The sequence below is a fragment of the Paraburkholderia sp. GV068 genome (genome assembly GCF_003058125.1).
GTDB lineage: Bacteria > Pseudomonadota > Gammaproteobacteria > Burkholderiales > Burkholderiaceae > Paraburkholderia > Paraburkholderia graminis.
This window is the reverse complement of sequence record NZ_QBUB01000027.1, coordinates 1-56820: the sequence shown is the minus strand read 5'-3', so window position 1 is coordinate 56820 and position 56820 is coordinate 1. Positions and strand designations below refer to the sequence as shown.

The 56820-nt window shown below is 62.3% G+C and carries 52 protein-coding genes and 1 pseudogene; 30 read left to right on the top strand and 23 right to left on the bottom strand.

From position 1 onward, the window contains the following. Positions 1–19: 19 nt before the first annotated feature. The 4 genes from C8K18_RS31765 to C8K18_RS31750 are packed head-to-tail and all read left to right on the top strand — an operon-like array spanning position 20 to position 4900. Positions 20–2122 (top strand): FUSC family protein, encoded by a 2103-nt coding sequence (locus tag C8K18_RS31765; RefSeq protein ID WP_107710941.1) that lies wholly within the window; start codon positions 20–22, stop codon positions 2120–2122. 33 nt (positions 2123–2155) lie between these two features. After that, a complete protein-coding gene (locus C8K18_RS31760; protein ID WP_006047726.1) occupies positions 2156–2365 on the top strand; it encodes a DUF1656 domain-containing protein in 210 nt (69 codons plus the stop codon). Positions 2366–2372: 7 nt separating this feature from the next. Beyond that, positions 2373–3338 (top strand): HlyD family secretion protein, encoded by a 966-nt coding sequence (locus tag C8K18_RS31755; RefSeq protein ID WP_107710940.1) that lies wholly within the window; start codon positions 2373–2375, stop codon positions 3336–3338. Continuing rightward, positions 3335–4900, top strand: coding sequence for an efflux transporter outer membrane subunit (locus C8K18_RS31750; protein ID WP_107710939.1), 1566 nt, complete (start codon positions 3335–3337; stop codon positions 4898–4900). The genes C8K18_RS31755 and C8K18_RS31750 overlap by 4 nt, the downstream gene beginning before the upstream one ends. Positions 4901–5126: 226 nt before the next feature. Here C8K18_RS31750 and C8K18_RS31745 read toward each other — a convergent pair whose 3' ends face one another. From C8K18_RS31745 to xylA, 6 genes are all read right to left on the bottom strand, one after another. Next, a complete protein-coding gene (locus C8K18_RS31745) occupies positions 5127–5585 on the bottom strand; it encodes a (2Fe-2S)-binding protein (RefSeq protein ID WP_006047722.1) in 459 nt (152 codons plus the stop codon). Positions 5586–5599: 14 nt separating this feature from the next. Beyond that, complete coding sequence (locus tag C8K18_RS31740; RefSeq protein ID WP_181324962.1) at positions 5600–7867, bottom strand: xanthine dehydrogenase family protein molybdopterin-binding subunit; 2268 nt, start codon at positions 7865–7867, stop codon at positions 5600–5602. A gap of 251 nt (positions 7868–8118) precedes the next feature. Further along, positions 8119–9318 carry a sugar ABC transporter permease gene (locus tag C8K18_RS31735; protein ID WP_107710938.1) on the bottom strand — a complete coding sequence of 400 codons (1200 nt, stop codon included), beginning with the start codon at positions 9316–9318 and terminating at the stop codon, positions 8119–8121. After that, on the bottom strand, positions 9315–10874 hold the full coding sequence (gene xylG / locus C8K18_RS31730; protein ID WP_107710937.1) for a D-xylose ABC transporter ATP-binding protein: 1560 nt from the start codon (positions 10872–10874) through the stop codon (positions 9315–9317). The genes C8K18_RS31735 and xylG overlap by 4 nt, the downstream gene beginning before the upstream one ends. A 79-nt stretch (positions 10875–10953) precedes the next feature. Continuing rightward, positions 10954–11982 (bottom strand): D-xylose ABC transporter substrate-binding protein, encoded by a 1029-nt coding sequence (gene xylF / locus C8K18_RS31725; protein WP_029971564.1) that lies wholly within the window; start codon positions 11980–11982, stop codon positions 10954–10956. A gap of 147 nt (positions 11983–12129) precedes the next feature. Continuing rightward, positions 12130–13452, bottom strand: coding sequence for a xylose isomerase (gene xylA, locus C8K18_RS31720; RefSeq protein ID WP_107710936.1), 1323 nt, complete (start codon positions 13450–13452; stop codon positions 12130–12132). Positions 13453–13720: 268 nt separating this feature from the next. Between xylA and C8K18_RS31715 the strand changes: the two genes are divergently transcribed. From C8K18_RS31715 to C8K18_RS31690, 6 genes are all read left to right on the top strand, one after another. Beyond that, positions 13721–14944, top strand: coding sequence for a DNA-binding transcriptional regulator (locus C8K18_RS31715; RefSeq protein WP_006047716.1), 1224 nt, complete (start codon positions 13721–13723; stop codon positions 14942–14944). Positions 14945–14978: 34 nt separating this feature from the next. Next, positions 14979–16052, top strand: coding sequence for an aldose epimerase family protein (locus C8K18_RS31710; RefSeq protein ID WP_006047715.1), 1074 nt, complete (start codon positions 14979–14981; stop codon positions 16050–16052). 173 nt (positions 16053–16225) lie between these two features. After that, positions 16226–16519, top strand: coding sequence for a DUF4148 domain-containing protein (locus tag C8K18_RS31705; RefSeq protein WP_107710935.1), 294 nt, complete (start codon positions 16226–16228; stop codon positions 16517–16519). 71 nt (positions 16520–16590) lie between these two features. Then, complete coding sequence (locus C8K18_RS31700) at positions 16591–16971, top strand: hypothetical protein (RefSeq protein ID WP_107710934.1); 381 nt, start codon at positions 16591–16593, stop codon at positions 16969–16971. A gap of 23 nt (positions 16972–16994) precedes the next feature. Beyond that, positions 16995–17183 (top strand): hypothetical protein, encoded by a 189-nt coding sequence (locus C8K18_RS31695; protein ID WP_107710933.1) that lies wholly within the window; start codon positions 16995–16997, stop codon positions 17181–17183. Positions 17184–17303: 120 nt separating this feature from the next. Beyond that, on the top strand, positions 17304–17936 hold the full coding sequence (locus C8K18_RS31690; RefSeq protein WP_029971560.1) for a helix-turn-helix domain-containing protein: 633 nt from the start codon (positions 17304–17306) through the stop codon (positions 17934–17936). 9 nt (positions 17937–17945) lie between these two features. On the opposite strand, the gene C8K18_RS31685 is transcribed toward C8K18_RS31690, so the two are convergent. After that, positions 17946–19079 (bottom strand): 4-hydroxyphenylpyruvate dioxygenase family protein, encoded by a 1134-nt coding sequence (locus C8K18_RS31685; RefSeq protein ID WP_053859640.1) that lies wholly within the window; start codon positions 19077–19079, stop codon positions 17946–17948. A 247-nt stretch (positions 19080–19326) separates the two neighbouring features. Continuing rightward, positions 19327–20322: a pca operon transcription factor PcaQ gene (pcaQ, locus tag C8K18_RS31680; protein WP_053859641.1), complete on the bottom strand. Its 996-nt coding sequence runs from the start codon at positions 20320–20322 to the stop codon at positions 19327–19329. Positions 20323–20428: 106 nt separating this feature from the next. Between pcaQ and pcaH the strand changes: the two genes are divergently transcribed. Together pcaH and pcaG are read left to right on the top strand one after the other, a co-directional pair. Further along, positions 20429–21133 (top strand): protocatechuate 3,4-dioxygenase subunit beta, encoded by a 705-nt coding sequence (pcaH, locus tag C8K18_RS31675; RefSeq protein WP_107710932.1) that lies wholly within the window; start codon positions 20429–20431, stop codon positions 21131–21133. 3 nt (positions 21134–21136) lie between these two features. Beyond that, positions 21137–21724 (top strand): protocatechuate 3,4-dioxygenase subunit alpha, encoded by a 588-nt coding sequence (gene pcaG, locus C8K18_RS31670; RefSeq protein ID WP_107710931.1) that lies wholly within the window; start codon positions 21137–21139, stop codon positions 21722–21724. A 154-nt stretch (positions 21725–21878) separates the two neighbouring features. Here the strand turns inward: pcaG and C8K18_RS31665 are convergent, their stop codons facing one another. Further along, positions 21879–23111, bottom strand: a complete 1233-nt coding sequence (locus C8K18_RS31665; protein WP_053859643.1) for a serine hydrolase — start codon at positions 23109–23111, stop codon at positions 21879–21881. 167 nt (positions 23112–23278) lie between these two features. Then, the gene (locus C8K18_RS31660) at positions 23279–23545 is read right to left on the bottom strand and encodes an H-NS family nucleoid-associated regulatory protein (protein ID WP_107710944.1); all 267 of its coding nucleotides are present in this window, start codon (positions 23543–23545) and stop codon (positions 23279–23281) included. Positions 23546–23991: 446 nt separating this feature from the next. Here C8K18_RS31660 and C8K18_RS31655 point away from each other — a divergent pair, with 446 nt between their 5' ends. The 4 genes from C8K18_RS31655 (at position 23992) to C8K18_RS31640 (ending at position 27426) form a co-directional block, all read left to right on the top strand. Continuing rightward, the gene (locus C8K18_RS31655) at positions 23992–24627 is read left to right on the top strand and encodes a LysE family translocator (protein ID WP_107710930.1); all 636 of its coding nucleotides are present in this window, start codon (positions 23992–23994) and stop codon (positions 24625–24627) included. 318 nt (positions 24628–24945) lie between these two features. Then, entirely contained in the window at positions 24946–25149 is a 204-nt protein-coding gene (locus tag C8K18_RS31650) for a cold-shock protein (RefSeq protein WP_006047703.1), read from the top strand. Positions 25150–25440: 291 nt separating this feature from the next. After that, positions 25441–25665, top strand: a complete 225-nt coding sequence (locus C8K18_RS31645) for a hypothetical protein (protein WP_029971551.1) — start codon at positions 25441–25443, stop codon at positions 25663–25665. A gap of 201 nt (positions 25666–25866) precedes the next feature. Then, positions 25867–27426, top strand: a complete 1560-nt coding sequence (locus tag C8K18_RS31640) for a methyl-accepting chemotaxis protein (protein ID WP_107710929.1) — start codon at positions 25867–25869, stop codon at positions 27424–27426. A gap of 101 nt (positions 27427–27527) precedes the next feature. On the opposite strand, the gene C8K18_RS31635 is transcribed toward C8K18_RS31640, so the two are convergent. From C8K18_RS31635 to C8K18_RS31630, 3 genes are all read right to left on the bottom strand, one after another. After that, entirely contained in the window at positions 27528–28670 is a 1143-nt protein-coding gene (locus C8K18_RS31635) for a porin (protein ID WP_006047700.1), read from the bottom strand. Between the two features lie 782 nt (positions 28671–29452). Beyond that, positions 29453–29626: a hypothetical protein gene (locus C8K18_RS33450; protein WP_165919888.1), complete on the bottom strand. Its 174-nt coding sequence runs from the start codon at positions 29624–29626 to the stop codon at positions 29453–29455. 164 nt (positions 29627–29790) lie between these two features. Then, the gene (locus tag C8K18_RS31630; protein ID WP_029971549.1) at positions 29791–29997 is read right to left on the bottom strand and encodes a hypothetical protein; all 207 of its coding nucleotides are present in this window, start codon (positions 29995–29997) and stop codon (positions 29791–29793) included. A 432-nt stretch (positions 29998–30429) separates the two neighbouring features. Between C8K18_RS31630 and C8K18_RS31625 the strand changes: the two genes are divergently transcribed. From C8K18_RS31625 to C8K18_RS31615, 3 genes are all read left to right on the top strand, one after another. Next, on the top strand, positions 30430–31749 hold the full coding sequence (locus tag C8K18_RS31625; protein ID WP_053859647.1) for an MFS transporter: 1320 nt from the start codon (positions 30430–30432) through the stop codon (positions 31747–31749). 40 nt (positions 31750–31789) lie between these two features. Then, positions 31790–32740, top strand: coding sequence for a dihydrodipicolinate synthase family protein (locus C8K18_RS31620; RefSeq protein WP_107710927.1), 951 nt, complete (start codon positions 31790–31792; stop codon positions 32738–32740). Between the two features lie 107 nt (positions 32741–32847). Then, on the top strand, positions 32848–33939 hold the full coding sequence (locus C8K18_RS31615; protein WP_181324961.1) for a LacI family DNA-binding transcriptional regulator: 1092 nt from the start codon (positions 32848–32850) through the stop codon (positions 33937–33939). Here C8K18_RS31615 and C8K18_RS31610 read toward each other — a convergent pair. The 5 genes from C8K18_RS31610 to C8K18_RS31590 all read right to left on the bottom strand — a co-directional run bounded on the left by C8K18_RS31610 (position 33936) and on the right by C8K18_RS31590 (position 42192). Then, a complete protein-coding gene (locus C8K18_RS31610) occupies positions 33936–35153 on the bottom strand; it encodes a PLP-dependent aminotransferase family protein (RefSeq protein WP_107710926.1) in 1218 nt (405 codons plus the stop codon). The genes C8K18_RS31615 and C8K18_RS31610 overlap by 4 nt on opposite strands. 50 nt (positions 35154–35203) lie before the next feature. Continuing rightward, complete coding sequence (locus C8K18_RS31605; protein WP_107710925.1) at positions 35204–36376, bottom strand: FAD-binding oxidoreductase; 1173 nt, start codon at positions 36374–36376, stop codon at positions 35204–35206. 149 nt (positions 36377–36525) lie between these two features. Then, a complete protein-coding gene (locus tag C8K18_RS31600) occupies positions 36526–38025 on the bottom strand; it encodes an aldehyde dehydrogenase family protein (protein WP_107710924.1) in 1500 nt (499 codons plus the stop codon). A gap of 80 nt (positions 38026–38105) precedes the next feature. Next, positions 38106–41126: an FAD-binding and (Fe-S)-binding domain-containing protein gene (locus tag C8K18_RS31595; RefSeq protein WP_107710942.1), complete on the bottom strand. Its 3021-nt coding sequence runs from the start codon at positions 41124–41126 to the stop codon at positions 38106–38108. A 37-nt stretch (positions 41127–41163) separates the two neighbouring features. After that, positions 41164–42192 carry a DUF1338 domain-containing protein gene (locus C8K18_RS31590; RefSeq protein WP_107710923.1) on the bottom strand — a complete coding sequence of 343 codons (1029 nt, stop codon included), beginning with the start codon at positions 42190–42192 and terminating at the stop codon, positions 41164–41166. Between the two features lie 113 nt (positions 42193–42305). Between C8K18_RS31590 and C8K18_RS31585 the strand changes: the two genes are divergently transcribed. Beyond that, on the top strand, positions 42306–43211 hold the full coding sequence (locus C8K18_RS31585; RefSeq protein WP_107710922.1) for a LysR family transcriptional regulator: 906 nt from the start codon (positions 42306–42308) through the stop codon (positions 43209–43211). A 25-nt stretch (positions 43212–43236) separates the two neighbouring features. Here the strand turns inward: C8K18_RS31585 and C8K18_RS31580 are convergent, their stop codons facing one another. Next, positions 43237–43404: a hypothetical protein gene (locus tag C8K18_RS31580; protein ID WP_107710921.1), complete on the bottom strand. Its 168-nt coding sequence runs from the start codon at positions 43402–43404 to the stop codon at positions 43237–43239. A gap of 368 nt (positions 43405–43772) precedes the next feature. Here C8K18_RS31580 and C8K18_RS31575 point away from each other — a divergent pair, with 368 nt between their 5' ends. From C8K18_RS31575 to C8K18_RS33965, 6 genes are all read left to right on the top strand, one after another. Further along, entirely contained in the window at positions 43773–44021 is a 249-nt protein-coding gene (locus C8K18_RS31575) for a hypothetical protein (protein WP_006047687.1), read from the top strand. A gap of 152 nt (positions 44022–44173) precedes the next feature. Continuing rightward, on the top strand, positions 44174–44584 hold the full coding sequence (locus tag C8K18_RS31570) for an RcnB family protein (protein ID WP_029971539.1): 411 nt from the start codon (positions 44174–44176) through the stop codon (positions 44582–44584). Between the two features lie 564 nt (positions 44585–45148). Beyond that, the gene (locus tag C8K18_RS31565) at positions 45149–47467 is read left to right on the top strand and encodes a sigma-54 dependent transcriptional regulator (RefSeq protein WP_006047685.1); all 2319 of its coding nucleotides are present in this window, start codon (positions 45149–45151) and stop codon (positions 47465–47467) included. Further along, positions 47457–48683: a DUF917 domain-containing protein gene (locus C8K18_RS31560; protein ID WP_107710920.1), complete on the top strand. Its 1227-nt coding sequence runs from the start codon at positions 47457–47459 to the stop codon at positions 48681–48683. The genes C8K18_RS31565 and C8K18_RS31560 overlap by 11 nt, the downstream gene beginning before the upstream one ends. Further along, positions 48680–49405, top strand: coding sequence for an aspartate/glutamate racemase family protein (locus tag C8K18_RS31555; protein WP_029971535.1), 726 nt, complete (start codon positions 48680–48682; stop codon positions 49403–49405). Before C8K18_RS31560 ends, C8K18_RS31555 begins: the two co-directional genes overlap by 4 nt. Positions 49406–50023: 618 nt before the next feature. Next, positions 50024–50395, top strand: a complete 372-nt coding sequence (locus C8K18_RS33965; RefSeq protein WP_258196240.1) for a hypothetical protein — start codon at positions 50024–50026, stop codon at positions 50393–50395. Between the two features lie 67 nt (positions 50396–50462). Here C8K18_RS33965 and C8K18_RS31545 read toward each other — a convergent pair whose 3' ends face one another. Further along, positions 50463–50873 (bottom strand): hypothetical protein, encoded by a 411-nt coding sequence (locus tag C8K18_RS31545; protein ID WP_107710919.1) that lies wholly within the window; start codon positions 50871–50873, stop codon positions 50463–50465. Positions 50874–51090: 217 nt separating this feature from the next. Between C8K18_RS31545 and C8K18_RS33445 the strand changes: the two genes are divergently transcribed. Continuing rightward, complete coding sequence (locus C8K18_RS33445; RefSeq protein WP_006047680.1) at positions 51091–51267, top strand: hypothetical protein; 177 nt, start codon at positions 51091–51093, stop codon at positions 51265–51267. 11 nt (positions 51268–51278) lie between these two features. Continuing rightward, the gene (locus C8K18_RS31540; protein WP_006047679.1) at positions 51279–51509 is read left to right on the top strand and encodes a hypothetical protein; all 231 of its coding nucleotides are present in this window, start codon (positions 51279–51281) and stop codon (positions 51507–51509) included. A gap of 17 nt (positions 51510–51526) precedes the next feature. Here C8K18_RS31540 and C8K18_RS31535 read toward each other — a convergent pair whose 3' ends face one another. Next, a complete protein-coding gene (locus C8K18_RS31535) occupies positions 51527–53596 on the bottom strand; it encodes a TonB-dependent receptor (protein WP_375135829.1) in 2070 nt (689 codons plus the stop codon). A 289-nt stretch (positions 53597–53885) separates the two neighbouring features. Beyond that, the gene (locus C8K18_RS31530) at positions 53886–54536 is read right to left on the bottom strand and encodes an FMN-dependent NADH-azoreductase (RefSeq protein WP_006047677.1); all 651 of its coding nucleotides are present in this window, start codon (positions 54534–54536) and stop codon (positions 53886–53888) included. A 124-nt stretch (positions 54537–54660) separates the two neighbouring features. Between C8K18_RS31530 and C8K18_RS31525 the strand changes: the two genes are divergently transcribed. Beyond that, positions 54661–55569: a LysR substrate-binding domain-containing protein gene (locus C8K18_RS31525; RefSeq protein WP_107710917.1), complete on the top strand. Its 909-nt coding sequence runs from the start codon at positions 54661–54663 to the stop codon at positions 55567–55569. 27 nt (positions 55570–55596) lie between these two features. On the opposite strand, the gene C8K18_RS31520 is transcribed toward C8K18_RS31525, so the two are convergent. After that, positions 55597–56493: a LysR family transcriptional regulator gene (locus C8K18_RS31520; RefSeq protein ID WP_029971530.1), complete on the bottom strand. Its 897-nt coding sequence runs from the start codon at positions 56491–56493 to the stop codon at positions 55597–55599. 219 nt (positions 56494–56712) lie between these two features. Here C8K18_RS31520 and C8K18_RS31515 point away from each other — a divergent pair. Then, a pseudogene (locus tag C8K18_RS31515) lies at positions 56713–56820 on the top strand (succinate dehydrogenase, cytochrome b556 subunit); the annotation flags it as partial.

Below are 56820 nucleotides of genomic sequence, written 5' to 3'. Positions count from 1 at the left end.
CAGTGCAGCGTAACGCGCCATGATCTACCCCTCCCTTCGCGACTGGCTCTTCTCGGTCAAGACGTTTGCCGCCGCGATGATCGCGCTGTACATCGGCCTCGCACTGCAGTTGCCGCGGCCTTACTGGGCGATGGCGACGGTCTACATCGTGTCGAATCCGTTCGTCGGCGCGACGCGCTCGAAGGCGATTTATCGTGCGCTCGGCACCGCGCTCGGCGCGTCGGCGGCCGTGCTCCTCGTGCCGCCCTTCGTCGAATCGCCGTATCTGTTCAGCGTGGTCCTCGCGCTGTGGGTCGGCACCCTGCTCTTTCTCGCGATCTCGGATCGCACGGCGCGCAGCTACGTGTTTCTGCTCGCGAGCTATACGCTGCCGATCATCGCGCTGCCCGCGGTCACGAATCCGGCAGGCGTGTTCGATCTTGCGGTGAGCCGCACCGAAGAGATCACGCTCGGCATCGTCTGCGCGAGCATCGTGGGCAGCGTGGTGTTTCCGAGCCGGCTCGCGCCGACCATCATCGAGCGGACGGATGCATGGTTTCGCGACGCGGCTTTCTACTCGACGGAAACGCTGTCGGGCCGCATCGCAGGCGCGGCGATTTCCGGCGCGCGGCAGCGGCTCGCGGCGACCATCAACGGTCTGGAATTGCTGCTCAGCCAGCTCGCCTACGATCACACGCGCCCCGACCTTCTCACGCGCGCGCATGAACTTCGCGGACGCATGCAGTTGCTGCTGCCGCTCATGTCGGCGCTCGCCGATCCGCTGATCGCGCTTTACAACGCCGGCAGTTACAAGTGGCCGGAAGGGCTCGAGGCGCTGCTCGCCGACATCGTCAAATGGTTCAATGCGCCGCTGCCGGCCGCGAGCGCGGGCCATCACGCGGACCCGGCCGCGAATGCGCTGCGCGAACGCATTGCCGCGATGCAGCCGCCGCCCGAGGCGCTCACCACCTGGGACGGCGCATTGCTGTCCAGCGCGTTGTGGCGCATGAAGCAGGTGATCGACGTATGGGAGGACTGCCGCTCGCTGCGCATCATCATCACGCGTGAGGAAGGCTTGTGGCGGCCGCGTTTTCGCCATTGGCGGCTCGGCGGCACCGAGCGCTTTTTCGATCGCGGCATGATGCTGTTCTCGACCGGCTCGACCGCGGCCGCGGTGATTCTCGCGTGCAGTCTGTGGATCGCCTCCGGTTGGGCGGACGGCGCAAGCGCCGTGACGCTCGCGGCGGTCGCCTGCTGCTTCTTCGCCGCACTCGACGAACCCGCGCCGATGGTGTTCCGCTTCTTCGTCGCGACCGCGATCAGCGTGCTGGCCGCAGGTGTCTATCTGTTCGCCGTGTTGCCGCACGTGCATGACTTTCCGATGCTCGTGATCCTGTTCGCCGCGCCGTTCATTCTGGTCGGCACGCTGATTCCGCGCCCGCAGTTCAATATGGTCACGGTGCTCGTCGCCGTGAACACGGCCACGTTCATCAGCATTCAGGACGCGTACGACGCCAACTTTCTGACCTTCCTCAACAGCAACCTCGCCGGCCTCGCGGGACTTCTTTACGCTTATCTGTGGACTCGCGTGACGCGGCCATTCGGCGCCGAACTCGCGGCGGCTCGCCTGCTGCGCTCGAGCTGGAGCGATGTCGCGTTGACGGCGTCGACGCGGCCCATCGAAGACCCGCGCAATCACGCCGCGCGCATGCTGGATCGTCTGATGCAACTGATCCCACGGCTCGCCGCGACCGACGACCATCGTCATCCTTCCATCGAAAGTTTTCGCGATCTGCGCATCGCGTTCAATTCCCTCGATTTGCGCCGTCTCACGCGCAAGCTCGGCGGCGAGGCGCCGGCCGCGATCGAGCAGGTGCTCGACGGCGTGCGCGGCTATTACGAAAGCTGCGCGAACCGCCACGCGCGCGAGCCCGTGCCCGCGAGCCTGATGTCGTCGATCGATTCGGCCGTCGCGCGCGTCACCGCGCAAGGACTCGCGGATGCCGGCACGCCCGACGCGACCGCGCAAACCTCGGCACGTCACTTGCGCGACGCGCTGCACGCGCTGATCGGCTTGCGTCTCTCGCTCTTTCCGGCCACGCTGCAAGCCGCAACGCCACCCGCGCAGGAGGCAAGCGCCTGATGCGCCGTTCAACCCCTTGGCCCCATTCCCACGATGATCGGTGAAATAGACATCTTCGGCGTATTTGTGCCGGCCGTGCTCGTGCTGATGCTGGTCGCCTATCTGATCAACCTCGCGATTCGCGCGGTGCTCGCGCGTGTCGGCTTTTACCGCTTCGTGTGGCATCGCTCGATCTTCGATCTCGGCATCTATGTGCTGGTGCTGGGCCTTGTCGTCGTCGTTTCGCACAGACTCGTTTCGTGAAATCAACGTGAAAAAAACCTGGTTCTCCGTCGGTCAGATCGTGCTGACCCTGATCGTCGTCGTGGCCGCGGCGCTCGTGCTGTGGAAGCTGATCGGCTACTACATGTTCGCGCCGTGGACTCGCGACGGACACGTACGCGCCGACGTGATCCAGGTTGCACCGGACGTGTCGGGGCTGATTTCATCGGTAGATGTAGTGGACAACCAGCAGGTCAGGCAAGGCCAGGTGCTGTTCGTGATCGATCACGCCCGCTACGCGCTCGCGCTGCGTCAGGCGCAGGCCACCGCGCAGCAGCGCCGCGCCACGCTCGACCAGGCACGGCGGGAAGACGTGCGCAATCGCAAGCTCGGCAACCTCGTCGCCGCCGAAGTCGCGGAAGAGAGCCGCTCGCGCGTCGACCAGGCGGAAGCGGCGCTCGCCGATGCGAACGTCGCGATCGACACGGCGAAGCTGAATCTGCAACGCGCGACGATCGTGAGCCCCGTCGACGGTTATCTGAACGATCGCGCGCCGCGTGCCGGCGAATTCGTCGCGGCGGGACGCGCGGTGCTGTCGGTGGTGGACATGCATTCGTTCCGCGTCGACGGCTACTTCGAGGAGACGAAGCTCGGCGGCATCCACATCGGACAGCCGGTCGACATCAGCGTGATGGGCGAGCCGCAGGTGCTGCGTGGGCATGTGCAAAGCATCGTCGCGGGCATCGAGGACCGCGACCGCACGCAGGGCACCAATCTGCTGCCCAATGTGAATCCTGCGTTTAGTTGGGTGCGGCTCGCGCAGCGCATTCCAGTGCGTGTCGCGCTCGATGAAGTTCCGCCCGATTTCCGCATGATCGCAGGGCGTACCGCTACCGTGTCGGTGCGCGAGCTGGCGGAGGCGCGCGCCGCGCGTCCCGCGCAGGCTTCGGAGGCGTCGAGTGTCTCCGCAACACCGCCCGCGACTGCCGCAGCCACTTCGGGCGCCTCGCAATGAAAGCGTCCCGCTTCGCGCCGTTTCTGCGCCTGCCTTCGCGCGCGTTCGCGCTGGTTCCGCTCGCCGCGTTGCTCAACGGCTGCATGAATGTCGGCCCGAACTACTCGCTGCCGAAAGACGCACTCGTGAACGCGCCGCTCGCGAATGCGCCGATCGAAGGCGCGGACTCGGCGCTCACGTCACACGCCGACGTGCCCGCGGTGTGGTGGAAGCTGTACGACGATCCGGTGCTCAACGGTCTCGTCGACGAAGCGCTGCAATCCAATACCGACTTGCGCGTCGCCGCCGCGAATCTCGCGCGCTCGCGCGAGGCGCTCGGCGTGGCTCAGGCGCAAGGCGGCTTTTCCGGCAAGACGTCGGCGGCGTTTCAGCGCGCGCAGGAATCGGCCGAACAATACCTGCTCACCGAGAAACTGCCGGTCGTGAACGAAGGCGACGTCGGCATCAGCGTCGCGTATGAAATCGATCTGTTCGGCAAGCTGCGGCGCGGCGTGGAAGCGGCGCAGGCCGACGCCGACGCCGTGCAGGCCGCGGGCGATCTCGCGCGCATCTCAGTGGTCGCCGACGTGGTGCGCGCCTACGTCGAGCAATGCTCGGCCGCCGAGGAACTGAAGATCGCGCAGCAGTCGCTCGCGTTGCAAAGACAGCGCGTGGATGTCTCGCGGCGTCTGCGTGACGTGGGCCGCGGCAATCAGACGGAAGTCACGCGCGGGCAAACCCAGGTCGATACGTTGTCCGCCGATATTCCGCGCTACACCGCGCGTCGCAAGATCGCGCAATACCGGCTGGCGGCACTGCTCGCGCGCGCACCGTCCGACTTGCCGCCCGCGGTTCTCGCCTGCGAGAAGCTGCCGCAAATCCGTCAACCGATTCCCGTCGGCGACGGCGCCGCGCTGCTCCGGCGCCGGCCCGACGTGCGCGAAGCCGAGCGTCAACTGGCGGCATCGACGGCGCGTATCGGCGTTGCGACCGGCGCGCTGTATCCGACCGTGAGCATCGGCGCATCGGCGGGTTTGACGGGCGTTCTCGAAGATCTCGGCACGTCACCGACAGCGCGTTGGGGCTTCGGTCCGCTGATCAGCTGGACGTTCCCCGCCAACGGCGCGCGCGGCCGCGTGCGCGAAGCGCAGGCGTCGAGCCAGGTCGCACTTGCGCGCTTCGACGGCGTCGTGCTGACCGCGTTGCGCGAAACGGAGACCAGCCTTGCCACCTATGCATCGGACTACGCTCGCACGGAAGCGCTACAGGCCGCGCTGAAATCCGCGGCGCAATCCGCGGACGAAACGCACCGGCTGTATCGCGCGGGCCGCGAGTCCTTCATCTCCGATCTGGATGCGACGCGCACGCTGACGTCGACGAAAGCGCAAGTCGCAGCGGCTGAAGGTCAGGTGGCGATCGACCAGGTGAATCTGTTTCTGGCACTCGGCGGCGGGTGGGAGCGGGAGGGGCACGCTGCGCCGGGGATGGCGGGGGCTTCCGCTTCGACACCGGCTTCGGCTTCGGCTTCGGCTTCGGCTTCGGCTTCGGCACGAGCATCGGCAGCAAAAACCCAAGCCCCGTAGCCGCATCACCCGACCTTACGTTTTATTTTTGAATAACTTTCTTTTGCCTTTCATTTACGGTTAAATACCTGGCACTCACCACACGTTACGAGGCCAAGGTATGTCGTCATTCATGAAAAGCGCAGCAGCATTGGGCGGATGCATCGGCATCTTCACGGCGGTCGTGGCCATCGTCGAAATTCTGGCGGGCTAAGCCCGTTGCTCGCTCGCGAAGCGCCGGCTTGCGCTACGCAGGCCGGCGCTTCGCCGCTTGATGAATCGCGGCGCGCACCCGCGGATACGTGCCGCAACGACAGACGATATTGCTCATGGCCGCGTCGATGTCGGCGTCGCTCGGATGCGGCTTCTGTTTGAGCAGCGCGCAAGCGGCCATCAGTTGCGCGCTTTGACAATAGCCGCACTGCACGACATCGAGATCGATCCACGCGGCCTTCAGTGCCTGCGCTTCGCCGCCTTGCAACCCTTCGATGGTCGTGATCTTCTGCGTCGTCAAATCGGACATGGGCGTCTGACACGACAGGCACGCCTTGTCGTTCAGATGCACCGTGCAGGCGCCGCAAATGCCGACGCCGCAGCCGAACTTCGTGCCCGTCATGCCGAGCTCGCAACGCAGCACCCACAATAGCGGCATATCCGGCTCGACTTGCACAGCCACCGCGCGTCCGTTGATGTTGAGCGCTGCCATATCGGTCTCCGGCTTCAGGTGAACTTCAAAGGCAACGTACGCAGTCGCTTGCCGGTCAGTGCAAACACTGCATTGGCAACAGCCGGCGCGATTGGCGGCACGCCCGGTTCGCCGACGCCTTGCGGATGCAATTGGCTCGGCATGATGTCGACTTCGATGATCGGGCAATCGTTGATTCGCACAACCGGAAAGTCGACGAAGTTCTTCTGCTCGACCTGGCCGTTGACGATCGTGATCTCGTCCTGCAACGCGGCCGAGAGGCCGAATACGATTCCGCTCTCCATCTGCTGACGAATCAGATTCGGATTCACCGGCAAACCGCAATCGATCACGCAAACCACGCGGTGCACGCGAATCATCCTGTGCGATCCGATCGATACCTCCGCGACCTGCGCGACCACGCTGCCGAATGCCTCGTGAAGCGCGACGCCACGCGCGCGCGGAGCGCCATCGGCGGCAGACGTCAACGGGTGCGCCCAGTCGGACAATGCGGCCACTCGCTGCAACACCGCCAGGTGCCGCGGATGCTGCGCAAGCAGTGCGCTGCGAAACGCAATCGGGTCCTGGCTGGTGGCGGCGGCGATCTCATCGGTAAAGCTCTCGGTGAAGAAGGCCTGATGCGAGTGGCCGACCGAACGCCAGAAGCCCACCGGCACGGGCAAGTCCACGATCTTGTGCGCGACGCGCGCCGTGGGCCACTCGTAGGGCTGATCGAACGCGCCTTCGGCTGTCGTCTTGTCGAGCGGAATGCGCGGCGCGCCGTAATAACGCGCGAGCGCTTCGGGCACGATGGCCTGACTCGCGGACGCGCTGTGCCACGCGACGAGCTTGCCGTTATCGTCGAAGCCCGCCTTCAGGCGCGATACGCATGCGGGGCGATAGAAGTCGTGCGTAAAGTCCTGCGCGCGCGACCATAGCGTTTGCACCGGACGTCCGCCGGCCTCGCGCGCGATCGCGGCGGCCTGTGCGATGTAATCGGTTTCGAGGCGTCGCCCGAATGCGCCGCCGAGCAACTGCGCATGCACATGAACCTTGTCGTCGTCGATATGCAGCACTTTGGCGACGTGCCGCCGCGCGAGCGCGGGCGTTTGCGTCGATACCCAGACGGTCGCCGCGCCGTCCGCGACCTGCACGGTGCAGTTGAGCGGCTCGACCGCGCCGTGCGCGAGATACGGCGCGTGATATTCAGCCGTGATGGTGCGCGCCGCGCCGCTTAGCGCATCGTTGATGTCGCCGCGGCGGTAGTACGCGTGGCCGTCGCCGTCGTCGAGGGCGAGCGCGAGGCGGCGCTCCACTTCCGCGCTCGAAAGCGTGGCCGCGGCGCCATGCTGCCATGTCACTTTGATCGCGTCGACGGCGTTGGTCGCGCGAAATGGATTGTCCGCGATCACGGCGACGCCGCCCGTGCCGCCCGCATACGGCTCGAAAGCGAGCGCCTTCACGAAGCCGCGCATTCGCTGCGCCGCGCTCGCGTCGAAGCTCGCAACCGTGCCGCCGAGCGTAGGACACATCACGACACTCGCGTAGAGCAGGCCGTCGGGCAACACGTCGATGCCGAATCGCGCGCTGCCGTTGATCTTCGACGCGGCCTCGATGCGGCGCAACGGTTTGCCGATCAGCGTGAAATTCGCGGGGTTTTTCAACGCCACCTTGCGAGGCAGCGGTTGTTGCGCCGCCATCGACGACAACTCGCCGAAGCTCGCCTTATGTCCCGACGGATGCGTGACATACCCGCCTTGCGTCGCGCATTCGCCGGGTGCGACGTGCCATTGCGCGGCGGCCGCGCCAATCAGCATCGCACGCGCCGAGGCGCCCGCTTCGCGCATGGGCGTCCACAGGTCGTTGATGCTCGACGAGCCGCCGGTCATCATCGTGCCGGCTTCGCGCGTGAGCTTGCGCGTGTACCAGACGACCGCGCGCTTCGTGATGCTGTCGTGATCGGGACGAAACGGCAGATCGTCGATGACGTTCTGCACGCTGTTGTAGATGTTGTCGATCGGCGCGTCCTCGACACGCACGCGCGACCAATCGGCGTCGAGTTCTTCGGCAAGCAGCATCGCGAGACCGGTGTGAACGCCCTGGCCCATTTCCGCCTTGCTCATCATGATCGTCACGCTGTTGTCGGCGGCGATCTTGACCCAGCCGTTGAGCGCCGTTTGCGTGCCTTCGACGGGTAACGGCGCGTCGGTCGTGAGGCGCTGCCGCGCCGGCAGCACGGACCAGCCGACCAGCAACGCACCCACCGCGCCGGCGCCGCCGATGACGAAGGTTCTGCGCTTCATGATGAATGGCCCATCGGCTTGCCCGCCGGTAACAAGCTGCAAGGGCGCGATGCGCGCCCTGCGTCCCCACGCAATATTAGTAAGACGGAGGAACGGCCGCGGACTTAAATTCGTCGGATGAAGCCGTGCGCGCGCGGGGCGGGCGCGAGGGGCACGCTAGCGAGGCGGACCGCCTGGCTAGCGTGCCGTGGGGCGTTTCATTAAATGTGCAGAGCGTGCGGCTTTGCTCTGCCTTGCTTTGGTCAACAGGCTCAGCGCCGGTTCGAGCCCGACACGACATCGATCCATACGGCGAGCACCAGAATGCCGCCCTTCACGATCATCTGCCAGTAGGCATCGACGTCGAGCATCGACATGCCGTTGTCGAGACTCGCCATCACGAGCGCGCCGATCAATGCGCCGTAGACCGTGCCCGAGCCGCCGCGCATCGACGTTCCGCCGATAAAGCACGCGGCAATCGCGTCCAGTTCGCCCATCGAGCCCGCCGACGGCGATCCTGCGGCCAGGCGCGCCGTGTTCACGATGCCGGCGAACGCGCACATCAATCCCATCAGCGCGAAAATGGCGAGCTTCACGCGATTCGTGTTGACACCGGACAGGCGCGTCGCTTCGAGATTCGATCCGACTGCGTAAATGCGTCGGCCAAAGACGGTCTGGGTGGCGACCCAGGTAAAGATGCCGAGCAACGCGAGCAGCAGAAGAACGGGCACCGGAATGCCGCCGTAACGATCGAGCGTCGCCACGAAGCCTGCGAGAATCGCGCCCGCGCCGACCACTTTGGCAACGTCCTGCCAGACCGGCACCACGCTCAACTGATAGCGCTCGCGATTGCGGCGCTGACGTATCGTCAGAAACGCGAGCAATAGAAACAGCACGACGGCAAGCGTATCGCCGGCCAGTTTCGGCAGATAGCCCTGGCCGACGAACACGAAACTGTCGGAGACCGGCGCGATGGTCGAACCGCCTGTCACGCCGAGCAGAATCCCGCGATACGCGAGCATGCCGCCGAGACCGACAATGAACGACGGCACGCGCCGGTATGTCGACCACCATCCGTTGAAGAGGCCGACGAGCACGCCGAGCAGCATCACGGCGGGCAACGTGACGCCTATCGGCCAGTGACGGTTGACGTCGAGTATCGCGGCCACGCCGCCGAGCAAACCGAGCAGCGATCCGACCGACAGATCGATCTCGCCCGCGATGATCACGAACACCATGCCGCACGCGAGCATGCCGGTGATCGACATCTGCCGCAGCAGGTTCGACAGATTGCGCGGCGTCACGAAGGCGCCGTGCGTGAGCACCGAAAAGAAAATCCAGATGGCGGCCACGGCAATCAGCAGCGCGAGAATCTTGTAGCGCGCGAACAGTTGCTGAATGCGCTGCGGACCGCCGAATGCGCCTCGCGGCGCAGTATTGTCGGCGCGTTGGGAAGTAACGTCGGGCGTCATGCTGCACTCGCTGCGGTTGGGTTCGGGACTCGCTGCACGGGACGGATCGCGGCGCTGAGAATGTCTTCCTGCGTGAGGCCGTCGTTGACGAAATCGCCGCGCAATTCGCCTTCGCCGATCACGAGCACGCGGTCGCTAATGCCGAGTACTTCCGGCAATTCGGACGACACCATCACGATCGACATGCCGCGCTGCGCCAGTTGAAAAATGAGTTTGTAGATTTCGTATTTCGCGCCGACGTCGACGCCTCGTGTAGGTTCGTCGAGAATCAGTACTTTGGGATCGGTCAGCAACATGCGCGTGAGCACGGCTTTCTGCTGGTTGCCGCCGGAAAGGCTCGCTATCGACAACATCGGATGAGCGGCGCGCACGGAAAGCCGCTTCATTTCCGTATGAATCGTATCTAGCTCGGCTGCGGAATCGATGCGTCCACCCGATGCAAAGCGCTGCAGCACCGCGAGCGTGATGTTGTGGCCGACACTCAGACCCGGCACGATGCCGTGGCGCTTGCGATCTTCCGGCACCATGCCGATGCCCGCGCGAATCGCATCGATAGGCGCGCGAATCCTCACGGCCTTGCCTTCCATGACGACCGTTGCCTCGCTCGTGCCGGGATAGGCGCCGAAAATCGCCTGCATCAATTCCGTGCGCCCCGCGCCGACGAGCCCGGCCACGCCGAGAATTTCGCCGCGCCGCAACGCAAACGACACATCGTTCACGCGCTTGCGGCGCGGATTCGTCACGTCGAAACAGGTGACGTTGCGCGCTTCGAAAACGACGTCGCCAATCGGATGCGGCTCGCGCGGGAACAGGTTCTTGATCTCGCGTCCGACCATCAGCGAAATGATGCGGTCTGTCGTCAACGCGTGCATGGGCTCGGTGGCGACATGGCGTCCGTCGCGAATCACGCTGATCGTGTCGCAAACGGCGGCGACTTCGTCGAGCTTGTGCGAGATGTAGACACAGGCCACGCCGCGCCGCTTCAGATCGCGCACGATGTCCAGCAGAATGGCAATCTCCGAGGAAGTAAGCGACGACGACGGTTCATCCAGAATCAGCAGCTTCGCGCGTTTGTTGAGCGCCTTCGCAATCTCGATCAACTGCTGATGGCCGCCGCCGTAGTTCATCACCGGTTGCGCCGCATTGATGCCCTGAATGCCGAGCTCGCGCAGCAATTCGTCCGCGCGTTGGTACATCGCGGCGTAATTCATGCGGCCGCCGGGCAGCGTGATTTCATTGCCGAGAAAAATGTTCTCGGCCACCGACAATTCGGGCACCAGCATCAACTCCTGGTGAATGATGATGATGCCGGCGCGCTCCGTGTCGCGTATGCCCGCTGCTTTCAGCGGCGTGCCTTCCCAGGTTATCTCGCCATCCCAGGTACCGTGCGGATATACGCCGGACAGTACTTTCATCAGCGTCGATTTGCCTGCGCCGTTTTCGCCGCACAAGCCGACGCACTCGCCCGGCGCGACCGTCAGGTCGATTCCGTCGAGTGCTTTCACGCCTGAAAATGCCTTGACGATGCCGCGCATCGTCAGTAACGGTTGCGTCATTCGCTATGCCTCGCTGCAAGGCGCGCGATCGCGCCGATACGCGACAGCCGTATCGGCGCAAACCGCGCGCGCGTTACGCTCATTGGCTCGCGAGCTGGGCCTGGGTATAGAAGCCGTCCTTGACGACTACATCGACGTTGCTCTTGGTGAGCAACGTGGGCTGCAGCAGCACCGTGTCGACTTTCTTCTTGCCGTTGTCGTACTGCGCGTTAAACGCGGGCTTCTCGCCCTTCGCCAATGCAACCGAGAGCTTGGCGGCTTCGCCGGCAATCAGCTTCAACGGCTTGTAGACCGTCATGGTCTGCGTGCCCGCAATCACGCGCTTGACTGCGGCGAGGTCCGCGTCCTGACCCGACACCGGCACCTTGCCCGCCATGTGCTGCGCGGCGAGCGCCTGGATCGCGCCGCCTGCGGTGCCGTCGTTCGACGCGACGATGGCGTCGATCTTGTTGTTGTTCGCGGTCAGCGCGTCTTCGACGATGCGCAGCGCCGTGGATGCGCTCCACTCCGGCACCCACTGCTGGCCCACCACTTTGATGTCGCCCTTGTCGATGGCAGGCTTGAGTACCTTCAACTGGCCTTCGCGCAGCATCTTCGCGTTGTTGTCGGTCGGTGCGCCGCCGAGCAGGAAGTAGTTGCCCTTCGGTTGCGCGTTAAACACGCCTTGTGCCTGCAATTCGCCGACCTTTTCGTTATCGAACGAGATATAGCCGTCCACGTCGGCGTCCAGAATCAGGCGGTCATACGACACGACCTTGATCCCCGCTTTTTTCGCTTCGGCCACGACGTTGCCGAGCGTCTTCGAATTGAACGGCACGATCACGATCACATCCACGCCGCGCGAGATGAGGTTCTCGATCTGCGAGATTTGCCGCGCCTCGCTGGCGTCGGCGGATTGCACGGATACTTTCGCACCGAGTTTTTCCGCAGCAGCGACGAAATAGTCGCGATCGCGCGACCAGCGCTCGACGCGCAGGTCGTCGATACAGAAGCCGATTTCAGGGTGATCCTTGCTCGCGTGCGCAAGCGGCGCGATAAGCGAAAGGCTCGCCAACACCGCTCCACATACGAGCGAACTCAATACAGTACGACGCGTTGCGAATTTCATCTCTGTCTCCTTCTTCTGATAGCCGGAATTCCGGATTGGACGGCCTGCGCTGCGAGCCGCAGGTCCGGACAAGCGACGACCCAAAGCTTCTTTTTATGCGCGCGAGTTGCACCCGCGCGCTTTCTTCATTTGCAACGATGATGCCCTTTAGCGTCCGCTATAAATAGCCTGATTCACGATGTTTTCCATGCGCTCCTGGTGGCCGCTTGCATGCTGCGGATTGAGGTCGCGCGACAGTGCGTCTGCGGCGAGTGTCGACAGCGAATAGTCGCCGGAAAGAATCTTGCGGCCAAAATCGGCGTCCCAACCGGCATAACGCTCACGCTTGAATTGACCAAGGCGGTCGTTTTCAATCAATACGGCCGCGCGTTCGACGGCGAGCGCGAGGTTATCGATTGCGCCAACGTGGCCGTAAAAGAGATCTTCCGGATCGACGCTTTGCCGCCGCACTTTCGAGTCGAAGTTCATGCCGCCTGTCGTGAAGCCGCCGTGGCCCAGGATTTCGTAGAAGGCGAGCGTCAGTTCTTCCACGCTATTGGGGAACTGATCCGTGTCCCAGCCGTTTTGCGGGTCGCCGCGATTGGCGTCGACGCTGCCGAAAATACCGAGCGCATAGGCCGTCGCGATCTCGTGATGAAACGAGTGGCCCGCAAGCGTCGCATGATTCGCCTCGATATTCACGCGAATCTCTTTCTCGAGACCGTATTGCAGCAAGAAGCCGTGGACGGTCGCGACATCGTAATCGTATTGATGCTTGGTCGGCTCTTGCGGCTTAGGCTCGATCAACAGAGAACCTTTGAAGCCGATTTTGTGTGCGTGGTCCACGACCATATGCAGGAAGCGCGCGAGTTGATCGCGTTCGCGCACGAGGTCCGTGTTAAGCAGCGTGTCGTAGCCTTCGCGCCCGCCCCACAATACATAGTTATCGCCTCCGAGCCGCTGCGTCGCGTCGAGCGCATGGCGCACCTGGGTCGCGGCAAACGCGAAGATGTCCGGGTTGGGACTCGTCGCGGCGCCGGCCGCATAACGCGGATGCGAAAACAGATTGGCGGTGCCCCATAGCAGTTTGATACCCGTGTCCTGCTGCTTGCGCGCGAGGTAGTCCACTATGCGGGAAAAGTTCTCGCTGTATTCCTTCAGGTTCGCACCTTCGGGTGCAACGTCGGTGTCATGAAAAGTGTAATACGGCGTGCCGAGCTTCGAGAAGGATTCGAACGCAGCGTCTGCTTTCAGATGCGCCATTTCCATCGCGTCGCCCGGTTGCTGCCAGGGGCGCTTGAAGGTGCCCTGCCCGAAAATATCGACGCCCGGCCACACAAACGTATGCCAGTAACACACCGCTATCCGCAGATGTTCTTCGAGCGTTTTGCCGAGTACCTTTTTGCTTTTATCGTAGTGGCGGTACGCAAGCGGATTGTCCGATTGCGGGCCTTCATAACGGATCTCGGGAATATGTTCGAAGTAGGACATCAGCGTCTCCTTCCCATCTAAAGGGATTATGTTGCACCGCAACCCGTGCGACGTGGCCGGGGCGGTCGATAAGGTGACGCCATGCTGCCGCTTGCCGGAGGCATCGGCAATTGCGAAATTGCGCAGTGTGCTTGATGTTTCTTACCGCCCGCCATTTTGTTTGCCCCCGCGCGCTATTGGCGGCCTAGAATAACCGGACGCTTAAAAATACGGATTCAAAGGAGACAAAGGCTGTGCGGGTTTCAACGTCCGCCGGCCGCTCACCGCCATGACCCGTCCGCAAACACCACAGACGACGCATCGAATCGCGCTGCTCTTCAACGCGAACAAGGTCTACGACCGCGAGATCATTACCGGGATCGGCAACTACTTGCTGTCCACGCGCGTGGCGTGGGACCTCTTTCTGGAAGACGACTTTCGCTGCCGGTTGACGGGCATCGAGCGCTTCGACGGCGACGGCATCATCGCGGATTTCGACGATCCTGCCGTGAGCGAGGCGCTGCGCGATTGTCCATTGCCGGTGGTCGCTGTGGGATCGTCATTCGAGGACCCCGCGCAATATCCCCCGGATTTACCCTATATCGCAACGGACAACAGCAAGCTCGTCTCGCTCGCGTACACGCATCTGATTGGCGCGGGCCTCGAACATTTTGCGCTATACAGCCTGCCGCAAGCGCAAGAGAACCGCTGGGCGCAGCAGCGCGAACTTGCATTCGCACATTTGCGCAATGCGGACGGCCACAGTGCCGAGCAGATTCAAAGCGAGATCTATCGCGGTCTTTCCACGAGCGCGCCTTCATGGAACCAGGCGACCGAACAACTCACCGCGTGGCTGCGCGAATTGCCGAAGCCGGTCGGCATTATTGCCGTGACCGACGCGCGTGCGCGGCATTTGCTGCAAGCGTGTCTGATTGCGGGCATTCCGGTGCCGGAAGAAGTGGCGATTATCGGTATCGACAACGATCCGCTCACGCGCACGCTCACTCGTATTCCACTTTCTTCCGTGATTCAGGGTACTGAGGAAATGGGCCGCACTGCGGCTCACCTATTGCATCAGATGCTGCATGGCGCGCGCTTTCCTGGGCGGCGCATTCTCGTGCCGCCTGTTGGCATCAACGTACTCGAATCGACCAGGCATCAGCCGCTCGCGAGTCCCTATGTAATGCGCGCGCGGCATTTTATTCGCCAGTATGCTTGCCAGGGTATTCGCACTGAACAGGTGGCGGATTATGTCGGCGTGTCGCGTTCGTCGCTCGAAGAGTACTTTCGACGCGAGCGCAAGTGCACGGTGCATCAGGAGATCTTGCGCCATAAGCTCGATGTCGCGAAAGCGCTGCTTGCAAAACGCGATGCGTCGAGCGCGGAAGTGGCAATACGTTGCGGCTTTACGTCGCTGCAATACATGTACGCCGTATTTCGTCGGGAGCTTGGGTGCACGCCACGCGAGTACCAGGAGCGCGCGAGTTTGACTCAGGCTTCGACGCCAGGCTGAGCATGCCTTTACTTTTTTATTTTCTATCGACGACATGATCAGCATCGCACAACTTTCTTCCGAGCCGTGGGGCACGCTCAATGGCGGCGATCCGGTACGGCTCTTTACATTGCGTAACGCGCACGGCATGAAGGTCGCGATTAGCGATCTCGGCGCGACGCTGGTTTCGTGGCATGCGCCGGATCGCGCGGGACGTCTCGGCGATATTCTTCTCGGCCACGACACACCGGCTCAGTACTTCGCGGCCACGACTTTTATGGGCGGCCTGATTGGCCGCTGGGCGAACCGCATTGCCGACGCGCGTTTTACGCTCGACGGCATCGAATACACACTCGACCGCAATGAAGGCACGAAGCTGCTGCATGGTGGAAGCGTCGGTTTTCATCGCGCGATGTGGGACGTGAGCGAAGACAATGGGTCGCTGTTGATGCGCCTCGAGTCGCCGGAAGGCGACGCCGGTTTTCCGGGCAATGTGACCGCGCAAGTGCGCTACACGCTCGACGACGACGGCACCTTGACCATCGAATACGAGGCCATTGCCGACGCCGCGACGCCGCTCAATCTAACGAGTCATGGGTACTTCAACCTGACGGGCCGCGCGGGTGCCGATATTCGCGGACATATGCTGTCAATCGACGCGGACCGGTTCTTCGAAGTCGACGCAGCGATGATCCCTTCGAAGTTGGCCGACGTAGCGGGCAACGCATTCGACTTCCGGCAAAGCGCGCCGATCGGCGCACGCCTTGAATGGCCGCATGCGCAACTCGTGCAAGCGGGCGGATTCGATCATTGCTATGTGTTGCGCGATGCACCTGGCGGCGCAGGCAAGGTGCGAGAAGTCGCGTGTCTTTACGACCCCGGCAGCGGCCGCGAACTGACTGTGTCGACGGATCAGCGCGGCTTGCAGTTTTATAGCGGCAACTTTCTAAAAGGCGATGCAGGACGCGGCGGAGCTCGCTATCAGACACATGCGGGACTGTGTCTGGAAGCGGGCGGCTTTCCGAACCAGGTCAACATGCCGGAGGAACAGAATGACGTGATCCTGCGACCCGGCGACACGTACCGGCAAGTGACTGCGTATCGCGTGGGTGTGCGCGAAGGCGTGTGACAAAACGCCTTCATTTGCAGTCGCTGGGATTACAGCACGCCGACTTATCAATTGCTGCAAGAGTGAATTACTGCATTGGGGGTTTGCCCTCGAATAACCGCTTCCTACAATCCGCGCATGGTGCCGACGATCCACAGCGGCATCGGACGACACCATTCCCGGAGGGAAGCATCATGAACACGCTGATTAAGGCAGTGACTCTTGCTGTTGTGCTGGCCGCGCCAGTCGCATCGTTTGCACAATCGGAACAGCCGCTCACGCGCGCGGAAGTGAAGGCTCAGTTAAAGCAGATCGAACAGGCCGGTTATAACCCGGCGGCTGCAGTGGATGCCAATTATCCCGCCGATATCCAAGCGGCCGAGGCTCGCGTTGCCGCACAGAACGCAATGGCTCAGAGCGACACGACCGGTTACGGATCGACGGCAACGGGATCGTCGCAAACAGGAGCGGCCGCGCCGGCTCAGTGACAACCGCTTTTCCGTAGATACGACATCGCACAGATTCGCTTTAAGATGACCGCTCGAAACGAGGAGCGGTCATGGGATCAACCGTCAAGAATTCATTGCTGTGGGTGTTCGAGTCTATCGAGGACGACCCCGGTTTCATGAGGAAGCGCTTATTCGGCTTTGAAGCAGCTTATGTCGATGGCTTGCTTTGTCTCTCGGTCGGCAATGGCGAAGAGCCGTGGAATGGATTGCTGGTATGTACATCGCGCGATCGCCACGCAGATCTTATTCGCGAGTTTCCTGAGTTGGCGCCGCATCCTGTACTCGGCAAGTGGCTTTATTTGTCGCAGACGCATGAAGAGTTTGAAGCGCTGGCGGGCGCGGTGGTTGAAGTAGTCAGAAGGCGCGACTCGCGTGTCGGCGTCGAGCCCGCGGCAAGAAAGAAGAGCGCGAAAAAGAATCGCTTCGTCTGACGGCACGCGATCGACATCTCGCGATGGGTCCCATCGTCACCTACGACACGAAGATAAACGGAAAGCACCCGCTTGCGAAGTACGGCGAGTTTTATGGCAACCGCGACGGTTGCTTCTTGATCCAATCAGACGCGGGCGTGCACGCTCGTCGCGACAACTCATTGCACGCGATTTTTCGCCTCTGCGTTTCCAATCAGAAAGACAAACAGTAACCACCCAGCGCCGTCGCCGGTTTGCGACGAGCGCCGCGTCGGCATGCTCAGCCACGGCGAATGTTATTATCGGAAACACGCAATACAATCGCCCTTCAGTAGCAAACAAAGCAGCAACTCATGGACACGCACATCACGAAGCCCGCCGAACCCTTGACGACCGATCTGGGCCGTCGCGTACGCGCCGCCCGTCAGTCGCAAGACCTGACGCTCGAAACCGCGAGCCGCCTGTGCGGCGTCTCACGCTCGACGCTCTCGAAAGTCGAAAACGGCCTCATGTCCCCGACTTTCGACGTGCTGCAAAAAATCGTCCTTGGACTGAAGATCGAGATCGGCGAATTGTTTGGCTCTGCGCCGAAGATCAGCGCAAATGGGCGTCGCGCACTCACGCGCAAAGGCGAAGGACAGCGCCACGCATATCGCGGCTATCAAATGGAACTGCTCGCGACCGATCTCGCGCACAAAGCCATGCTGCCGTTTCGCATCCGCATTTCGGCGCACACGCTCGATGCGTTCGACGACTGGGGCCGCCATGAAGGCGAAGAGTTTCTCTACGTGATTAGCGGCAGCGTGTGCCTCTATTCCGAGTTGTATGCGCCGACGCATCTGAACGCCGGCGACAGTCTCTACTTCGACAGCCGCACCGGCCACGCCGCAGTGTCGACGAGTGAAGAGGATGCCGAAGTATTATGGATGGCGACAAGCGCCGACATTCCGCAAGCACCCGCAATAGACGAATCGCCCCGGAAATAGCGCAACGTCTCAAGCGTTCGCTTGTCCTCGCGCCTGTGCGAGCGCACTGAGATTGCCTTCGCCGAAACCATGATGTCCCTTGCGCTGAACGATCTCGAAGAAAATCTCGCCGGGTCCGCGGCGCACGAAAGTCTGGAAAAACAATAGCGGTATACCGTCCGCGCCAATCTCGCCATCCACGAGAACATGCGTGCGCTTCAGGCGCTCGACGTCGAGTCCATGTCCCGGCAAACGCGCGTCCAGTTGCTCGTAATAGCGCGGCGGCGGCTCGACAAATTGCACACCGTTGGCAAGCAACTGCTCGACGCAAGCGAAGATGTCGTCTGTTGCGAGCGCAATGTGCTGCACGCCCTCGCCCGGATGATCGGGCAAGTATTCGTGCATCAGGTTCGTACGGCGCGTGCCTTCCTCGTAAAGCGGAATGCGGATCGCGCCGCACGGCGACACCATCACACGCGATTCCGCCGACACATGCCAGTTCGCATGCAGCTCGTGAATCTCGCGGAAATTGAGCAGATCGCGATAGAAGTCGAGCCACTCCTGCATGCGGCCTTCGCCGACCGTTTGCGTCAAGTGATCCACTGCGACGAGGCCGGTGCCCGCATGGCTCAGATCCGCCTGCGCGGTGTCGATCTGGATCGGACGGAAGTCGATGTCGAAGATCGAAATATCGCCAAGCCCGCCGCGCTGGCCGCCGCGTCCGCGCCAACGGTCGACAAAGTAAATGTGTGAATCGCCAATGCCCTGAATGGCCGGAATCAGCAACTCGCCCGCGCCGATTCGCTCGCCTTCGAACGCCCACGCGCCGAGTTCGATTGCGCGGTCGAAAGCGCGCTGCGCATCGGCCACGCGAATGCCGATTGCGCAAATGCCGGCGCCGTATTCTTCGGCGTAGCGCGCGGCGAACGAATCCGGCTCCGCGTTGATCAGGAAATTCATTTCGCCCTGCCGGTATAGCGTGACGTCCTTGCTGATGTGGCGCGCAATCGCCTTGAAGCCGAGCCTGACGAACGTGTCGCCGAGCGCCTGCGGATCGCGCGAGGCGAACTCCACGAATTCGATGCCGGCAGTGCCGAGCGGATTATGCTCAGGCGCCGACACAGCGCGAAGCGCGGCCTCTGGAGTGGGCAAGTCGCTGGGCATGGCAATCTCCTTGTACTGTGTTTCGACGCTGTTTTCTGTGCAAGCTTTTGCTGAACTCGCAGTGTGACACTGCCTGCGCGTGACGCAACCGCGCGCGGTTGTCGACGGCTTTCGCACCGTGTTTTTACACCGGCTCGCGCCTGGTTCGCAACTTGAATTTGTACTGGATGGTTCACAAACACCGTGAGTCGCGCGCTCGAATATCCGGTGCTCCGGTGAGCGCAATGAGCCTGAAACGCCAACTCTGTTACTTCGCCGCCGTGCGGCGCATCCGCTTGCGCACAGGCTTGCTCGCCGGTTTGCCACCGCTCGCAGCCATCCTCGATTGCGCGACCTCTCGCACCGCGTCGATAAACGCACGCCCCACCGGCGAAGGCTGCGTGTCCGAGCGCCGGATCAGACCGACAGGCTCGTCGGTGCCCGCAAACGGCAACGGCAAACGCACGAACATGCCGTGCGCCAACTCGTACTCCACTGCACTCAGCGGCACGAACCAGACGGCGTCGTTCTCGAGCGTCAATGCACGCCCCGTCGACACCGACAACACTTCGACAAACGCTGACAACGGCAGCACGCCCCATGCGCTCAGCAGACTGTCCGCCGACTGCCGGATCAGCGTGCCGAACGGCGGCAACACCACCGGGAAATCCTGCAACGCGGCGGACGGCAACCCCGGCGTGTCGCCGAGCGGATGCCCCGCCCGCACGACGGCGATCAGCGGTTCGCTGAACAACTGCTCGAAGCTGAGGCCGACCATGCGCTCGGGATCGGCGAGCCGGCCGACTGCGAATTCAATCGTGCCCGCTTTCAGACGCTCGAGCAATTCCGGGTTCGCGCCGGTTGCCAGACGCACGATCACGCGCGGCCAGAGCGACGCAAACCGCTTGAGGACAGGCGGCATCAGCGCGGCGGCGACGGTCGGAAGAATCCCAACTTCGAGCGTGGCCGCGGCGGCGCCTTCGGCGCGCGAAAGCAGATCGACGCCTTGCCGCAATGCGCTGACGCAGGCGCTCGCGTGCGGCATGAAAAGTTGCCCTTCGCGCGTCGGCACGGCGCCGTGACGGCCCCGTTCGAACAGTTTCACGCCGAGAATGGCTTCGAGTTCCGCGACCGTCTTGGAGACGGCGGGCTGGGTGATCGACAGGCTGTCAGCCGCCCGCTGGACGCTGCCGAACTGGGCCACGGCCAGAAAGCACTGAAGATGACGGAATTTGACGCGACTGTCCGCGAGGCTGCGTTGCATAACGGCAGGTTATACGAAAAACGCCAAAACGTCATTTTTCATAACCGGACAGTTTGGATAAAGTGGCCTTATAAGCTCTATCCCACAATTGCCGAAGGAGACATCGATGGACGATTCCTTTCTCAGCGCGCGCGATTTCGCGTCGCATCCCGAGTACATTTATCCCGGCTACGGTTCGTCGGTTAAACGCGGTCCCACGCGTCCGCTGATTCCGTTGAAGGAAAAGCTGCGCGATCAGCGCGTGCCCGTCTACGGCACCGAAGACCTCGGCGCGCTCGACAACGATCTGACCCGCAACGCCGTGCGTAATGGCGAGCCGCTTGGCGAACGTATCATCGTGACGGGCCGTGTGCTCGACGAGGGCGGCCGGCCGGTGCGCAACACGCTCGTCGAAATCTGGCAGGCGAACGCGGCGGGCCGTTACGTGCACAAGGTCGATCAGCACGACGCGCCGCTCGATCCGAATTTTCTCGGCGCGGGCCGCTGCATCACCGATAACGAAGGCCGTTATCGCTTTCTGACGATCAAACCCGGCGCGTATCCGTGGGGCAATCATCCGAATGCATGGCGCCCGAATCACATCCACTTCTCGCTGTTCGGCGAGCATTTCGGTTCGCGCCTCGTCACGCAAATGTATTTTCCGGGCGACCCGCTGCTGGCGTTCGATCCGATCTTCCAGGGCACGCCGGAGCATGCGCGTGACCGGCTGATAGCCAACTTCTCGCTCGGCACGACGCAAGAGTCGTACGCGCTCGGCTACGACTTCGACATCGTGCTGCGCGGCCGCAACGAAACTCCGATGGAGCGCTAAGCCATGACCACTCTCAAGCAAACGCCCTCGCAGACGGTCGGACCGTACTTCGCGTACGGCCTGTGCCCGCAGCAATACGATTTCGACTTCAAGAGCCTGTTCACGCCCGTTCTCGCGGACCGCGAGGCGGCCGGCGAGCACATCACGATCGTGGGCCAGGTGTTCGACGGCGACGGCAACGTGATCGGCGATGCGATGCTCGAAGTGTCGCAAGTGGACGCGAACGGGCACTACCCCGAATCGCGCGACGAAATCCTGAAGACCGGTTTTCGCGGCTTTGCCCGCGTCGGCACGGGCACGGACCCGCACAAGCGCTTTGTCGTGGAGACGATCAAGCCCGGCCGCGTGAGTGCGGACGAGGCGCCGCATCTGAACGTGATCGTCACGATGCGAGGCATGCTGCTGCACACGTTCACACGCATTTATTTCGAGGACGAAGCGAATGCCAATGAACGCGATCCGGTACTGGCAGCGGTTCCGGCCGATCGCCGCGATACGCTGATCGCGCGGCGCGACGCGAATACCGCGAACGTGTATCGCTTCGACATCCACATGCAGGGCGACAAGGAAACGGTTTTTTTCGACCTGTGACGCGGAATCCCTACACTTTCATATAGCTTTCGCCTACACTGAAAGCGATCCGTCAAGCGACTGGATCGCGAAACTCCGAGTAGTTGAGCCCGCCTTAGTGCGGGCTTTTTTTTGCGCCCGCTGAAAATGCAGGCTCGATCTGCAGGCTTGATCATCACAACGAGCAACGCAGCCAGCGGCGGATTCTGATCACGTCCGCAATATGGTCATGCGGACCTGGCGCGCCGAGCACGACAATGTCGATCGGCCTGCCGTGCACGATCATTCGCACGACAACGCAGTGTCCCGCCTCGTTAATGAAGCCGGTTTTCTGCAATACGATCGACCGGTCGCCGCTTCTCACCAGCGCATTCGAGTTGTGATAACTCAAACGCGCGCGCGGACCGCCAGGAAATACCCACTGGTCGCGGTCGGTCGAATATGCGCGAATCAGCGGATAGCGGCTGGCGGCCGCCACGAGCCGAGCCAGGTCGCGCGCCGTCGACACGTTATGCGGCGACAAGCCCGTGCCGTTTACAAACGACGTATGGCGCATGCCGAGCGCGCGCGCCTTCGCGTTCATCGCGGCCACGAAGCCCGGTCTGCCGCCGGCGTAATCGCGGCTCAACGCGGCAGCCGCGCGATTTTCCGACGACATCAGCGCAATGTGCAGCATGTCGTGGCGCGACAAAACCGAGCCGACGCTCAGACGCGAACCTGTGAACTTGTCGAAATCCTGATCTTGGACGGTGACGTTCAGCGGTGCATCGAGCGCGTGCCGTGTATCGAGCGCGACGACGGCCGTCATTAGTTTGGATACCGAAGCAATCGGCATCACGCGATCGGCCTGCTTTTCGGTGAGCACGGTTTGCGTTCGTTCGTCGACCACGAAGACTGAACGCGCGCGCAGCAATGCGCGGGACTTTGGCGTATATCCGCAGCGGGGCAACAGGCGGAGCCCCGCATGGGCCCCATGTGCGGTATTCATCGATGTACGCGATGCGGGTTCTCGAGGCTGCCGGTTGCGATGCGCGGTCACTCCGGCAGTACGCCGTCCATTGCGCGGCTCGCGCGCAATGCGTGCGGCGTGGCGGCGCGATTTCGGCGCGAGCTTGCTTGCGTGCATGGAACGCTCGTCGTCGGTGACATGCTTGCGCCTGTGCGCCTTGCGCGTGGCAACCTTGTTCGCTTTGCCGGCGCTTCGCGCTTTGGCCTTCGACGTATGCCGCGCGGGCGGCGAGATATGACGGCTCACGCGAACCGACGCATGCCGAACAGGCTCGTGAGTCGCGCCGAAGGTCCAGCCGACGTTCAGGCACAACAGGCCGAGCACGGCGACATAACGGAGCCACGCAGCAAAACGGAATTCAGGGAATGACGATGAAGGAGTGGGTCGACGGTACGGCATGCAGCTTCCAGTTCTGTGCCGCGCGCGCCCGTGATGAAGAACTGCAGCGGAGCGCGTGGCCGGCAACGACCCGGGGATGTTAAGGGAGATCGCGCACACGATCAACGGCAAATGTCCGCGCCGGTTAATCGCAAGCGACGTCGATGCCGCGACAGCATTGCTCGCGCTTAGCAGCGAAAGTGGTCGATGTTCTGTCCGGCGTAAATGGCGCGCGCGAGCCAGTCGGGCTTGTCGCCATGGCCGTCCCACGTATTGCCGAACGCGTCGCGATACATGACCGCGCGCGTCGCGGCGGCGTCTGCGGCTATCGACTTGCTGAGCGCTTCGATCGTGATGCCGTATTCGTCCATGCGCCGGCGTATCCACGCGATCAGGCGCTCACGCGCATTCCCGTCGAGGTCGAACAGCCGTTGTTGTTCTTCTCGCTCTTTCATCATGACCGGTTGCAGCTAATAATGTTTGTGATGGAAATAAAATGGCTAAAAGAACGCGAAGCCTATGCGCTATTCACGCATGATTGAGATGAGCTGCGCGCAATGAGGTTGCAATGCCTCGCCCGATGCGCAAAGAAACGCATCTGGAAATCATGCCCAGCAAGTCTCGGATTTAAGGGGAATTCGCCGCTACTGCTTGAATCGCACCGCGCTTGCCCGGAGTCCCGAAGCATCTTCAGCGTATGAAACCAATTCTAGCATTCAAACAATTCTGCTTGCAGCCAGCGTGTACTTCTTTGCATTGCGCGGCGCTTATTGTTTATTGCATTGTGAATATCGCCGATGTGAAACCGATTCAATAAAGCAGAAGCGGCACGCTCACGCCCGTGCTATGTTTCGGCACATCGTCTGTTCATACCCAATAGAAACGCACAGGAGACACGATCATGCCTGCCTCAACCGCCATCCTCACTATTCTTGCCGCGCTGCTGTTAGGCGCGATGAGTCCGGGACCGAGTTTCGTCATCGTCGCGCGCAATGCGATTGGTCTGTCGCGCGGCGACGGTCTGGCAACGGCGCTCGGCATGGGCATCGGCGGCGTGTTTTTTAGCGGCATTGCACTGCTCGGCTTATACACGTTGCTGGCGACCGTCGAATGGCTTTATATCGGCCTGAAAGTGGCCGGCGGGCTTTACCTCATTTATCTGGCCTCGAAGATCTGGAGCGGCGCGGCCAAACCGCTTGCGTTCGACGCGACGCAAAGCGTGCCGACCAATCCACGTCGATCTTTCTGGATCGGTCTCAGCACGCAACTCAGCAATCCCAAGACAGCGGTTTATTACGGCAGTATTTTCGCGGCGCTTTTGCCGCAGCATCCGCCGCTCTGGTGTTATTTCGCGTTGCCGCCCGCCATCTTCGCCATCGAAGCGGGCTGGTACACGATCGTCGCCTTGTGCTTTTCGAGCAAGCGCCCGCGCGAAATCTATCTGCAGTGGAAAGCGTGGATCGATCGCATCGCCGCAAGCGCCGTCGCGGCACTTGGCTTGCGTTTGATCGTGACCGCGCACAAGGTCGGCATCTGACATTGTGCGGACCAACGGCTTTGCTTGCATCGACGAAAAGCCGTTGGCCGCGAACAGGACGGCTATCAGGGCGGCATTGTCAGGCCGCGGCCGGCTGCGAGCGAACGACTGTCGAACGGCTCTCCAACGATAGTTACAAGATAAGTGTTGACGCCGGTATGCCCCAGCGGTTACTGTTGCATCCGAAGTTCAAGAAGTTCGATTGCTGTTCATCAATGTCTCGCTCCCTCAGCGGTATTCGTTGTCCTCTCCCTCCTTGACGCTTCAGCCGCTCTTTCGCAAGAGCATATTTTCTATTTCTTTCCTCAAGGATTCTTCATGGATACCGGTACCGTTAAGTGGTTCAACGACAGCAAAGGCTTTGGCTTCATCACCCCGGACAAGGGCGGCGACGACCTGTTCGCGCACTTCTCCGAAATCAGCGGCAACGGCTTCAAGACGCTCGCTGAAAACCAGAAGGTGAGCTTCGAAACCAAGCAAGGCCCGAAGGGTCTGCAAGCGGCCAACATCACGCCGCTCTAAGCAAAGTTTGAAGGGCTCGGTGTCCGGCAACGGACATCGGGCTGCAGCGACATCCTCGCGGAGCTTCGTCTCCCACAGTTGGCGCGCGATCGCTTCAGAGTTGCAGCTATGTCGGCAACTCGCCCGAGCGCCAAACGCCTCGTTGCACCTCATTCCCCTTTCGGCTTCAACGCCCTTTTAGCTTTCCGGCTGCGTACTGATTCGGCTCGCAATGGCTTTGAATCGGCTCGTCCGCGCGACTCAATGACAGTTCGCATGGCGGCCGCGCACCCGTACATTATTAAAATACAAATGCAAAACAAACATATTCATCATTACAACGGCTATGCCGTTCAACCTTCGGCGCACCGTCTGCCCGATGGCACCTTCTCGTCCAACCTGCTGCTCGAACGCGCTGACAGCGCGCGCGCGGATGGCCTCTACCAGTTCTATTCGCTCGACTACTTCGCCGACGAAGAACAGGCATTGGAGCATTCCGCACGTTGGGCACGCGAGTGGGTCGATACGCGCGGTTGACGCCACGATAAGCGCGCGAAGTCAGAAGCTCTGATCTATTGCCGCTTATCGTCAAAAGCACAGGCCAGAACGGCCATGCTTTTCCTGCCCAATTTATCGGCACGCGGATAAAGAATCCGCTTCGACAGCCGTTATGCGAACTATGGCGCGGCCTCGCCCGCGCTCCCTATTTCGCGCTCAACGCACTGTCGAATCCGATAAATGAACCGTCTGACACTAAAACAGAAGTTGTGGGTGCCCCTGCTGCTTTGCTGGGTAGCGCTGCTGATCGTGACCGTCGTCAACGCGCTCGAAGCGCGTAGCGCACAAATGGACGCGCGTCGCTCGGCGCTTGCCGACGTCACGGACATGGCGGCGTCGATCGTCGCGGACTACGCGAAGCAGGCGGACGCCGGCAAGCTTTCCGTCGACGACGCGAAGCAGCAGGCCATTGCCCGCGTGACGGCACAGCGTTATGGCAAATCGGGCTACGTGACGATCGTGCGCAGCGACTCCGTAATGGTCGCTCATCCGATGAGCCCGCAGCTCAACGGCAAGGACATGAGCGGCTTTCGCGACGCCAAGGGCACCGCGCTCTATCACGACATCGCGGCGGCGGGCGGCTCGTCGGCCGGCTCGGGCTACCTGCGTTACTGGTGGCCGAAACCCGGCGAGACCAAACCCAGCGAAAAGATCGGCTACGTGAAGCGCTTTGCGCCGTGGAACTGGGACTTCATCGCCGGCGCCTATATGGACGACATTCAGGCGCAGTTCTACGAGACGCTGCTGCGCTCGGGCGGCATGCTGCTCGTACTCGGCGTGCTCGTGTCGTTCGTCGCGTCGCGCGTGGTGCGCAATGTCTCGCGTTCGATTGGCGGCGAGCCGTCCGCGGCGGCGCAGATCGCCATGCGCATCGCTCGCGGCGACCTCGCGACGCCTATCGACTTGCGTCGCGACGATACCTCCAGCCTGCTCTTCTCACTGCGCGAGATGCGCGATCAGCTCGCGGCCACCGTCGCGCGCATCAAAAATTCGGCCGAGACGATCACCGTTGCTTCCAAGGAAATCGCCGCGGGCAATCTGGATTTGTCGAGCCGCACCGAAGAACAGGCGGCGTCGTTGCAGCAAACCGCCGCCAGCATGGATGAACTCACCAAAACTGTCACGCAGAACGCGGACAACGCGGCGACCGCGTCCGAACTCGCGAGAGACGCGTCGAGCATCGCGGCGCGCGGCGGCGAGGTCGTCAACGACGTTGTCGAGAAAATGGCCGGCATTACCGATAGTTCGCGCAAGATCGGCGAGATCATCAGCGTAATCGAGGGCATTGCGTTCCAGACGAACATCCTCGCGCTCAACGCCGCGGTCGAAGCCGCGCGCGCCGGCGAAGAAGGCCGCGGTTTCGCGGTCGTCGCGGGCGAAGTGCGCAATCTCGCGCAGCGCAGCGCGACGGCGGCCAAGGAAATCAAGGTGTTGATCGACCAGTCCGTCGAGCAGGTCGGCGAAGGTTCGACGCTGGCCGGCAAGGCCGGCAGCACGATCGGCGAGGTCGTCGAGGCGGTGCGCCGCGTCACGGCGATCATGAACGAAATTTCGGCGGCGTCGAAGGAGCAAAGCTCAGGCATCGGCGAAGTGAATCTCGCGATTCGCCAGATGGACGACGTCACGCAGCGCAACGCCGCGCTTGTCGAGCAGGCCGCGGCCGCCGCAGGCTCGCTGGACGAGCAGACCGAGCGGCTGCGCGAGGCCGTCGCTGTGTTCAGGGTCGGGCAAGCCGGCTGATCGTTGCCGACGACACACGCACGCCCACACGTTTCTCGCACGCATAAAAAAAGGTGCCGCGAACGGCACCTTTTTGTACAACAAGCAGCTTCTGGTGAAGCTTAGAAGCGGTGACGCAGACCGACCGTAGCAGCCGTCTGGTTCTTCGACGACGACGGAGCTTGCGTGATATCGCCGCTGTAGATCGAAGCGACACCGCCGTCGCCCATTGCGTGCTGGTACACGGCTTGAGCGTAGACGTCCGTACGACGCGACAACGAGTAGTCAGCCTGCAGGCCGATCTGGTGGTAACGAACCGAGGTCGAGCCACCGTTTGCGGCAACGCCATAGCCCTTGCCGTCGGTGAACGTGTACGCCACGCCCAGGCCGAGAGCCGGGGTCAGGTTGTACTTGCCGTTGACTTCGTAGTTGTTAGCGCGCAGCGATTGCTGAACACCTGCAACGTTGTCGATACGCGATTGCGTCCATGCCAGACCGACAGTTGCCGGGCCGAACGAGTACGAACCTGCCGCGCCGAATTCGCGCTGACGGAAGTTGCCCGTCAAGCCTGCGAATGCGCCGTCCGAAGCGCCGCCGTTGCTAGCCGTGCCTGCTGCGTTCGTTGCGCCCGGGTTGTTCTGCTGTGCGTAAGCAGCGCCCAAACGCAGACCTTGCCACTGGTAAGCAGCGCCCAAGCTGTATTCGCGGTTGTTTGCGAATGCGCCAGCCTGGTTCGAGAAGCCGTACGTGCCGCCGAACGTGAAGCCAGCGTAGTTAGCGCTCGAGTACTTGACCGAGTTGTTGACTGCGAAGCCGCCGTTCGTGTTCAGGTTGTCGTTGTTGAACGGGTGCGCGAAGTACGTGCCGCCCCAGCTGCCCGTTGCGGTCAGCGGTGCCAGGTAGTCTTGCGCTGCGTCGTATTGACGGCCCAGCGTGACCGAACCGAATTGCGCGCTCGACAGACCGACGAATGCCTGACGGTTGAACATGCCGTTGTTGTTAGCGAAACGGCCGTTGTTGATGTTAAAGCCGCTTTCCAACGTGAAGATTGCCTTCAGGCCGCCACCCAGGTCTTCCGAACCGCGCAGACCGAAACGGCTCTGATCGATGCCGCCGCTGCCGGCTGCCCACTTCGAGTTGTGAGCAACGTTGCTCGTGTAGGTCACGCCAGCGTCCAGCAGGCCGTACAGGGTAACGCTGCTTTGTGCGTGAGCAACGGATGCGAACGATGCGGCAACCGCAACGACGATGAGACTCTTTTTCATGCGTGGGACTCCTGTTCGATAAATTTTCGTTGGGGAGCGGGACCAGCCTCGGCGGTGCACGGAGGCGCCGCCGCCCTTGACGCCGCCCCGTTCTGGGACGGCCGGGCACCCTTGAAACGAAGCGTGAGTGTAGGGGGTCACCCTAATAGCGGCGCGCGCAATTCACGCAACACGGTCTTGCCCGATCCGCAATAATCGGACGGCCGTTTCCGCTAAGTTATTGTTTTTGGAGAATTAACCGGAATAAGGGACAGGCGGGCCGACTGCCTCCGCCATAAAATATTTGCAACTTTTCAATAACTCAAGTTGCGCAAATGCAACAGGTTGTAATACGCGCGAAGCAATACGGGGAGCAGGCGGGCAATTAACCGCTCGCGGAGTCTGCTTATTAATTAAGCAGCATTGCCAGCGGGTAATGAGCGGTTAGGTTTATTTACGAATTCCGGGAACTAAATCGAATTAATACTGTCTTCTCGCGTGGATTGCCTATTAAAACCGTATCCAGTTCTCGCGCAGAAAATGAAAAGCCGCCCATTAGGCGGCTTATTGCGGTTGCGGAATGACGCCGCACTCACATTATTCGATGCTGATAAGTGAATGATAAGTGAAGCCTTCAGCACGGGCGTTGCCCGGAGGTGAACTGCGGCGCCGACCGCCGCGTGACAAACCCGGTGCTGAAAGCGGACGGCAATGCATCGAACGGCCTTCCATCTACATTAACGGCACGGCCGTTCGCCTTTTCACGAGTAGTTTCCCCAATTCCGTCGGCTGGACTCCGTGATCTAGGAGTCGTCTTCGGGCAGCCCGAGCGCGTCCTCGTCCTCTGGGGAACTGCCGGGCGCCAGCGGATCGGTGTCGGGCGGCGTGTCCGTCAACGGACGCGGCTGCTCTTCCGGCGCATCGAGCGGCTGGTTCGACGGGTCGGCAATGGGGTCGATGGTGGGATCGGTTTGCATGGTCAGCCTCCTGCGGATGGGAACATCTCCCACCGTGAGCCGCGCAACGGCTATTCCCGCGGTGTGCCGCTTCGCCAGCGTGGGCCGAAGCCCTTGATCGTCGATGTAGAAACTGCGCTTGCGCGTAGCGGAAATTTCCCGCGTCGTTGCTGCGGGACATTCCTTTAAGGGCGATCCGCGCCGGACGTCGTCGGATTATCGGCGGCGCCTGTCAGAAAAGGCTCCAGCCCAAACAGCCACGCAAAGCAGAACGTGATGCACGCCAGCAGGCTGAGTTGACGCGACGGCGCACTGTCGACGACGCCGTGCAACGGCGTGACGAGCACGGGCTGGGACTGTGAAAACTCTGTAGCGGTCTGGTCTTGTGGCATGGCGATTCTCGTTATTTGACTTCTATCTGTGCGCCGAGCTTTAGCAAGGTGCGTGCCGCGCTTGCCACTGTTCCTATTAGCGCTCGGACGAAGGCCGATGACGTGCTCGCGCCAGGTCGGTGTTTACCCGTCAACCGCGTTTTCGACTTGCACACACGCTCAGTGCAACACAAAATGTAAGCGCTATCATCGCGACGAATCCACCTTAGATGCGGGCGCCACCGCGTTTAAACGCCACCCGATGAGTCGTAATGTAAGCGCTAACACAACATCCGAACGTAGCAACGCCTGCGGCAGCAGCACAGCAAGACAAGCCGCCAAGGCCCCGAACCACCGCGCGCCGCCCGCCACGACGCGCAACATCCACCCGCCCGGCATCGCATCGGCGCGGTCGCCCAGCAAAACCGCAAACATGAAACGGAGACGACGATCATGAGCGCAACCCCGAGCCACGAGCAGGCCCCGCCCACCATCCGCCGCGCGCAGGTCGTGGCGCTCACGCTGCTGATGGTGAGCGGCATCGTCAACTATCTGGATCGCGGGACGCTCGCCGTCGCCAATCCGTTGATCCGTCATGACATGGGCCTGACGCTCGGGCAAATGGGCCTGCTGCTTTCGGCGTTCTCGTGGAGTTATGCGCTGTTTCAGTTGCCAGTCGGCGGACTCGTCGACCGGATCGGACCGCGCAAGCTGCTCGGCATCGGCCTGATCGTCTGGTCGCTCGCGCAGGTGGCCGGCGGCTTCGTGTCCACCTTCGGCTGGTTCGTGCTTGCGCGGATCGTGCTCGGCATCGGCGAAGCGCCGCAGTTTCCGTCGGCGGCTCGCGTGGTCAGCAACTGGTTTCCGCTGCGCGCACGCGGCAAGCCGACCGGCATCTTCAATTCTGCGTCGCCGCTCGGCACCGCACTCGCGCCGCTTTGCCTCTCGGTGCTGGTCGTGAATTTTCACTGGCGCTGGGCGTTCATCGTGACCGGCGTCGTGGGGCTGATCGTCGCGGCCGTCTGGTTCGCGCTCTATCGCGACCCGGCGAAAGCGACGATGAGCGAAGCCGAGCGCCTCTATCTGGAAGGCGACGAAGCGGACCGCAAGTCGCAGCCGACCGTCACGTTCGCGGAATGGCGGTCGCTCTTTTCGCACGGCACGACGTGGGGCATGCTGATCGGCTTCTTCGGCTCCGTCTATCTGAACTGGGTCTACCTGACATGGCTGCCCGGCTATCTGACGATGGCGCGTCACATGAGCCTGATGCACACCGGCGTGGCCGCGTCGGTGCCGTTTTTCTGCGGCTTTCTCGGTTCGCTCACGGCCGGCTGGTTCTCCGATCTCATCACGAGCCGCAGCGCGAGCCCGGTCGCGAGCCGCCGTAATTCCGTGGTCATCGCGATGCTCGGCATGGTCGCGTTCACGATTCCGGCCGCGCTCGTGCAGAGCAATACGCTCGCGATTGTGTGCATCTCCGTGGTGATCTTTCTGGCCAACGCGGCGTCCGCCAGTTCGTGGGCGCTCGCGACAGCGGCCGCGCCGCCGAACCGCGTCGGCTCGCTCGGCGCGATCCAGAACTTCGGCGGCTTTCTCGGCGGTGCACTCGCGCCCATCTTCACCGGCTACATCGCGCAGACCTGGTCGTTCGTGCCCGCGCTATTGACGGCCGCGGGCATCGCGTTCATCGGCGCAATGAGTTACCTGCTGCTGGTGCGCAAACCCATCGCCGACGAACCCGCCGCCAACGAACCGATGCAGGCGCCGGCATGAGCGCGCCGGACTCACGAACCCACTTCAGGAGCATCACACCATGACAAACGCGCAGCAAACTACCTCGTCAATTGAAGGCATCGTCCCGGTGATGCTGACTCCCTTCGACGACTCCGGCGCAATCGACTACCCCGGCCTCGAACGTCTGATCGAGTGGTACATCGCGAATGGATCGGACGCGCTTTTTGCAGTCGCGCAGTCGAGCGAAATGCAGTTCCTTACGCTCGCCGAGCGCGGCGCGCTGGGGCGCTTCGTCGTCGAGAAAGTCGCGGGCAGAATTCCTGTCGTGGTGTCCGGCCACATCAGCGACGATCCGGACGCGCAAGCCGAGGAACTCAACGTAGCCGCGGCCACGGGCGCGCAAGGCGTCGTGCTCGTGACCAACAGACTCGACCCCGCTCGCGAAGGAACGCAGACATTCGCCGCGAATCTCGAGCGGCTGCTCGCGCGCCTTCCGTCGGACGTGCCGCTCGGTCTCTATGAATGTCCCGCACCCTACCGACGGCTTCTTTCGGATGACGAACTAAAGCTCTGCATCGACACAGGCCGCTTCATCATGCTGAAAGACGTAAGCTGCGATCTGCCCACGGTCAAGCGCCGCGTCGCCCTTGCGCAAGGCTCGCCGCTGAAGATCCTCAACGCCAACGCGGCCATTGCGTGGGACGCGATGAAAGCCGGCTCGGCGGGCTTTAACGGCGTGTTCACGAACTTCCATCCTGACCTGTACAAATGGCTGCGCAACGACGCGGCGCAAGATCCCGCACTCGCCGAAGAACTCGCGACGTTCCTCGTGCTGGCTGCCGTCAGCGAATCGCTCGGTTATCCCGCGCTTGCGAAGATGTACCACCAGCGCATCGGCACGTTCGGCTCGATCCGCTGCCGCGTGATCGACTACGACGTGCGCGAACGGTTCTGGGCGCTGGATGCGATCCTCGACAAGATCGTCGCCGGCACCGAGCATTTTCGCGCGCGCATCGCGGCGCTCCGCTAGTACTGCGCGCGCTATGCCGCGCCATGCGTTCCATCGCCGCGATTACGCTGTGCGAAGCGCGGCGGTAAGATGGCAGGCTTCCCGCTTCGCGTTTGCTTTTCGAACTCATGTCCGACACGCCCGAGTCACCCGCTTCCACTGCCCGAACCCAGACGAACCGCGTGCGCCGCGGCACGGGCCGCACGGTGCTGTCGGACGTCGCGAAGCTCGCGGGCGTTTCGACGGCGACCGTATCGCGTGTCTATAACGAGCCCGAGAAAGTATCCGCCGCCGTGCGCGAGCGCGTCGAGCAGGCCGCCGTCACGCTCAACTGGTTTCCCAACGCCGCCGGCCGCGCGCTCGCGTCCACGCGCAGCCACATTGCCGGCATCATCATTCCCACGCTCGACGATCAGGTGTTCGCGTCGCAGGTGAGCGGCATGCAGGCCGCGTTCGCGGCGCGCGGCATTACGCTCGTGCTCGGCTGCTCGAACTACGATCCCGCGCAGGCGCTCGTGCAGGTGCGGGCGATGCTCGCGCGCGGCGCCGAGGCGATGGCCGTGGTCGGCGAAGCGCATCCACCCGAACTCTTCGACGCGTTGGGGCTCTACCGCGTGCCGTATGCGGTGACGTACGCGTATCGCAAGGAAAGCCCGCACGTTTGCATCGGTTTCGATAATTTCGCCGCCTATGTGCAGATGACCGAGCATCTGATTGGCCTCGGTCATCGCTCGTTCGCTGTGTGCATCCAACCGACGCGCGACAACGACCGCGTGCAGGCGCGCGTCGCCGGCATTCGCGCGACGCTCGAACGCCACGGCCTCGCGGTGCGGCCGGAACACATGTGCGAAGGCGAATCCACCATTGCATTCGGGCGCCGCAGTCTGCGCGCCATCTGGGAAGCGCCATGCGAACGCCCGACTGCGATCATCTGCGGCAACGATCACATCGCGCTCGGCGTGCTGCGTGAAGCGCAAGAACTTGGCATTGCGATTCCCGATGAACTCTCGGTGACGGGCTTCGACGACCTCGAAATATCCAAAGCGATTCGCCCGACGCTCACGACAATGCGTGTGGACACCTACGAAATCGGACAGCTCACCGCGCAACATCTGCTCGACGCGCTCGACGGCAAGCGGCCGCAACGCAGCCATGAAGTGCGCGCGCTGCTGCATGTGAGAGAGTCGTCGGGGCCGGCGGCTACGCGCGCGGCCGGCTAAGCACCGCCCGCCACTACCTCGCCATATGCGCGCTTGAGCCGCGCTACGCCTTCTTCGATGTCGGCAATACCCGGCGCTGCAAACGACAGGCGCAGCGACGCAGCGTCGACGTTGTCCGCGAAAAACGCCTTGCCTGGCACGAACATCACCTTGTTGGCGATCGCATGTTGAAGAAGCGCGGACGCGTCGATGCCGTTGCCGTTCTCACTCAAACGCGCCCACACAAACATGCCGCCTTCGGGCCGATGAAACTCGAGCGCATCGCCGAGTTGTGCGTGCAGTGCGTTGCATAGCGCCTCGCATTTGCGTCCGTACATTGCGGTAATGCGCGGCAGATGTCGTTCGAGCGCACCGTCCGCGAGATATTCGGCGGCGATGGCTTGCGTCCACGGTGCGCTGCAAAGGTCGACTGTCTGCTTGGCGATCACGCAGCGGCGCGTGATTTCCGCGGGTGCAATCGTCCAGCCTACACGCAGGCCGGGCGCAACGATCTTCGAGAGGCTCGCGAAATGGACCACCCAGTCACGCGCGCCGTCGACTTCGGACGCAAGAGAAAGGATTGAGGGCACAGCTTCGCCGGAAAAACGCAGGTCGCCGTATGGATCGTCTTCGACAATAACGAACCGGTACTGCACCGCCAGCTTCAGCAATGCGATGCGGCGCTCGCGCGTAATCGTTGCGCCTGTGGGGTTCGCAAACGTGGGCACTGTGTAGAGCAGCTTCGGTCGCGCGAACGTACCGGACGCAAGAAGCGTGGCGAGACGGGCGACGTCGAGGCCGTGCGCATCGACGGGAACCGTAACGATTTTTGCCTGCTGAAGCCGAAATGCCTGAAGCGTCGCCGGATATGCAGGCTGCTCGGTCAACACGACATCGCCTGGACTCACCAGCACGCGAAGCAACAGGTCGAGTCCCTGCTGCGATCCGGTTGTGACCAGCATCTCGTTCGGCTCGCACGATACATTGCGGCGCGCCATCAACTGGATGAGTTGGTGCTTGAGTAAGGGTAGCCCGTCGGTGGGTCCGTATTGAAGACACAGGTTCGGGTCGTGATACGCGCGGCCCGCTGCTTGCTTTAGACCGTCTACATCGAACAGATCGCTCGCGGGATAGCCGCCGGCAAACGAAATCATGCCGGGCTCGCCGAGATACTTGAACAGTTCGCGAATCGGAGAGCCCGAAGGATTCTGGAAAGGCGCGGTGAATTCGTACATGTTGTGATGGGCTCGAAGCGGGCGATCAGACTACGTGGATAAAACCCGTGCTACACCACGTTCTTTTCCACAATAGGACGGTTTTCCAGCAAGCGCTGCCAACTCAACGAAGAGAGATCGAGCGACACATAGCGTCCGTTCAGAATCAGTTCGCTCACACCGCGCCCCGTCGCCGGACCTTGCTGAAGACCATGTCCGCTATAGCCATTGGCAAACACACAGTTTTCGATCTGCGGGTGATAGCCGATGATCGCGTTATGGTCGAACACGTTGTACTCGTAGTAGCCCGACCAGCAGTTCTCGACACGCAGCGCCTCGAACTCCGGTACGCGATGCGCGAGCGTCGGCCAGATGACGTCGTCGAAAAGCGCGTGGTCGACTTCGTCGAGCGGCAGATCGTCCGGATCGTTATCCGCGCCCGGCGATGTGCCGCAAATATAGGTCTTTCCTTCAGGGCGGAAGTACACGCCAGTCGGGTCGATCAGCAGCGGACAAGCTTCGAGCCGCGCCGGCGACGACACGTTGAAAATGCTGCGGCGGCGCGCGAACACCGGAATGTCGATGTCCATCATGCCGGCGATCTTGCGCGCCCACGCGCCCGCCGCATTCACCACCGTATCGCATGCATAGCGCTCGCCATTGCCGGCGATTACGTCAGTGATCTTGCGGCCCTCGCGAACCACGCCTGTTACGTCGGCCGCGACATAGCGCGCGCCGAGCGACTGCGCTTTCTTGCGAAGCGCCTGCACGAGCCCGTAGCCGTCGAACCATCCTTCGCCGCTTTCGCCGAATGCACCCGACACGAGATCTTCGACATTCAGCCACGGGAATCTCGCCTTCAGCGTTCGCCGGTCCATCAGATTGATGTCCGCGCCAAGGTTCGTCTGCAACGCGTGATTCTCGCGCAGCGTTGCATCGCCGGCGGGCGTCGCGAGAAACAGATAGCCGCCTTCATGCAGATCGATCGACGGCCTATTCCCGTCCACTTCGAGAAGCTCGCCGATATTGCGCAGAAATTCGATGCCGTACAGCGACATCTGAATCGATAGCGGCGTGGAAAACTGCTGCCGGATCGAAGCGGCCGATAACGCCGACGACGACCTCGCATAACTCGGATCGCGCTCGATCACCGTCACCGAAACCGTCGGATCGGAAGCGCGCAGGAAGTAAGCGATAGAACTACCGATAACGCCGCCGCCGACAATAACGACTTGAGAACTCAAGACTTGCTCCCGATTGCACACGGCGAGGCGATTTCAAAAAGCGCCAGCCGACGCAGAGTAATCGACCTTGCCCGACAGACCCGCAAAAGCGGGGCCGGCTTAAAAAAACGGCCGTCTCACAACGGCCGTTTATATGCAAAGAAACCCGCTTAACCGATATTGAAGTCGATGCCCTGGGCAAGCGGCAGTGCCGACGAATAGTTGACCGTGTTGGTCGCGCGGCGCATATACGCCTTCCACGAGTCGGAGCCCGATTCGCGCCCGCCGCCGGTTTCCTTTTCGCCGCCAAACGCGCCGCCGATTTCCGCGCCGCTCGGTCCGATGTTCACGTTCGCAATACCGCAGTCGCTGCCCGACGCCGACAGGAATCGCTCGGCTTCGCGCAGGTCTGTAGTGAACACGCACGAAGAAAGGCCGTGCACGGCTGCGTTATTGCCGTCGATCGCGTCATTGAATTCGCTGTACTTCAGCACGTAAAGAATCGGCGCGAAGGTTTCCTTCAGTACGATCGGCGTTTGCGAAGGCATCTCGACAATGGCGGGGCGCACATAGAACGCCTTCTCATTGCCGGCCACCGCGTGACGCTCGCCGCCGAATACCTTGCCGCCTTCGCTCTTCGCCTGCTCCAGCGCGGCCTGCATGCGGTTGAACGACTGCTCGTCGATCAACGGTCCCATCAGCACGCCCTGCTCCAGCGGATTGCCGATCACGACTTTGCTATAGAGCGTCTTCAGTCGCTCGACGGCCTTGTCGTACACGCTTTCGTGAACGAACAGGCGGCGCAGCGACGTACAGCGCTGACCTGCCGTGCCGACCGCCGAAAAGACGATGCCGCGCAGCGCCAGTTCCAGATCGGCGGTGCCCGAGACGATGCCTGCGTTATTGCCGCCGAGCTCGAGAATCGAGCGGCCAAAGCGGCGCGCCACTTCGACGCCGACGGTGCGGCCCATTTCCGTGCTGCCCGTCGCGCTGACGATATTCGAGCGTGGGTCCGCAACCAGTTTCGCGCCGACATCGCGGCCGCCATTGACGACGCGCGTCAGGCCTTCCGGCGCATCGCCGAATTCCTTCAACGCGTCTTGCAGGATTTTGTCGACGGCAAGCGCGGTGAGCGGGGTTTTCTCGGACGGCTTCCAGATCACCGCATTGCCGCACACGAGTGCAAGCGCCGCATTCCACGACCACACGGCCGCCGGAAAATTGAACGCGGAAATGACGGTGCACACGCCCATTGGATGCCACGTTTCAGCCATGCGATGCCCCGGACGCTCGGACGCGATGGTGAGGCCGTAAAGCTGACGCGACAGGCCGACCGCGAAGTCGCAGATGTCGATCATTTCCTGCACTTCACCGAGGCCTTCCTGAAGAATCTTGCCGGTCTCGAGCGTGATGATGCTGCCGAGCGCATGCTTCTGCTCACGCAGTTTGTTGCCGAGCAGGCGCACCAACTCTCCGCGGCGCGGCGCGGGCACGCTGCGCCAGCTTGCATGAGCCTTCTGCGCGTTGGCCAGCGCGGCGTCGACGTCGGCAACCGTGTTGCTCGCGACGCGGCCGATGAGTTCGCCATTGATCGGCGAGTGAACGGCGATGTCGCCCGCTTCCGCGAGGTGGGAAATGCCGAGTTCGGAGAGAATTGTCGATGCTTTCACGATTGAGACCTCTTTGAATTTCCAATACGAAATTTTGGTACGTTCGGAAACTATACACGCCCCGGTTTTAGGCGGCAACACTAAGCGTGCGGCGTAGGTTGCGCGGCGTGCGCGGGTTGCGAGCCGTCATTTCTGATCGGAAATGGCGCCGTCTCCGCCACCGGTTCGAGCGCTTTCATGACCAATTGCGCGATATGCAGCGTGTGTCTGCCCGCTCCCTGCTCGATCTGCTCGCGGCAGCTAAAGCCGTTCGTCACGACAATCGCTTCAGCGGGAGCGTTGCGCACAAGCGGCAAGAGCTTGTCTTCGGCGATTTTCATCGACAGTTCGTAGTGGTCGGCACTGAAACCGAACGAGCCGGCCATGCCGCAACAGCCCGCATCGAGCAGCGTCCAGCGCACGCCCAGTTTGTCGAGCAACTCCGTGTCGCCCTTCATGCCGAAGATCGACTTCTGATGGCAATGTCCATGCACGACGACATCCGCGTCGAGCTTTGGCCATTCGAAATCAGTGCGCGCGACAAAGTCGGCGAACAGAAACGTCTGGTCCGACAACCTCTTTGCAACAGGGTCGTCGGGAAGCTGCTTGAGTAGTTCGTCCTTGAAGATGGACAGGCATCCGGGTTCGAGTCCGACTACCGGCACACCGGCTTTGATGTCGTCGGCAAGTTCATTCACCGCGCTGCGAAGCAGAGCGCGCGCTTCGTCCAGCAGCCCATAGTCGTACAACGGCCGGCCGCAACAAAGACGCTTGCGCGGCAATACGACGTGATAGCCGATGCGCGTCAGCACCTCGACTGCGGCCGTCGCGATCTCGGGCGAGAAGTGGTCGTTGAACGTGTCGACCCACAAAATGACCTTGCGCGCAGACTCGTTTGCCGCGGCGCTGCCAGGCTTCACGCGACGCGCCTCCATAGCGCGGAACGTGCGCGGTGCAAAGACCGGCAGATGCCGCTCGCGAGCCACGCCCGCGATCCACTTGCCGATATGAGCCAGCGGTTTCGCCGACGTCATCAAATTGGTCACGCGCGCAAAGCGGCTCGCAAGCGGCGCCCACTGACCGATGCGGCCCATGAACATCGCCTGACGCGGCCGACGATGCCGCTCGTAGTAATGCGACAGAAATTCGGCCTTGTACGAGGCCATGTCGGTATGCGTCGGACAATCGGATTTGCAGCCCTTGCACGCGAGGCAGGTGTCGAGCGCCTCTTTTACTTCGGTGCTGTTCCAGCCGTCCTCGATTACTTCGCCCTGAAGCATTTCCCAGAACAGATGCGCGCGGCCACGCGTCGAGAACTTCTCCTCACGCGTCGCGCGAAAACTCGGGCACATCGTGCCGCCGTCGAGCGAACGGCATTTACCCATGCCGATGCAGCGTTCCACCGCGCGCTGCATACCGTCGCCCTCGCGACTCGCGAACGTGAGCTTCGTTGTCAGCGTGACCGGCTTATAAGCGGGACCCATGCGAAGGTTTTCATCGGCGCGATACGCATGAACCACCTTGCCGGGATTCATGCGATTGAGCGGGTCCCAGATCGCCTTGAATTCCTGCATCGCCTGCAAGATTTCGGGCCCATACATGATGGGCAGAAACTCGGCCTTGGCCTGGCCGTCGCCATGTTCGCCCGATAGCGAGCCGCCGAAATCGACCACCAGTTGCGCCGCCTCGCGCAGAAAGCTTCGCCATTTGCCGACGCCTTCGGCGGTACGAATATCGAACGTGATGCGCGCATGCACGCAGCCGTCGCCGAAGTGACCATACAGGCACGTCTCGTAACCGAAGCGGTCCACGAGCGCCTGAAACTTGCGCAGATAATCGCCGAGCCGCAGCGGATCGACTGCCGCATCTTCCCAGCCGACAATCGGGTCGGGCTTCGACGGATCGATCGACAAAGCGACCGCCGACGCGCCCGTCTCGCGTATCGACCAGATCTTCTGCAGCTTGTGCTTGTCTTCGACGACAAGCCCGCTGATATCCGCGCCCGCCGCGCCTGACTTGAAGTACGCAGCCGCGTCGTTCGCTTGCGTGACCGCATCGGCAACCGTGTCCGCGCCGAATTCGAGCACGACCCATGCGTCGCCGTCCGGCAACAGCGAGATTTCGTCGCGCTTCAAACCGCGCGCCTGCAAGCCGCGAATGATCGCGCGGTCGAGTCCTTCAATCGCGATCGGCGAAAAACGGTTGAAGTGCGGGACGGCATCGGCGGCGGTATAGATGTCGTTGAAACCGAGCACGAGCAGCACACGGCACGCCGGGCTATGCACGAGACGCACCTTCGCTTGCAACGTCACCGCACAGGTGCCCTCGGTGCCCACGAGCGCACGCGCGACGTTAAAGCCGTTTTCCGGCAGCAACTGATCGAGATTGAAGCCGGACACGCGGCGTCTGATTTGCGGAAACTCGCCGCGAATGCGCTCGGCGTAGCGGTCGCGCAAGTCGCGCAACTTCGCGTAGATCTCGCCCTGGCGTCCGCCTGTCGCGATGATGTCGTCCAGTTCCGCGTCGCTGGCCGGGCCGACCCAGAAGCGCGCGCCGTCATACGTCGCAATCTCCAATGCTTCGATATTCTCGACGGTCTTGCCGCCCATCACCGAGTGCGCGCCGCATGAGTTGTTCGCGATCATTCCGCCGAGCGTGCAACGGCTATGCGTGGCAGGGTCCGGCGCAAACGTGAGGCCGTGTTCCTCGGCCGCATCGCGCAGCGTGTCGCAAATCACGCCCGGTTCGACAAGCGCCTTTCTGTTTTGCGCATCGACACTGACGACGCGATTCACATACTTGCTCGTGTCGGCTACCACCGCGACGTTTATGCACTGCCCGTTTTGCGACGTGCCGCCGCCGCGCGTCAGAAACGGCACGTCGTTGCGGCGGCAGACTTCGAGTGCTGCGACGAGATCGTCCACGTCCGCGGGCACGACGACGCCCAACGGAATCTGCCGATAGTTCGACGCATCCGATGCATACAACGCTTTCGAGCCCGCGTCGAAGCGCACTTCGCCTCGCAGCGCGGCGCGCAGATCGGCCTGGACGTGTTCGAGCAGGCGCGTGCTTGCGACGAACGGTGCGGCCGGCTTTTGTGCGTAGCGTGGTGCGTCGCTCATCGCTCCCTCGACCGTTTCGTTCAGCGCATTATCCACTCTACTGCGCCGCGTTCGCGGTCATTTTGAAAATGCCTTGTGCGTTGCCGGCATCGAAACGCAGATCGGTCACCCAGCTACGCGATGCCTGATCGAACGTGCGCTTACGCGTGATGAACTCGTAGAACGAACCCGGAACATCGCGCGTGACGAGCTTGCCGCCGACGGACCTGAACTGACGCTCGACCGTATCGGCGCGATAGGCCGTCTGAAACACGCGGCCGGAGCGCGAACGCTCGACCTCCGGCTTCATCGGCCGGCCCTTGTTCTTCTCTTCGTCCGAAAGCGTGAAGACGTCTTCGACGCGATCCGTCGCGTGATTGAACGCATTGCCTTCGGTTGAAATCCATGCCATTTCCGCCGATTCGCGCAACAGCACTTCGTAGTCCGCCTCGTTCGGCACATCGTGCTGACGCGCGAACGCGCCGACAATCACCGGCAGCAGCTTGTGAGCCGCGTCCATAGGAAGCGAGCCTTCGCGCTCAAGCTCCCAAAGCTGCGAAACGGCGAGCGGCGTCAACGGATCTTTCGACGAACTCACGACATTCGTCACCGCCTGCTGGAATTCCGCAGAGAAGCGCTCGGGATGCAACTCGCTCACGAAGAACTGCGCGATTTCGTCCGGTGCATCTTCGTGCGCGTACGCGCGGCCGGTCATGCCCAGTTTGTCGAGCGGATAACGGCCATTCAGCCTGAAGCCAAGCGGCCGGAGGATGCGGGTAAACGCCGCCTCGCCTGGAGGCAATGCGCCATTGTTGTCCCAACGCACCGTGCGCAATGCGCCGTGATCGAAGTAGACGGAACCGCCGTTCGCGATTGCCTCGTTCGTGTAGGCGCGGCCATTCGGCGAACGCTCGAGCAGATCTTCGAACAGCGCCATGTTCATGGCCTGGGCGAGTTCGGCGCGCGTGACTGTGCCGTCTTCCCAGTCGCTCAGTGCGGTTGGGAATGTCAGCGTCGTAAAGAGCGACTCCGTTTTTGCCGGACCCAGCAGCTTCAATAACAGGCGTTCAACGTTCGAATTGCGCATTGGTTTTTCTCTCACTACGGGCTGGCCCGACATAGGCGAACCGCATTATTCAAACTGTTGCGCACCTCGTAAAGCGAGATTAAATTGTCACTTGATGACTTTTCGGAACTAACATGCGCAAGTTCAAGATTCCCAACATGAGTGCGCTGCTCGCCTTCGAAGCCGCCGCGCGGCACGAAAGCTTCACTCATGCGGCAAAGGAACTGTTTCTCACGGAGAGCGCGATCTCACGGCAGATCGCGACGCTCGAATCGAATCTCGGCGTGCGTCTTTTCGTTCGCTCGAAGCAGCGCGTGATGCTCACTCGCGCCGGACGTCTATATGGCACACAGGTGCGCCGCGCGCTGGAGAATCTGGATCGCGACACGCTGTCCATCATTGCGCACGGCAGCGGCGGCGGCTACCTCGAACTCGCGGTGCTTCCCACGTTCGCGTCGCAATGGCTGATTCCGCGAATGAAGGATTTCAACGACCGCAATCCGGACGTTCGAATCAACATGGGCATTCGCACCGACCTGTTCTCCTTCGAGGAGTCGCATTTCGAAGCCGCCATTCACTATGGCAAGCCGACGTGGCCGGGCACGTCGTCGGACTATCTGTTCGGCGAGGAAGTCGTGCCGGTGTGTGCGCCGTCGCTGCTTGCAAAGCGCGTCCGCAAGCCGCACGAACTGCTGAATTATCCGCTGCTGCATTCCACCACGCGCCCCGATGCCTGGTCGCGCTGGTTCGCGAATCTCGGCGTCGAAGACAACGCCACGATGCAGGGCGTGCGCTACGAACTGCATTCGATGCTGATCAGCGCCGCCGCCGCAGGGCTCGGCATTGCGCTGGTGCCCAAATTTTTCGTCGACGAACAACTGACGCAGTTGGGTCTGGTGATTCCGTTCGCCGCTACGGCGGTCGAAGAATCCGCGTACTACCTGGTCTATCCAACCGAGCTCAGTCACGGCAAACCACTGGAACTGTTCAGGACATGGTTGCTCGAGGAAGCCGCCGCGTACAACGCGCAAAGCCGCTGATGCGCGCGGACCGACTCCCTCACGATCAGCAGTTCCCCTTCTTCGCCTGTCCCGGCGGACAGAAACCATTGCCTGGACCGCCCTGAGGATGGCCTTGCGGCACGACGACCACGCCCGGCGAATCGGGCACATAAAGCGCACAGCCGCTCAACAGCGCGGCGCTTGCAGCAAACAGGCAAAGGATTTTTTTCATCAGGTTCCCCGACGAAGGGCTTGCGCGACGAGCGGAAATTCAAGCACGCACGTCGGCGTTTTAAACACGGTTTTCATTGGCGATTCCTCCATCATCGTTGTTGTGCCCTGAAGGATATGGAAACTCTACGTAAAAGAGATCGGCCAATTTGAAACGGACGGTAACTTCGGCCGATTTGACATTCTTTGTCATAACGGGCGAGACTGGGACTCGCGGCTCGCATATCATGCTTTCTGAGTGAGCTAAAACGTAGCATCCGCGCTTTAGCGGCGTGGTTAATAGCCGATCGAATTGGTTATTTGCCGCATTTGGACTAAGGTTTAGTAGCTCTTGGTTACACAACAAGAACGAACGTTGCGAGGTGAGGCATGCACACGCTAATCGACCTGGAGATCGCGCATCTTGCGCGAGTCATGAGTGCATCAATGGCCGGAGATCTCGCGGGGCCCATTCTGCCGGCCGCCTACTGGCGCGAGCGGCTTCATCAACTGCTCGATTCTCAGCACCTGACCAATGCGCAATTGCGTTCTATCGACGTCCTTCTGCTCCAACTGGACGAACTCGAAGCGCAAAGCTCGAATAGCCACGCTCACGGCGTCGCAATCAGCACGAGCTAATAATCCACAATACGCCACAATAAAGCGCGCAAGTTTTCCAAAGGAGTTTTGGGCGCGCGGCATCGTCCGTATTGCGGATGCCAACGCGGTGGTTTCGGCGCTTCGTTAACCCGTCGTTAGCCCTTAGCAAACGTTTTCACAGGAACGAACTAATGAACAAATCCCGTCTATTGCTCGTGTCGATGATGGCCGCGGGTATGCTCGCATCGCCGCTCGCGCTTGCACAGCCGCCGCACGACAACCCCGGCCACGGCGGAGATCACGGGCAGGGACCGAAGCACGGCAAGGGACCGAAGGGTCACGACAGCTACGACAGCCACGGCCATAAGCCGATGCCGCCGGGACACAATCCCGACGGTCCTGGCAACTCGGCGAACGCGCCCGGACATTGGCGCAAGGGCGATCGGCTGCCTCCCGAATACCGCGACCGTCAATACGTAATCGACGACTGGCGCGGGTATCGGCTCGCGCCGCCGCCGCGCGGTTATTCGTGGGTCGGCATCGGCGGCGACTACCTGATGGTGCAGTTGTCCACCGGCGTGGTTCTGCGAGTCGGACCGTAAGCGGCAACATCGTCCGGCCGCTGCATGCGGCCGTTCAACATCCGCTTGAGCGTGGCGATGACACATCGCCCGCTCGTCACATTTCGGCGGCAGGCCCGACGCGGTTTAACGCAAACCGAAGCGTCGCAGTGACTGCTCAAACGCTCTCGCCTCGTACCTCGGCCACGCAAGCGGCTATCTTTGCGCAATTCCGTCCAGCTCCTAAAGAATCGTCGCCGCGCCGCCGTTATATCCGTCATGCATACAAGCCACGTTGGCGCGCTTGCAGCGAGCCGCTGTAACTCGTCCGATATGCAGAATTTCAACTCGCGATCCAACATGCGCGGCGCTTTACGTCAGCGCCGCGAGACGTTGTGACGACACGCGCAAGTCCACCGGCACAAGGATTAATTTCGAAAGACAACATCGACAGCAAGCCGTCATACTCTGTCTCTCCTTGGGGCGGAACATTCCGACAGCGGAATCGGAAGTTTCGCCAGACACCAGATCGATGCATGACCGCCGTCGCTTGACGGCACTCTCCGCGTAGCGCCGCACGCGGATCATGTGGAGCGTACTTGTTAAATGAGTTATAGCCCTGTCGTTCCGTTCGCTCACGACAAAGCCGCATCCGGCTCCTTCGTGGGCGGCGCGCCGGCGTTTCGCCAACTGGTCCGAATGATCGATCGCGTCGCGCCCACCGATCATCCGCTGCTGATTTTCGGCCCGACCGGTTCCGGCAAGGAACTCGTGGCACGCCGTGTTCACGCGCACAGCCAGCGCCAGGATCAACCCTTTGTCGATGTCAATTGCGGCGCGATTCCCGAGCATCTCGTCGAAGCCGAACTATTCGGGCACGTCAAAGGCGCGTTCACCGGCGCGGGCGAAAATCGCCAGGGGCTGTTGCAGCAGGTCGGCAAAGGCACGCTGCTGCTCGATGAAATCGGCGAGTTGCCGCTCGCGCTCCAACCGAAACTGCTGCGCGTGCTGGAGACGCGCACTTTCCGTCCGCTTGGATCGACCACCAACCTTCACTTCGGCGGACGCGTGGTGGCCGCAACGCATCGCGACTTGCGCGAGCTCGCACGCGAGGGACTCTTTCGCGAGGATCTGTTCTACCGGCTCGCGGTGTTCGTCCTCGCGGTGCCCGGACTGGAACAGCGCGTCGAAGACATTCCCGCGCTCGTCAACCACTTCGCTTCACAGCACACGCGCCGCCTCGAGTTTTCTCCGACCGCGCTGCGGCGTCTTTCGCAACATCCGTGGCCGGGTCATATCCGCCAATTGCGCAATCTGATCAGCCAGTTGAGCGTGCTTGCCGAGACCACGCAGATCGACGTGGATACGCTCGAGCCGTTTCTCGCCAACGAGGCGAGCGGGCCGGTGTCGCGCGCCAGTCTCGCGGACATGCTGTTGCAACTCGAAGGCCGCGACAAGCTCGGCGCCGCTGAAGATTTGCTGATCGACCGCGCGCTCGAACGCACGAGCGGCAACAAGAGCGCGGCGGCGACGTTGCTCGGCGTGGGCCGCAAGACCATCGAACGGCGTCTGAAGTCGCGCGAAGAACATCACCGCGAAGCGCGCAAATGCCTCGAACATGCGAGAGCGCTGATCGAGGAATCGAAATTCGCCGAAGCGATTCCACCGCTGCGCCGCTGCCTCGATGTGCTGCAAACGCCGAATGAACAGGGCGCCGTGCGCCGCTTGCAGTTCGACGCATATCGCCTGCTTGGGATGAGTTTGCGCAGCGTGCACGGCTGGCTGTATGCGGAAGCCACCGCCTGCTACGCCGCGGCGCTCGCGATCGGCGAAGGCGTTTGCACGCCCGCGGAAATCGCCGCGATCCAGTTCGGCATCTGGACCACGCAGTTGACCACGCTCGAACTGAAGCAGGCGCGCGCAACCGCGCAGAACATGCTGGAGCGCGCGCAAAACGGCGGCGACCGCGTCTCGCTCGACGAAGCGCACGTCGCGATGACCAACACGCTGTTCTGGCTCGGCGACAGCGAGGAAGCGCTTGCGTGTCTTGCGCGCGGCAATCTGCTCGGCGTGGGACGCAACGACGTGCGCACCGGCTCGCAAGGCATCGACCTCGCGAGTCTCGCGCTGACTTTCGAAGGACTCGCCGCGTATCAGATCGGCGCCTTCGCGCAGGCACGCCGGGCGATGGAGATGCTGATTCTGCGCGCGTCGGAGCCGGGCGTTCACGCGCTCGCTCACGTCGTCAATCTGCAGGGCGCCGCGTGGCTCGCCGCGCTGTTCGACGATGTCGAGCGGCTTGGCCGGCTCGCGAGCGAACTGGAATCGGTGTCGATCGCCTACGGCTTTGCGTTCTATCGCGGCGTCGGCCAGGTGCTGCGTGCCTGTCATCTGAGCGCGCTCGGTCAAACCGACGAAGCGGAAACGATCATGCTCGACGGCTACGATAATCACGTCGTCTGCAATGGCGGCGCGCTGTTCTATTCGTTCAAGGCGTGGCATCACGGGGAATTGCTGCTGCGTGCCGGACGTGCAAAGGAATCCGAAGCAATGCTCGCAGCCGCGATCGACGAAACGCTCGCTCGTCAGGAGCGCGTCTATCTCGGCAAGCTGCTGGTCACACGCGCACGCGCGCAATGGGCGCTCGGCGATGTGAACGCGGCGGAACTGGGCCTGCGCACCGCGCTATCGACGGCGCTCGCGTTCGGCTCGGTGCCCGCGCGCGTGGACGCGGCGCACTACCTCGCGGATCTGCTGCGCTCGACTGATCGCGTGCCGGAAGCGATCGAGACGCTTGAGCGCGGCTTGCGTTCGTTGCCCGCGGACGCCACGCCGCGCGTCACGGGCGCGGCCAAACTGCTTGCCGAACTTCAGCAACAGAGTTCTTTCGATAACTACACTAAAGGAATCGTCAATGGCATTTGACCTACGCCGGGAAGATCTGGAGCCGCTGCTATTGGGCGCGGCTTTTTTCGGGAGTGGCGGGGGCGGCACGATCGAATCCGCGCGGCATCTGGCCGGGCATTTCGTCGCCGGCGACTACTACCCGAGCGACACAGTGACGGTCGTGTCCGTTGAAGAAGCCACCGAGGGCGCGGCCGTCATGGTCGCCTATCTCGGCGCGCCCGAAGCGATCAATTCGGCGACCTATCCGCTGGGTCCGGTGACGGCCGTGCAGAACGTGCAGGCGCGGCTTGCGTCGCAATCGACGAAGCTCGCCTACGTCATGCCGCCGGAAAGCGGCGCGCTCGGCTTCACCGTGGCCGCGCTGGTGGCGGCAAAGCTCGGCCTCGCGGTGATCGACGCCGACGGCGCCGGCCGCGCGGTGCCTTCTTTGCCGATGCTCACTTTCGCCGCCGCGGAGATCGACCCGCGGCCGGCGTTCCTCGTGAGCCAGGGCGGCTTGTGCGTCGAACTCGACGTGACGCCGCGCAACGGCGATGTCGGTGCGCCGACTCATCAGCGCGACGTGTCGGCGATTGTCGAGCAGATGATGCGCCCTGTTGTCGCCGATCCGGAATTCGGGCAGTTCGGCGGACTCGCAATGTGGGTCATGAAGCCGGCCGACATCGGCCGCGCGACGCCGATCCGCGGCACGCTGACACGCGCGCTCACACTCGGGCGCGCGTTGCACGCGGGAGGAATCGGCAGTGCGCGGCAAATGACCGACTATCTCGTCGAATATTGCGGCCTTGCGGCGCGTGCCGTGTCGGAGCCGGGCGAACTGGTTTCCGCGGAAGTGGACACGAGCGGCGGCTTCGACGTCGGCAAGATCCGCATTCAGGCCGGGCAGCGTACCTACACGGTGATGTATCAGAACGAGTCGCTGCTCGTATGGGACAGCGAACGTCCGCAGCCGATCGTGCTCGCGCCCGATAGCGTCGCGTATTACGTCGGCGGGGAAGGTCAATCTGTGTTCAGCAACGGCGATCTCGTGAACGCCGATGGCTCGCTGAATCCGGCGATCGGCAAGCGTCCCGTGACGTTGATCGCATGGCGCGCCGAAGCCGAACTGCGCAAGCCCGGTCTGATTCTCGACAGCTTCATGCAGTTGCTGAACTCGCTCAACTACCTCGGCCCGTATGTGCCGCTTGAAGCACTGCAGTCGCTGCAATCCGCGCGCAACGGAGAGGCATCTTGAACTCGCCCATTCGCATCTGCGTGCTCGTGCCCGTCGCCACGTCGCAATACAACGACCGCATCATGAAGGCCATCGCGCCCGTCGTGCCGCCGGACGTGCATGTCGAGATTCGCAACATCGCCGAAGGGCATCCCGACATCGAGAACCGCACTAACTGGCTGCAAAACGGCATGCCCGTAGTCGAGCTCGCGCAGGCCATCGCCAACGACGGCTTCGACGGCATCTGGCTGACCGACTTCGACATGTGCGGCGTGGAAGCCGCGCGTGAGGTGATCGACATTCCGATCATCGGCGGCTTTCCGGCTTCGGCGTTCACGGCGCTCGCGCTGAGCCAGCGCTTCTCGATCGTCACGATCCTGCAAAGCACGCTGGCGATGCAGCGCGCTCATCCGCAGACCTATGGCATCGAGGATACGTTCGCGTCGATTCGCGCGATCAATTGCCCGGTCGCGCAACTCGAAGATATCGACGTCGTCATCATCCGCACCTTCGAAGCCGCGCTGAAGGCGATCAAGGAGGACGGCGCGCAATCCATTCTGCTCGGCTGCACCGGTTTCGTGGACGTCGCGAGCCGCGTCTCACGAATGTTGAGCGACGAAATGGGCGGCTTCGTGCCGGTCATCGATCCGAATCAGGCGGGCTTCAGCTTCCTCGTCTCGCTGGTGCGCATGCAGTTGCGCCCGAGCCGGCTGACTTACAGCAAGGTCAGCCTGCAGTCGTAGGTCTCGCGTCTGCTTATTCCAGTTCTTTCCAGTTCGTTTCAGTTGGTCCGGCGCGGCGCTTCGTCGCCCCGCCGGATGTCCCCGCCGTGGCCGCTTTGTGGCCGTTTTCGGCTTCGCTTTGCGTCCATCGCGCCCTCGCCTTTCGATCCTAACGGACGAAATCGCCGCTCCACGCCCCTTGCATGGCCACCTGGACGAAAACGTCCACTTTTAGGGCTGTACCTGGACGGGTTTGACCAGAATCATCGAGCGAATTTCGTCGATCCCCTACGCACAGCGGTATCGGCGAATGGCACGGTCATTGCTTATACAAATGCTCGTGGCCTTGAGCCCAACGAAATGCAAACGAATTCGTCCGAAATGCAGGGCGCCTGAGAGACCAGAAGATTGCGTCGCGCCGCCGCTAACCGAGCGATCGCCGCGCATGATCGCGATGATTCGGTTAGTTATACGAACGAGTGTCGATGCGCCAATTTCGCCGATAGCAAAAGGTTGTCGGCACCAGATTGAGAGAGGGCTGTGCTGTAGTAGTGACAGTGTCGAAACATCGCGAGGGCATGCTTCCACAGAGAAGCAGCTCGAGTTGCAACGCACTGAATGGCGGAAAATCTTTTGGCTATGTACCAGACGATCCGCTGCGGGGTTGGTCTGGCCGCCGTTGCCTGCGCCTGCGGGAGCAGCAACGGCGGCTCGTCCTTTGCAGTAGTCGCAAAGAGCAAGCTGCACGAGCAGTCCACGCCGCGTCAGACCGTTAGCGACGCCGCGAATAGACCAAGGCTGGCCACCCACGGGGGTTCGACAATGCATCACCACATTCTGGAAAACGAGCTCCTTCATCTGGAGCGCGTGATCGCATGGGCATCGCAAAAGCCTTTTCCGCCGACCTATTGGCGCGACCGCATCGAACATCTGAAGAGCTCTCCGCAGGCGCCGATGTACCACAAGCGCCTCGATCGTCTGTCGCGTCTCGTCGCTGAGCTGAGCGAATAACCCGGCCTTCAGGCAAGCGTTCTTATCAGCATGTTGCCGGCGACGAAATGCGGCGCACTCTGGCCACTCACTCCTGGCACTGCACGTCCTTGCTCGGCACGACGATCAGCACAGGATACGTGCCGTGATCCAGGTCGACGCGCGCAACCACGGCGGTCAACGAGTTGTCGATCTGGTCGTACACGCTCACCTGTTCGCGGCGAAGCGTCGTAATGCCGGTACACGCGGACGCGCGGCCTTCGTCGGAGATCCGGCATTGAATCGGATGATCGGCGAGGTAGCGATACTGATCGCGCCCGGGCGTCGCAAGGTATTCGCGCACGCTCTGCTCCGAGCCGCCGACGCCTGTCACTTTTCCGATCGCACATTGCAGCGCGCCCGTCTCGCCGCTCGCGGGCGTTTGCGCGTTAGCGGCCGCACTCGCTGCGACGGCCGTCGCAAAGGTGAAGGCCAAGGTCAATGCAAAGTGGTATCTCATCGCGCATGTTCGTCTGTCGGATTGAAGTGCTGAATTGTAAAGGCGCCGCGCGCATTGCGTTGCCGGCGTGGAATTTACAAGCCGTTGTAATAACTGAGAAAGCGCGATTCGCGGACGATGTCCGCGCGCTCGGCGGACCGGTTGGCCGAGCGTCGGCATAGCCGATGCTGCGCATACGACAGCCTCACTTCAATCGCAGCACTGCAAGGAGCCACCGATGAGCGAAACACCCGCGCCCAACAAACCCGATCCCCAGCAGTCCGAAGTCAGTCGCGGTACGCCGCCTGCCCGCACGCCCGAGTCGCTCCCGGAAACGGATCTCGAGCCGGACCAGCAGCCCGTGCGCGATATACCCGGCGTGGGTACGCCCGGCAGCCAGTCGCCTGCTCCGTGAGGCCGGTCTACATGGTCTATTGGTCGGAGACCATAGACGACGGCATCGTGCCGCGCTGCGCGTCGTTTCCCGCCGATGCGATGGCGGACGCGTTGGCGTTCACCGAAACGTTGCGACGCCGTCAGTCGCGCGGCGAGTCCGTGTCTTTCGTCACGCTGTGCTCGGAGAATCCGAATTCGGTGGGACGGCCGGGCGTCGCCGATCCGCCGCCAGACTACGCGTGGAAAAAGCGCCGCGTGTGACCGAATCGGCGCGCGGCTCAGAACGTCGTGCGCAGTCCGACCATCACGCTTCGGCCGCCCTCGGGCGCAATGTCCCGGACCACCGAGCTTGCATAGCGAATGTCCTGGTTCGTCAGGTTATCGCCGCGAAGATAGGCGAGCCAGTCCGTCGCGCCGACGCGGAACTTGTAGGTGACGAGCAAGCCGAGCTTCGTATAGCTGGCTGTCGGCAGATCGTTCTCGGGTACGCGGTGCTGTCCCCATGCGTGCTGCAGTTCGGCACGCGCGCCGAACGGTCCGTAGCCGTAGTCGACGGCGAGCGTCGCACGCAACGGCGAAATGCGCGGCAGCGGCTGATCGTTGTCCATGTTGCGCGCATGCGTGTAGTCGCCGGTGAGTTCCACGTCCACCTGATGCGCGCCCTTCTGAAACACGCGCCATTTGCCGTCGAGTTCGATGCCGTAGAACTCCGCGCGAACGCCACGATAGACGGCTTCGTTCAACGCATCGTCGGTGCCGGGCGCGACGACCTGGTCGGAGTCGTCCACGAGGCGCCCTGTGTTGAACTCGGTCAGATAGTTCTTGAAGCGGCTGTAAAACACGCCGACGCTGCCCTTGTTCGGACCGCTCGCAAAACGCAGCGACAGGTCGGTCGACACGGCCTTTTCTTTCTGCGCATCCGGGTTGCCGATCAGATACTGACCGGTCGCGTCGTGCGGACCGTTTGCATACAGCTCATAGAGCGCGGGCGCGCGCTCGGTATAAGCGACATTGCCCGCCACGGACCAGACCGGCGTCAGCTTGTAGAGCGCGCCGAGCGACGCACTGATTGCGTTGAAATCCCGGTCGTGAGCGCTTGCGAACTTGTCGTTGCCGGCTGCCGTCGGCTGCTGTTTGACGTGCTCGTAACGCGCGCCCGCGCTCAGCTTGAACGCGTCGGTCACGTTCCACTCTTCGAGGCCAAAGAGCGCGACGTTGGTTGTTTGCGTCGTCGGAACGAGCGCCTCGTCGCCTAACGCGGAAAACGTGTTCTGGCTGAGCTGAACGCCGATCGCGCCTTCGAACGGACCGATCTTGCGATGACGCGCCTCGATCCGCGCCTCGTAGCCGTGATTGCGGAACGTGGTGCTGGTCTCGCCGTTGTCGATCTCCTTGTGCTCGTAGTCCGTGTAGCCGAAATCGAACTTGAGCTGCGAGAACGGCCCGCGCAGATTGCGCACTTCCGACGCAAACGCGACGTGGTCCTGGTGCATGCGCAAACGCACGTCGTCTTCGGCGACCGAGCCGTAGTTCGCCTCGAAGCCGTTGTACGACAGGCCCGCGTAACCGTCGGCCCACGTATAGGCGCCGCCGAGCGCGCCGCCGTGCCAGCGGCCGTCGCTGTTGGGCAGGCTGCCGTAGGCCTCATTGGCATCGGGACCGTCGAGCGCGCGCTGGCGGTCCGAGTGCGCGAAGCCGGGAATGCGCTCCTTGCTGGTCTCGCGATCGAACGCGTCGACGTGAAACGCGAAGCGCCCGTTGCCGCCTTCGACCTGGGCCGTGCCGGCGCGCGCATCGTTTGCGCCGCCGTAGCTGGCATCGACGCCGCCCGTCAGTCCGTTGATCGGCTCGCGCGGAATGCGGTTGTCGATCGTGTTCACCACGCCGCCGATCGCGTTGCCGCCATACAGCAGCGCTGCCGGCCCGCGGACGATCTCGACGCGCTCGATCGTCAACGGCTCCTGCGGCACCGCGTGATCGTAGGACAGCGACGACGCATCCCACGCGGCCACGCCGTTTTGCAGAATGCGGATGCGGTCGCCATCCATGCCGCGGATGATGGGGCGCCCCACCATCGGTCCATATGTCGTGGTCGAGACGCCAGGCAAGCCGTTGAGCGTCTCGCCGAGCGAGTTCGTCTGGCGCCGCGTCAGCGCGTCGCCGTATAGCGCGGTGGCCGGAGCGATCAGGTCGGTTTCGCCCAACGGATTCGCGGTGACGAAGACAGGCGCCAGCGAGCCGCCAGGCGCTTGCGTCGAATTCTGCGTGGGATTGACGTTGCCGGACTGCGCATGAGCCAACGCGGCGAGGAGCCCAAAGGAAAGCGGCGACAGCCGAAGCGCGCGCACGGAAGCGCGTGGAGGTTTTTTGTTCACGGTCTTTTCGAGAACGTCTTTTTATGTCGGCCGCGCGTTTTCATGAAATGTTATAACGTTGCACTAGAAAGACGCATTTCCGCCGGACTCACACTGGGCGACCCGACTATCGCCGATGCCGACAGGCCATCGCTCGACCTCGCCCAATGTCGGCGGAATGATATAACGTAACGTTTATTACGTAAAGTGACGAAAGCCTCGCACACGCCGAACGAGCGTCGCCGGGACCGCTCAGCGACGCCTCATCAAAACGCGGCAAACCTCACTTCACAGCACACTCAGCCCGCGACCTCGCCAGCGCAACGGCCCGCTCGCAGGCAGCCTGCCGCGCCGCATGATCGACCTCGGGCCCCAACAGCGTCTTCTCGACGACGATAGATTCGACGTCCGTCACGCCCACCGAGCGCAACCAGGCTTCCATGAACGGCCGCTGATAATCGAACGAATGCGCGGGCGTGATCGAGTCGATCGAATAGTCGAGGCCGCGCGCGTAAATCACCACCGCGTTCTTGTCTTTGAGCAGCCCGTTGAGCCCTCGCTCGTCGAAAGAAAACAGCACGTTTCGCTGCGATACGACGTCGATAAAGTGCTTCAGCTTGTAGGGAATCGAGAAATTCCAAAGCGGCACCGAGAACAGCAGCGTGTCCGCGTCGTGCAACCGCTGCGCGAGTTGGCGGATCTGCGACCACGCTTTCTGCTGGCCGTCGGTGAACGGCGTGCCGCTGAGATCGGCATATTTGGCGTCGAGGGCATCGCCGTCGAATTCCGGCAATTCGGTCGACCACAAATCGAGCACGTCGATTCGCGCGTCGCGATGAACTTCCCAGTAAGTGTCCAGATAAACGCGCGCCACTTCGAGCGACGCGGATCGCTTTTTACGCGGCGACGCTTCGACATGCAGCAGAGTCGGCATGAGATTGCTCCACACGGGTTAAGGTGCAGCCATCTCAACATAGTTCGACGCGAAATTTAAACGAAGTATAGTGAGCCGATTCAGTCGCAATCGCACTGAATCCCTGAACCGAGGAGTACGCGCCGTGTTCGATACCGTTTTGTTGCGTTCATTCGTGGCCGTCGTCAAGGAAGGCGGCTTCACGCACGCCGCCGCCCGCCTGAATCTGACGCAGTCCGCGGTGAGCGCGCACGTGCGGCGCCTCGAGAATCAGATCGGCCGCGAACTGCTCGCGCGCACCACACGCTCGGTCGCGCTCACCGCCGATGGCGAATTGCTGCTCGGCTACGCGCGCGCCATCCTCGCGCTCAATCAGGACGCGCAGGCGCAACTGTCGCGTGCGCCGAGCGAAGGCGAAGTCCGCGTCGGCCTGTCGGAAGACCTGTCCAACGTGCGGCTGATGAACGTCATGCAGGCGTTCGCCGTGCGCTACCCGCGCATCGCGTTCAGTGTGCGCGTCGGCATTCCCGCCGATCTGCTGGTCGCGATGGATCACGGCGAACTCGACGTCGTAATCGGCGGACGCTGCGACGGCGGCCGCCCAGGGCAAGTGCTGTGGCGCGAGCCGCTCGTGTGGGCGGGAGCGGAATGGTCTTCGCTGACGCACGGCGCGCCGGTGCCGCTCGCGCTGTTCCCCGAACCGTGCCCTTATCGCGAGGCCGCGCTCGCTGCGCTTGCACGCGGCGGCGTCGAGTATCGAATTGCGCTCGTGGGCTCGAGCGTCGCGGGTCTGCGTGCCGCGGCGCAGGCCGGCTTCGCGGTGACGCCGATAGTTCACACGCAACTGGTGAACGGCTTGCGCGTGATGCCGCCGGATGCCGGCTTGCCCGCGCTGCCGGATGTCGAGTTCACGATGCTCGCGTCGGGGGCTTCCTCGCCAAAGATCGCCGACGAACTCGCCGGCGCGATCGTGGAGGCGTTCGCGCACAAAGCGGAGGCGATAGAAGCGCGGCGCCCGCGGGCCGCGACGTCTGCGGCCACGATTAACGAATAGCCAGAGCCCAAGCGAAGCGCCGAACCCTCACGTAATTGACGCCCCCAACGCAAACGCCTTCTGAAGAAAATTCGCCGTCTTTGCCGGCGCGGCCTCCATCCGCGAAGCCAGCGACAGCCGGATCGAAATGGCGTTGCCGAGCACGTCGGTATAAGCGACGCCTTCCACGCGTATCTGACACACGGAAGCCGGCACCAGCGACACGCCGAACTCCGCAGCCACCAGATTCACCACGGACGAAAGCTGCGGCGCCTGTTGCCCGGCGATCGGCTCGAATCCCGCCTCCCGGCACGCTCCGACGATGACATCGTGCAGCGTCGGACTCGCCTCTCGCGGCAGCATCACGAACGGGTCGTCGGCCAGAGCGGACAGCGGGATTCTGCGTTTCTTCGCGAGACGATGCGTTGCCGGCAAGACGACCCTCATCGGCTCGATGGCGATGTGATGGAACTGCACGCCCGCCGGCGACTGGCTGCCGAGGCGCACGAAGGCGACATCCACGCGGCCGTCGCCGAGATAGGCAAGCAGTTGCGCGGTGTTGCCCTCGGCAAGCGTGAGCGTGACGTTCGGATAATCCTGCCGATAAGCGCGAATCAGCTTCGAGACGACCGGGTTGAACGCAGCGGAGCCCGTAAAGCCGATATTGAATTGCCCGATTTCTCCGCGCCCCGCGCTCTGCGCCTTTTCGACCGCAAGACGCGTGTCGTGCAGGATGCGCTGCGCGTCGGCGGCGAAGGCCTCGCCCGCCTCGGTCAACACGACGCCGTGGCCGGTGCGGCGAAACAGCCGCACGCCGATTTCGTCTTCGAGCGCATGAATCTGCTGGCTGAGCGGCGGCTGGCCGATGCCCAGTCTTTCGGCCGCGCGCGTGACGTTGCGCTCCTCGGCGACCGCGAGAAAGTAGCGGATGTGACGCAGCTCCATGCGATATCTGTAAAAGCTATTTCAGTAAGACGCGATAGATATTGGACAGTATATCAGCGGTGCGACAAAATATCGCCATCGCGCAGTCCGCGTCCTATAAGTCTGTCCCGCAATACATGGGCTTTTATCTTCGACGATGAAGGCAGGACGAGCCGCTCTTCAGGGAGCGCGCGGCGGTATGCGCCGTTGTGTTTATCTAATGAAGCGAAGGGGTCTACTGTGGCTGACACATTAAAAAAACCGAGGCCGGAGTTCCGGAACATCGGTATCGGGCAGATATTGACGGCGTATCGCCTGCCTCTTGCGGGGCGCGTGTCGATTCTGCAT

What these genes read in the sequence shown, in the direction of transcription:
- C8K18_RS31765 (WP_107710941.1), top strand. Translation starts at nt 20, where the DNA reads ATGATCTACCCCTCCCTTCGCGACTGGCTCTTCTCGGTCAAGACGTTT.
- C8K18_RS31760 (WP_006047726.1), top strand. Translation starts at nt 2,156, where the DNA reads ATGATCGGTGAAATAGACATCTTCGGCGTATTTGTGCCGGCCGTGCTC.
- C8K18_RS31750 (WP_107710939.1), top strand. Translation starts at nt 3,335, where the DNA reads ATGAAAGCGTCCCGCTTCGCGCCGTTTCTGCGCCTGCCTTCGCGCGCG.
- C8K18_RS31745 (WP_006047722.1), bottom strand. Translation starts at nt 5,585, where the DNA reads ATGGCAGCGCTCAACATCAACGGACGCGCGGTGGCTGTGCAAGTCGAG.
- C8K18_RS31740 (WP_181324962.1), bottom strand. Translation starts at nt 7,867, where the DNA reads ATGAAGCGCAGAACCTTCGTCATCGGCGGCGCCGGCGCGGTGGGTGCG.
- C8K18_RS31735 (WP_107710938.1), bottom strand. Translation starts at nt 9,318, where the DNA reads ATGACGCCCGACGTTACTTCCCAACGCGCCGACAATACTGCGCCGCGA.
- xylG (WP_107710937.1), bottom strand. Translation starts at nt 10,874, where the DNA reads ATGACGCAACCGTTACTGACGATGCGCGGCATCGTCAAGGCATTTTCA.
- xylF (WP_029971564.1), bottom strand. Translation starts at nt 11,982, where the DNA reads ATGAAATTCGCAACGCGTCGTACTGTATTGAGTTCGCTCGTATGTGGA.
- xylA (WP_107710936.1), bottom strand. Translation starts at nt 13,452, where the DNA reads ATGTCCTACTTCGAACATATTCCCGAGATCCGTTATGAAGGCCCGCAA.
- C8K18_RS31715 (WP_006047716.1), top strand. Translation starts at nt 13,721, where the DNA reads ATGACCCGTCCGCAAACACCACAGACGACGCATCGAATCGCGCTGCTC.
- C8K18_RS31710 (WP_006047715.1), top strand. Translation starts at nt 14,979, where the DNA reads ATGATCAGCATCGCACAACTTTCTTCCGAGCCGTGGGGCACGCTCAAT.
- C8K18_RS31705 (WP_107710935.1), top strand. Translation starts at nt 16,226, where the DNA reads ATGAACACGCTGATTAAGGCAGTGACTCTTGCTGTTGTGCTGGCCGCG.
- C8K18_RS31700 (WP_107710934.1), top strand. Translation starts at nt 16,591, where the DNA reads ATGGGATCAACCGTCAAGAATTCATTGCTGTGGGTGTTCGAGTCTATC.
- C8K18_RS31695 (WP_107710933.1), top strand. Translation starts at nt 16,995, where the DNA reads ATGGGTCCCATCGTCACCTACGACACGAAGATAAACGGAAAGCACCCG.
- C8K18_RS31690 (WP_029971560.1), top strand. Translation starts at nt 17,304, where the DNA reads ATGGACACGCACATCACGAAGCCCGCCGAACCCTTGACGACCGATCTG.
- C8K18_RS31685 (WP_053859640.1), bottom strand. Translation starts at nt 19,079, where the DNA reads ATGCCCAGCGACTTGCCCACTCCAGAGGCCGCGCTTCGCGCTGTGTCG.
- pcaQ (WP_053859641.1), bottom strand. Translation starts at nt 20,322, where the DNA reads ATGCAACGCAGCCTCGCGGACAGTCGCGTCAAATTCCGTCATCTTCAG.
- pcaH (WP_107710932.1), top strand. Translation starts at nt 20,429, where the DNA reads ATGGACGATTCCTTTCTCAGCGCGCGCGATTTCGCGTCGCATCCCGAG.
- pcaG (WP_107710931.1), top strand. Translation starts at nt 21,137, where the DNA reads ATGACCACTCTCAAGCAAACGCCCTCGCAGACGGTCGGACCGTACTTC.
- C8K18_RS31665 (WP_053859643.1), bottom strand. Translation starts at nt 23,111, where the DNA reads ATGCCGTACCGTCGACCCACTCCTTCATCGTCATTCCCTGAATTCCGT.
- C8K18_RS31660 (WP_107710944.1), bottom strand. Translation starts at nt 23,545, where the DNA reads ATGAAAGAGCGAGAAGAACAACAACGGCTGTTCGACCTCGACGGGAAT.
- C8K18_RS31655 (WP_107710930.1), top strand. Translation starts at nt 23,992, where the DNA reads ATGCCTGCCTCAACCGCCATCCTCACTATTCTTGCCGCGCTGCTGTTA.
- C8K18_RS31650 (WP_006047703.1), top strand. Translation starts at nt 24,946, where the DNA reads ATGGATACCGGTACCGTTAAGTGGTTCAACGACAGCAAAGGCTTTGGC.
- C8K18_RS31645 (WP_029971551.1), top strand. Translation starts at nt 25,441, where the DNA reads ATGCAAAACAAACATATTCATCATTACAACGGCTATGCCGTTCAACCT.
- C8K18_RS31640 (WP_107710929.1), top strand. Translation starts at nt 25,867, where the DNA reads ATGAACCGTCTGACACTAAAACAGAAGTTGTGGGTGCCCCTGCTGCTT.
- C8K18_RS31635 (WP_006047700.1), bottom strand. Translation starts at nt 28,670, where the DNA reads ATGAAAAAGAGTCTCATCGTCGTTGCGGTTGCCGCATCGTTCGCATCC.
- C8K18_RS33450 (WP_165919888.1), bottom strand. Translation starts at nt 29,626, where the DNA reads ATGCAAACCGATCCCACCATCGACCCCATTGCCGACCCGTCGAACCAG.
- C8K18_RS31630 (WP_029971549.1), bottom strand. Translation starts at nt 29,997, where the DNA reads ATGCCACAAGACCAGACCGCTACAGAGTTTTCACAGTCCCAGCCCGTG.
- C8K18_RS31625 (WP_053859647.1), top strand. Translation starts at nt 30,430, where the DNA reads ATGAGCGCAACCCCGAGCCACGAGCAGGCCCCGCCCACCATCCGCCGC.
- C8K18_RS31620 (WP_107710927.1), top strand. Translation starts at nt 31,790, where the DNA reads ATGACAAACGCGCAGCAAACTACCTCGTCAATTGAAGGCATCGTCCCG.
- C8K18_RS31615 (WP_181324961.1), top strand. Translation starts at nt 32,848, where the DNA reads ATGTCCGACACGCCCGAGTCACCCGCTTCCACTGCCCGAACCCAGACG.
- C8K18_RS31610 (WP_107710926.1), bottom strand. Translation starts at nt 35,153, where the DNA reads ATGTACGAATTCACCGCGCCTTTCCAGAATCCTTCGGGCTCTCCGATT.
- C8K18_RS31595 (WP_107710942.1), bottom strand. Translation starts at nt 41,126, where the DNA reads ATGAGCGACGCACCACGCTACGCACAAAAGCCGGCCGCACCGTTCGTC.
- C8K18_RS31590 (WP_107710923.1), bottom strand. Translation starts at nt 42,192, where the DNA reads ATGCGCAATTCGAACGTTGAACGCCTGTTATTGAAGCTGCTGGGTCCG.
- C8K18_RS31585 (WP_107710922.1), top strand. Translation starts at nt 42,306, where the DNA reads ATGCGCAAGTTCAAGATTCCCAACATGAGTGCGCTGCTCGCCTTCGAA.
- C8K18_RS31580 (WP_107710921.1), bottom strand. Translation starts at nt 43,404, where the DNA reads ATGAAAAAAATCCTTTGCCTGTTTGCTGCAAGCGCCGCGCTGTTGAGC.
- C8K18_RS31575 (WP_006047687.1), top strand. Translation starts at nt 43,773, where the DNA reads ATGCACACGCTAATCGACCTGGAGATCGCGCATCTTGCGCGAGTCATG.
- C8K18_RS31570 (WP_029971539.1), top strand. Translation starts at nt 44,174, where the DNA reads ATGAACAAATCCCGTCTATTGCTCGTGTCGATGATGGCCGCGGGTATG.
- C8K18_RS31565 (WP_006047685.1), top strand. Translation starts at nt 45,149, where the DNA reads ATGAGTTATAGCCCTGTCGTTCCGTTCGCTCACGACAAAGCCGCATCC.
- C8K18_RS31560 (WP_107710920.1), top strand. Translation starts at nt 47,457, where the DNA reads ATGGCATTTGACCTACGCCGGGAAGATCTGGAGCCGCTGCTATTGGGC.
- C8K18_RS33965 (WP_258196240.1), top strand. Translation starts at nt 50,024, where the DNA reads ATGTACCAGACGATCCGCTGCGGGGTTGGTCTGGCCGCCGTTGCCTGC.
- C8K18_RS31545 (WP_107710919.1), bottom strand. Translation starts at nt 50,873, where the DNA reads ATGAGATACCACTTTGCATTGACCTTGGCCTTCACCTTTGCGACGGCC.
- C8K18_RS33445 (WP_006047680.1), top strand. Translation starts at nt 51,091, where the DNA reads ATGAGCGAAACACCCGCGCCCAACAAACCCGATCCCCAGCAGTCCGAA.
- C8K18_RS31540 (WP_006047679.1), top strand. Translation starts at nt 51,279, where the DNA reads ATGGTCTATTGGTCGGAGACCATAGACGACGGCATCGTGCCGCGCTGC.
- C8K18_RS31530 (WP_006047677.1), bottom strand. Translation starts at nt 54,536, where the DNA reads ATGCCGACTCTGCTGCATGTCGAAGCGTCGCCGCGTAAAAAGCGATCC.
- C8K18_RS31520 (WP_029971530.1), bottom strand. Translation starts at nt 56,493, where the DNA reads ATGGAGCTGCGTCACATCCGCTACTTTCTCGCGGTCGCCGAGGAGCGC.